This is a genomic window from Pseudomonas sp. NPDC086566 (assembly GCF_050280885.1).
Taxonomy (GTDB): domain Bacteria; phylum Pseudomonadota; class Gammaproteobacteria; order Pseudomonadales; family Pseudomonadaceae; genus Aquipseudomonas; species Aquipseudomonas vlassakiae.
Genome location: NZ_JBNNWD010000009.1, coordinates 112,223 through 166,806, shown reverse-complemented (window position 1 = coordinate 166,806; position 54,584 = coordinate 112,223). Strand labels below are relative to the sequence as shown.

Genomic DNA, 54,584 nt, shown 5'->3' with positions numbered 1-54,584 from the left:
GTGCCTACCTGGCAACCCGCCATCTGCTGGAGCTCGGCCACCGCGACATCGCCTACATCGGCGGCCCGGCCGAAACCGGCGTTACCCAGTTGCGCCTGCGCGGCTTCCACCGCGCGATGGCCGAAGCCGAGGCCGAGGTGCTGGCTGGCCGCGTGCTGCATTGCGATTTCACCAGCCCCGGTGGCCATGTTGCCGCCGCGCAGCTGCTCGATGGCAAGCGGCCGACGGCGATCTTCGCCGGCAACGACATGATCGGTTTCGGCGTATTGCGCGCCGCAGCCGAACGCAACATCAACGTGCCGGGCGAGCTGTCGGTGATCGGCTTCGACGACATCGAGCTGAGCCGCTATGTATTCCCGCCGCTGACCACGGTCGGCCAGTCGATTCGCGAGCTTGGCGAGAGCGCAGCGGCCTTGCTGCTGTCGCGCATCGCCACGCCGCGTCGCGACGGGGCCGAGCAGCGCATTGTCTCGCCGCGCATCGTGCTGCGCGAATCCACCGGGCCGCGCCCGGACCTGTTCAATGATTATCGCTAAGGAATCGCCATGCATGCCAAGGTAGTGGTGGTCGGCAGCCTTAACATGGACTTGGTGGCTCGCGCCCAGCGGCTGCCACGCGCTGGCGAAACACTGGCCGGCGAGAGCTTCTTTACTGTGCCTGGCGGCAAGGGCGCCAACCAGGCAGTGGCGGTAGCGCGCTTGGGCGGCAGCGTGGCGATGGTGGGCAATGTCGGCGATGACGCCTACGGCCAGCAGTTGCGCCAGGCGCTGGAAGTGGAAGGTATCGATTGCCAGGCGGTCAGCGTCTGCCCTGGCGTATCCAGTGGCGTGGCGCTGATCACCGTGGATGCTGCCAGCCAGAACTGCATCGTCATCATCCCGGGCGGCAACGGGCTGCTGACACCCGAGTCGGTACGGCGTTTCGATGCCTTGCTGCAGGCCGCCGAGGTGATCATCTGCCAGCTCGAGGTGCCCGCAGAGACCGTTGCCTGGACCCTGGCCAGAGGGCGCGAGCTGGGCAAGCAAGTGATCCTCAACCCGGCGCCGGCCACCGGCCCGTTGCCCGCGGACTGGTTTGCCCATATCGACTACCTCACCCCTAATGAAAGCGAGGCCGAAGCCTTGACCGGCGAGCGGGTCGACGACCTGGACAGTGCTCGCCGCGCAGGGGAGCGCCTGCTGCAGCTGGGCGCAGGCAAGGTGATCATCACCCTGGGCGCGCAAGGGGCGCTGTTCGTCAGCCGGGACGGCAGCCAGCATTTCCCGGCGCCTCAGGTGCAGCCGCTGGATACCACGGCGGCGGGCGACACCTTCATTGGTGGTTTTGCCGCTGCGCTGGTGCAGGGCAAAGGGGAGGGCGAGGCCATCGCGTTCGGCCAGCGCGCTGCGGCCTTGTCTGTCACCCGTGCCGGTGCCCAGCCGTCGATTCCTTACCTGGCGGAGCTGACCCCATGAAAAAGACCCCGCTGCTCAACGTCGCCCTGTCGCGGACCATCGCCGGGATGGGCCATGGCGACATCCTGGTGATCGGCGATGCCGGCTTGCCGGTGCCGCCAGGTGTCGAGCTGATCGACCTGGCGTTGACGCCAGGGATCCCGGATTTTGCCAGCGTGCTGCGCGCCGTGCTGAGCGAGCTGCAGGTGGAGCGGCATGTGCTGGCCGAAGAGATGCAGAAGGTGGTGCCGCCGGCGCTGGTCGAGGTCGAGCGCCTGAAGGGCAAGCTGGGCAAGCGCGAATGGCATAGCCATGAGGACTTCAAGCTGCTGTCGCGCAGCGCCCGGGCCATCGTCCGCACCGGCGAATGCCAGCCCTACAGCAACATCGCCCTGATTTCCGGGGTCACCTTTTAATGTTTGAGGCGAGGTATTGCTTCTGTGGGAGCGGGCTTGACCCGCGAAGCAGGCGCCGCGGTGCATGGCACCGGCTTCGCCGGTGTTCGCGGGGCGAGCCCGCTCCTACAGTCCCAGGAATAGTGTTTACGGCAACAGGAGTGCCCCCATGCTCAAACCCCTGCTACAAGGACTGACCCTAATGGCCGCAGCTGCCACCACCCTCCAGGCCGCCCCGCGTGACCTGATCATCGACACCGACCCCGGTGCCGACGACGTGGTCGCGCTGTTCCTGGCCATGGCCTCGCCAGAAGAACTCAACCTGCGCGCCATCACCACCGTCGCCGGCAACGTGCGCCTGGAAAAGACCTCGCGCAACGCCCGCCTGGCCCGCGAATGGGCCGGCCGCGAAGACATCCCGGTGTACGCCGGGGCAGGGCGGCCGCTGGTGCGTGCGCCCATCTATGCCGCCGACGTGCACGGCGAAGAGGGCCTGACCGGCGTGGCCGTGCACGAGCCGAAACAGCCCCTGGCCGAAGGCAATGCCGTGCAATACCTGGTCGACACCTTGGGCAACGCCAAGCCCCACAGCATCACCCTCGCCATGCTCGGCCCGCAGACCAACCTGGCCCTGGCGCTGATCCAGCAACCCGAGATCGCCAACGGCATCAAAGAAGTGGTGGTCATGGGCGGTGCCCACTTCAACGGCGGCAACATCACCCCGGCGGCGGAGTTCAACCTCTACGCCGACCCCCATGCCGCCGAGGTGGTGCTGGCCAGTGGCGTGCAGTTGACCTACTTGCCGCTGGACGTCACCCACAAAGTCCTCACCAGCGACGCCCGCCTCAAGCAGTTGGCGGCGGTGAACAACCAGGCCAGCAAGAAAGTGGTGGACATTCTGCAGGCCTACATCAAGCACGACATGGGCCTGTACGGCATGCCCGGTGGCCCGGTGCATGATGCCAGCGTCATCGCCTACCTGCTGAAACCCGAGCTGTTCAGCGGCCGGCGTATCCACATGAGTGTCGACAGCCGCGAAAGCCCGACCTTCGGCCAGACCATCGCCGACTGGTACGGCGTGCTCAGGCAGCCGGCTAATGTGATGTGGGTGAACGAGGCTGACGCCCAGGGGTTTTTCGACCTGCTCAGCGCGCGCTTGGCTCGATTGCCATAGCCGCATGCGGCGCGTAGCGCTCGAACACCTGATCGATGAAGCTGCGCGCCGCCTCGCCGCCGCGGTCGCGCACCAGCAGGTCGATGGCGATCAACAGCAACTCTTCGGGCGTGCTGGGGCTGTAGGCGCTCTGGCCTTCGGCCCATTTGACCTTGATATCGGCGTCGATGCTGTGGCTGCTCATGGGAGGCTCTCGCTGGGGGCCCGGGGCGGAGGGGCGGACACCGGATCCTGGTGTTCGCAGAAGGCACTGTGCCTTCACTTCCTAAAGTAAATCATGACTTTGCGGCGCGAACCAAGCGACTCGTCGGTTGCGCGGTAAAATTCGGTCACGATTGCCTTTGGCCCCTGCAGGTCAGATCAGGCAGACTTTCCCGGTTGTGCAACAAACTCTTGGTGGAGCTGTCGGATCAGGCAGTTCCCAGATCGATTTAGGAGGATTCATGTTCCGTACCCGTGCTTTCCTGGCAACCCTGGCGGTGGCTGCTGTGCTGGCGGGTTGCAGCACTGGCGGTAACTCGGGGGGTGGCAAGGCGCCTGAGGCGCCGGCCGGCAACGATGGCCGCTGCGAGGCCAGCGGTGCCGACTTCGCCATCGGCAAGCCGGGCAGCGCCGCCCTGCTGGAGCAGGCGCGCAAGGCCAGTGGTTCACAGATGGCACGCATTCTCAAGCCGCACGACGTGGTGACGCTGGAGTACCGCTCCGAGCGCTTGAACCTGAACGTGGACGAGCAAGGTGTGGTGACCCGCGTCAACTGCGGCTGATGCTTAAGCCTGCGCCCATAAAAAAACCCGCCACATGTGGCGGGTTTTTTTACAGCTGCCCGAATTACTCCGGACGAACCTGCGCAGCCTGCATGCCCTTCTGGCCGCGCTCGGCGACGAAGGAAACAGTCTGGCCTTCTTTCAGGCTCTTGAAGCCGTCGGATTCGATGGCTTTGAAGTGTACGAACAGGTCGTCGCCGCCGCCTGCTGGGGTGATGAAGCCGTAGCCTTTTTCATCATTGAACCATTTGACGGTGCCTTGTTGGCGATTGGACATGAGGTGAATCTCCAGAACATTTAGTTTTTTCAGTGGTGCAATGCGGCCGAGGCTACGGAGCACGGGGTACATCATAGTCTAATTCTGCGCATCTAGCGCCTTTTACCTTCGCAGGATATTGATCCACGGCAAATAATGCCCGGCCTGCTCTGGCTTTAAGGTTTCAGCCCTTCGGTGCGCAGCTTTGTTTCACCACGGTTTGCGCCTTCTGCATCAGCTTGGCATCGACGCCATCCTTGCTGTCCAGGTCAGCGATTTCCGCGTCGGTGAAATTCTTTTTGATCGCCTGGGCACCACAGTCGCAGTGCTTTTTCGCGGTGGCGGCGTCGACGCCTTGGCTGCTGGCAACTTGGGTGCACTGGGCCATGTAGCCGGCTTCCTTCCCGGCTGGGAAGTTGCCAGCGTTCGCAGCCACGGGCAGCAGCAGGGCGCCAGCGGCCGCCAGGGCCAGAAGAGACGGTACTCGCATAACCAGTTACTCCTTGGGTTAAGGTCTCATCAAGAGTAGGTTGCTTCCCAAGGTCTGATAGGGATTTTTCCGGGATAGTTCACCGAAGCGGTGTAATTTCCAAATATTTCTGCGGGCCACGCAACCCGCGTGCTAGCATGCTCGGCTTGCAGCAAGGCCCTTGCTGCGATGTTTTTTCTTTCCAGTCACTCTGGTTCGTCCCTGGCAAGCTCAAAGGCTTCTGCCACTGTGAGGCAGGCTTCCCCCAAGGGAAGGCAGGTCGGATCTTGTACTGGCTCATCCCAACCCACGTGACCTTTGGTAGGGGTCACCACTAGGAGAGGAGGCGCCATGCCCGTTATTACTCTTCCCGATGGCAGTCAACGTTCGTTTGATCACGCCGTATCCGTCGCCGACGTCGCCGCATCCATCGGCGCAGGCCTGGCCAAGGCCACCGTGGCCGGCAAGGTCGACGGCAAGCTGGTCGATGCCTGCGACCTGATCAACCACGACGCCACCCTGCAGATCATCACCCCTAAAGATGCAGAGGGACTGGAGATCATCCGCCACTCGTGTGCCCACCTGGTCGGCCACGCGGTGAAGCAGCTGTACCCGACCGCCAAGATGGTGATCGGCCCGGTGATCGACGAAGGCTTCTATTACGACATCGCGTACGAGCGCCCCTTCACCCCTGAAGACATGGCCGCCATCGAAAAGCGCATGATGGAGCTGATCGAAAAAGACTACGACGTGGTCAAGAAGATGACCCCGCGCGCCGAAGTCATCGAAGTGTTCAAGGCCCGTGGCGAAGACTACAAGCTGCGCCTGGTCGAAGACATGCCGGACGAGCAGGCCATGGGCCTGTACTACCACGAAGAATACGTCGACATGTGCCGCGGTCCGCACGTGCCGAACACGCGCTTCCTCAAGGCATTCAAGCTGACCAAGCTGTCCGGCGCCTACTGGCGCGGCGATGCCAAGAACGAGCAGCTGCAACGCGTCTATGGCACCGCCTGGGCTGACAAGAAGCAGCTGGCCGCCTACATCCAGCGCATCGAAGAAGCCGAAAAACGCGACCACCGCAAGATCGGCAAGCAGCTCGACCTCTTCCACCTGCAGGAAGAAGCCCCGGGCATGGTGTTCTGGCACGCCAACGGCTGGACCGTGTACCAGGTGCTCGAGCAGTACATGCGCCAGGTCCAGCGCGTCAACGGCTACCAGGAAATCAAGACCCCGCAGGTCGTCGATCGCATCCTCTGGGAGCGTTCCGGCCACTGGTCGAACTACGCCGAGAACATGTTCACCACCTCGTCGGAAAGCCGTGACTACGCGGTCAAGCCGATGAACTGCCCGTGCCACGTGCAGGTGTTCAACCAGGGCCTGAAGAGCTACCGCGACCTGCCGCTGCGCCTGGCCGAGTTCGGTGCCTGCCACCGCAACGAGCCATCCGGCGCCCTGCACGGCATCATGCGCGTGCGTGGCTTCGTGCAGGACGACGCGCACATCTTCTGCACCGAAGAACAGGTGAAGAAAGAAGCCGCCGACTTCATCAAGCTGACCCTGGACGTGTACAAGGACTTCGGCTTCACCGACATCGCCATGAAGCTGTCCACCCGCCCGGCCAAGCGTGTCGGCTCCGAAGAGCTGTGGGACCGTGCCGAAGGCGCACTGGCCGACGCCCTGAACGAGTCGGGCCTGGAGTGGGAGTACCAGCCGGGCGAGGGCGCGTTCTACGGCCCGAAGATCGAGTTCACCCTGCGCGACTGCCTCGGCCGTAACTGGCAGTGCGGTACCCTGCAGTACGACCCGAACCTGCCAGAGCGCCTGGATGCCAGCTATATCGCCGAAGATAACAGCCGGGTCCGCCCTGTCATGCTGCACCGTGCGATCCTCGGTTCGTTCGAGCGCTTCATCGGCATGCTGATCGAGCACTACGCTGGCGTCTTCCCGGCGTGGCTGGCACCGACCCAGGCGGTGATCATGAACATCACCGACAAACAGGCCGATTTCGCCCTCGAAGTGGAAAATGCCCTGAACGGTAGCGGTTTCCGTGCCAAGTCGGACTTGAGAAATGAGAAGATCGGCTTTAAAATCCGCGAGCATACTTTGCTCAAGGTCCCGTACCTTTTGGTTATAGGGGACCGTGAAGTCGAAACACGAACCGTCGCTGTGCGTACTCGCGAAGGCGCAGACCTGGGCTCCATGCCCGTCGCCCAGTTCGTTGAGCTTCTGACACAAGCGGTTTCCCGGCGTGGACGCCAAGAATCGGAGTAATGACTATTAAGCGTGAAATGAGAAACGATAAGCGTGCTGTACCGAAGGCCCCGATCAACGAGAATATCTCGGCCCGCGAGGTTCGGTTAATTGGCGCTGATGGCGAGCAGGTTGGCATCGTCTCGATTGATGAAGCGCTTCGTATCGCTGAAGAAGCGAAGCTGGATCTGGTGGAAATCTCTGCAGACGCGGTACCGCCTGTCTGCAAGGTGATGGACTACGGCAAGCACCTCTTCGAGAAGAAGAAGCAGGCTAACGAAGCCAAGAAAAACCAGAAGCAGATCCAGATCAAAGAAATCAAGTTTCGTCCAGGGACGGAAGAAGGGGATTACCAGGTAAAACTACGCAACCTGGTACGTTTCCTTACCGATGGGGACAAGGCCAAGATCTCTCTGAGATTCCGCGGCCGTGAGATGGCCCACCAGGAGCTGGGCATGGAGCTGTTGAAGCGGGTCGAAACCGACCTCGCCGAATACGGCACCGTTGAGCAGCATCCTAAGATGGAAGGACGCCAGCTTATGATGGTCATCGCCCCCAAAAAGAAGAAGTAATCTCCCGGGCACGGCAGGCCTGATGATTATTGTGTAATTTTATCGAATGCGGAGTTCCAACATGCCAAAAATGAAAACCAAGAGCGGTGCTGCGAAGCGCTTCCTGAAGACCGCTTCCGGCTTCAAGCACAAGCACGCTTTCAAGAGCCACATCCTGACCAAAATGTCGACCAAGCGTAAGCGTCAACTGCGCGGTGCCAGCCTGCTGCACCCGTCTGACGTGGCAAAAGTCGAGCGCATGCTGCGCGTACGTTAATTCTGGTTTAGATAGAGGAAGTTACTCATGGCTCGTGTTAAGCGTGGCGTCATCGCTCGTAAGCGTCACAAGAAAATTCTGAAACTGGCTAAAGGCTACTACGGTGCACGCTCGCGCGTATTCCGCGTTGCCAAGCAGGCTGTCATCAAGGCTGGTCAATATGCCTACCGTGACCGTCGTCAGAAGAAGCGTCAGTTCCGCGCACTGTGGATCGCTCGTATCAACGCCGGTGCCCGCACCAACGGTCTGTCCTACAGCCGTCTGATTGCTGGCCTGAAAAAGGCTTCGATCGAAATCGACCGTAAGGTTCTGGCCGATCTGGCAGTGAACGAAAAAGCGGCGTTTGCTGCGATTGTCGAGAAAGCTAAAGCCGTTCTGGCTTAAGTACCCGCGACAATCACCCGGCGGCGCTAGCGGCGCCGGGCATTGAACGTCATCGATAGGGGAAGAGCCTTCAAAGCTCTTCCCCTATTTTCGTATCTGGAGTCTGTACATGGAAAACCTGGATGCGCTGGTCTCCCAAGCCCTAGAGGCCGTCGAGCGCGCTGAAGACATCAATACCCTGGAACAGATCCGGGTTCAGTACCTCGGCAAGAAGGGCGAACTGACCCAGGTGATGAAGACCCTGGGCAACCTGCCAGCCGACGAGCGCCCGAAAGTCGGCGCGCTGATCAACGACGCCAAAGAGCGCGTCACCGTCGTGCTCAACGCACGCAAGGCCGCCTTCGAAGAGGCCGAGCTCAGCGCTCGCCTGGCCGCCGAATGCATCGACGTGACCCTGCCAGGCCGTGGCCAGACCACCGGCGGGCTGCACCCGATCACCCGTACCCTCGAGCGCATCGAGCAGTTCTTCACCCACATCGGCTACGGCATCGCCGAAGGCCCTGAGGTCGAAGACGACTACCACAACTTCGAAGCGCTCAACATCCCCGGCCACCACCCGGCCCGGGCGATGCACGACACCTTCTACTTCAATGCCAACATGCTGCTGCGCACCCACACCTCGCCGGTGCAGGTGCGGACCATGGAGTCCACCCAGCCGCCAATCCGCATTGTCTGCCCGGGCCGCGTGTACCGCTGCGACTCGGATATCACCCACTCGCCGATGTTCCACCAGGTCGAAGGCCTGCTGATCGACCGCGGCATCAACTTCGCCGACCTCAAGGGCACCATCGAAGAATTCCTGCGCGTGTTCTTCGAAAAAGAACTGGCCGTGCGCTTCCGCCCGTCGTTCTTCCCCTTCACCGAGCCGTCCGCCGAAGTCGACATCCAGTGCGTGATGTGTTCCGGCAAGGGCTGCCGCGTGTGCAAGCAGACCGGCTGGCTGGAAGTCATGGGCTGCGGCATGGTGCACCCGAACGTGCTGCGCATGTCTGGCATCGACCCTGAAGAATTCCAGGGCTTCGCCTTCGGCATGGGCGCCGAGCGCCTGGCCATGCTGCGCTATGGCGTCAACGATTTGCGTCTGTTCTTCGATAACGACCTGCGGTTCCTGGCGCAATTCCGCTAGGCCCCATCGACGCACTTTTCCAGGAGAACAGCATGAAATTCAGTGAACAGTGGCTGCGCGGTTGGGTAAACCCGCAAGTCTCCCGTGACGAACTGGTCGCCCGCCTGTCCATGGCCGGCCTCGAAGTCGACAGCGTGACCCCCGCTGCCGGCCAGTTCAGCGGCATCGTCGTGGGCGAGATCCTCGCCACCGAACAACACCCGGACGCCGACAAGCTGCGCGTGTGCCAGGTGAGCAACGGCCAGGAAACCTTCCAGGTCGTGTGCGGCGCGCCTAACGCCCGCCCAGGCATCAAGATCCCGTTCGCCATGATCGGCGCCGAACTGCCAGGCGACTTCAAGATCAAGAAGGCCAAGCTGCGCGGCGTCGAGTCGTTCGGCATGCTCTGCTCGGCCGCCGAGCTGCAGATCAGCGAAGAAAACGACGGCCTGCTGGAACTGGCTGCCGACGCCCCGGTAGGCGAAGACATCCGCCAGTACCTGAGCCTGGACGACGCCAGCATCGAGATCGGCCTGACCCCGAACCGCGGTGACTGCCTGTCCATCGCAGGCCTCGCCCGCGACGTCAGCGCCCTGTACGACACCCCGGTCACCCGCCCGGTCGTACCCGCCGTTGCCCCGGCCCACGACGAAGTGCGCCCGGTCGAAGTCAGCGCCCCGGCGGCCTGCCCACGTTACCTGGGCCGTGTCATCCGCAACGTCGACCTGAGCAAGCCTACCCCACTGTGGATGGTCGAGCGCCTGCGCCGCAGCGACGTGCGCAGCATCGACGCCGCCGTCGACATCACCAACTACGTGATGCTCGAACTCGGCCAGCCGATGCATGCCTTCGACCTAGCCGAAATCAACGGCGGCATCCGCGTGCGCATGGCCGAAGAGGGCGAGAAGCTGGTCCTGCTCGACGGCCAGGAAGTGGCCCTGCGTGCCGACACCCTGGTGATCGCCGACCACACCCGCGCCCTGGCCATCGCCGGCGTCATGGGTGGCGAGCACAGCGGTGTGAACACCGAAAAAACCCGCGACCTGTTCCTCGAAAGCGCCTTCTTCGAGCCGATCTCCGTCGCCGGTAAAGCCCGTTCCTACGGCCTGCACACCGATGCCTCGCACCGCTACGAGCGCGGCGTCGACTCGCAGCTGGCCCGTGAAGCCATGGAACGCGCCACCCAACTGATCCTCGATATCGTCGGCGGCGAAGCCGGCCCGGTCGTCGAAGCCGTCAGCGAACAGCACCTGCCAAACGTCGCCCCGGTCACCCTGCGCGCCGACCGAATCACCCAGATGCTCGGCATGGAGATGGACCCGGCCCAGGTCGAGCAGCTGCTCAACAACCTTGGCCTGGTTACCAAAGCTGATGGGGCAGGGCAGTGGACCGTCAATGTCCCAAGCCACCGCTTCGACATCAGCCTGGAAGTCGACCTGATCGAAGAGCTGGCCCGCCTGTACGGTTACAACAACCTGCCCGTGCGCTATCCGCAAGCCCGCCTCGCGCCGCAAGCCCGCCCGGAAACCCGCGGCGAGCTGCCAAACCTGCGCCGCCTGCTGGTCGCCCGCGGTTACCAGGAAGCCATCACCTACAGCTTCATCGACCCGAAGCTGTTCGAGCTGTTCAGCCCAGGCGTCGAGCCGCTGCTGCTGGCCAACCCGATCTCCAACGACATGGCCGCCATGCGCGCCTCGTTGTGGCCAGGCCTGGTCAAGGCCCTGCAGCACAACCTCAACCGCCAGCAAGACCGCGTGCGCCTGTTCGAAAGCGGCCTGCGCTTCGTCGGCCAGCTCGGTAACCTGCAGCAGCAGCCAATGATCGCCGGCGTCGTCACCGGCAGCCGCCTGCCAGAAGGCTGGGCGAACGGCCGCGACACCATCGACTTCTTCGACGTCAAGGCCGACGTCGAAGCCCTGCTGGGCTACAGCGGCGCCCTGAGCGACTTCACCTTCGCCGCCGGCAAGCACCCAGCCCTGCACCCTGGCCAGACCGCTGTGATCCAGCGCGACGGCAAGGACGTCGGCTACCTCGGCGCCCTCCACCCGGAGCTTGCCAAAGCCCTGGACCTGGACCGCCCGGTGTTCGTCTTCGAGCTGGTGCTGGGTGATGTGGTCGAAGGCCGCCTGCCGAAATTCAGCGAACTCTCCAAGTTCCCGGAAACCCGTCGCGACCTGGCCTTGATCGCCGGACGTGATGTGGCTTCTCAAGACGTGCTTGAAGTAATTCGTGACAATGCAGGCGAATGGCTCACAGACCTCAGGCTGTTTGATGTCTACCAAGGTAAAGGCATTGATCCTGATAGAAAAAGCCTCGCCGTCGGCTTGACCTGGCAGCATCCATCGCGCACTCTTAACGACGATGAGGTGAACACTACCCTGCAAAACATCCTCACCTCGCTCGAACAAAGGTTGAACACCACGTTAAGGAAATAACGGCATGGGTGCTCTGACGAAAGCTGAGATGGCCGAAAGGCTGTATGAGGAGCTGGGGCTTAACAAGCGTGAGGCCAAGGAGCTGGTCGAGCTGTTTTTTGAAGAAATTCGGCACGCACTTGAAGAGAACGAGCAGGTCAAGTTGTCCGGTTTCGGCAACTTCGACCTTCGCGACAAACGCCAGCGGCCGGGCCGCAACCCCAAGACAGGGGAAGAGATCCCGATCACCGCACGGCGCGTCGTCACCTTTCGTCCAGGGCAGAAGTTGAAAGCCCGGGTTGAGGCCTATGCTGGAACCAAGCCATAACGACGAACTGCCCCCCATACCGGGCAAACGCTACTTCACCATCGGTGAAGTGAGCGAGTTGTGTGCCGTGAAGCCACACGTGCTGCGGTATTGGGAGCAGGAGTTTCCTCAGCTCAACCCTGTGAAGCGGCGGGGCAACCGGCGGTATTATCAGCGGCAGGACGTGCTGATGATCCGCCAGATCCGGGCGCTGCTGTATGACCAGGGGTTTACCATTGGCGGTGCGCGGTTGCGGCTCTCCAGTGATGAGGTGAAGGATGAATCCAGCCAGTACAAGCAGCTGATTCGGCAGATGATTGTCGAGTTGGAGGATGTGTTGGTGGTGTTGAAGAAGTAGGCTGGTTTCTGATGAGTGAAAAATTTTTGGAGAAAAAGGTTTCATTTATCAGGAGGTTAGGGTACATTCTTCAACGTTCTCGGCAGGATTGAGAACATGCTTCAAGCCCAGTCGGGGCGTAGCGCAGCCCGGTAGCGCACTTGCATGGGGTGCAAGGGGTCGAGTGTTCGAATCACTCCGTCCCGACCATATTCTTAAGCTCGGCCAATGGTCGGGCTTTATTTTTTTGCGCTGCCTTGCGTGCCGAAAATTTCAACAATTTTCTTACTTAGCTCGCTAAAGTTTAGGCATTCGCACTCCCAGACTATTACTACCCTCCATCCCATCGACATTAAATCTGCTTGGTTTTTGATGTCTCTTCGAACATTATTATCCATTTTGGTTAACCAAAAATCAGTATTTGATTTTGGAATGCGTGCATATCTGCAATTTTTATGCCTATGCCAGAAACAACCATGGACAAATATACACGTTTTGTGCTTTGGGAATACCAAATCAGGTTTGCCGGGGAGTTCACGCTTGTGCAGTCTAAATCTTAGCCCCAGTGAATGACAGAGAGAGCGCACAATTAGTTCGGGTTTTGTATTTTTTCCTCGGATTCTGCTCATCAACAATGATCGCTCAGTTTTTGAAAGGTTATCGGCACACATAATGTAAATCCTCAGGCAGTTAAGAATGTGATTCATTGGGTTAATGGTAGCTCACGCTAGATCCAGGGTAAGGCTTCCAGTCGCTAGTGCTTGAGTTTTTCAGTCTAGTGTGATAATTATTCCTGATTGCTTGCGGTTTTTTGAATGCTAAGTGTTTGGTGATTTAGAAAAGTCCAAATAATCCAGGGATTATTAGATTCAGGGTAATCTGATGCTAGTTACCCAACCACTTTTACTGGAAACATTAGATGGATGAGATTCGCGCGTTCGATATGTTTTGTGGGGCGGGAGGTGCCAGCTTAGGGGCTCGTAGGGCTGGAGCTAAAATTGTCGGTGGTGTAGATCTTTGGTCGTCAGCCGTTGATTCTTTCAAGTTGAATTTTCCAGATGCAGAGGTTTTTGAAGGTGACCTCCGTATACTTTCTCCGGAAGAACTACATAAAAAACTTGGGCGAATCGATCTTTTGATTTCTTCGCCAGAGTGCACTCATCATACTTGTGCTCGTGGGGCGAAGCCCCGTTCAGAAGAAAGTCGAGATACTGCATTTCAAGTAATTAGATATGCAGAAGTGTTACGGCCTCGCTGGATCACCCTTGAAAATGTAATCAATATGAAGCCTTGGTCTCGATATGATGAGCTAAAGTCAGAGCTAGAGAGGCTGGGTTATAAGATTCTTGAGCAAGTTATTGACTCTTCTCTCTTCGGAGTGCCACAACGACGGCGCAGACTTTTCATGGTCGCTGATCTTTACGGTCAACCACCTGCCATAATCCCTAAAGCTCAGCCTGCAGTAACTGTTGAGAGTGTGTTGGCCCCGGTGGGCAAATATAAAATGAATCCGCTGAGATCGGAGAGGAGGGCCAAAGCCACTCTTGCCCGTGCAGAAAGAGCGATTGAGGCTTTAGGTAATGATAAGGAGTTCATTATTGTATACTATGGTACTGATGGCGCGGGTGGCTGGCAGAGAGTCGATGAACCGCTAAGAACGATTACGACTGTTGACCGATTTGCATATGTTTGCCCAACGCCTGATGGGCACATGATGCGGATGTTGCAGCCTGATGAGCTGAGAAAGGCGATGGGTTTTCCTGAAGACTATATCTTCCCACCTGTTTCTCGGCGTGATAAAGTCAAGTTAATGGGTAATGCCGTATGTTCTCCCGTGATGGAAGCAATTGTGCGGGCTCTAAAGGAATCTCAGTGCGGTAATGAGCTGATAGATGTTGCCTGAATTCATCGCTGAAGGCGAGGGATATGCCAAAATTGTAAACAAGCCCGCAACACGTTATGTGCTGCGGGCTTTTTTGAGGATGGAATATGAGCGGAAAGATATTTAGACCCCGTGCTAGGATCATGAAAACTCTCGGCGAGGAGTTGATAAGTAGTGACAGTGTGGCATTGCTTGAACTTGTAAAGAATTCGTATGATGCGGATGCAAGTGAAGTCTTAATTAAATTCGAGGGGCCTCTTGAGTCAGGAAAAGGGTCCATATTAGTAGTTGATAATGGAAAGGGGATGAGCCGAGCTGTCGTTGAAGGCGCATGGATGGAGCCGGCCACTGTTTCAAAAGTTGAAAATAAAAAAAGCACTAAAAAGGGGCGTCGTGTTCTTGGAGAAAAGGGTATTGGGCGCTTCGCTGCCGCTCGCTTGTCATCAGTATTACGACTAGCAAGTCGCGAAGTTGGGGGTAAGGTCGAGGTTAATGCAGTATTTGATTGGCGCCAGTTCGAGGACGAAAAAAAATTTCTTGATGAGGTTGAGATCCAAATATCTGAAAGTTTGCCAGTAAAAACTCGAGCTAAAAGTACAATTGACTTAATTTCTCGCAATAGACATTTTGGCAGCAAGCTTCCTCATGGCACAATTTTAGATATGGTGGGCTTAAAGCAAAACTGGAATAATAAAATTTTTGATGAGATTCAAAGAGGTTTGTCCAGGCTGGTTTCACCATTCGAATCTTTGTCAGACTTTAGAATAAAGATCGAAGCGCCTGCAGGATTTGAACAATATTCTCAAGAGATTAGCCCTCCCGAGGTGATAAAATACCCACATTATACAGTAAAGGGGTGGGTACATGAGTCTGGTGAGTATTCTCTAGTTTTTTCATCAATAGCCGAAAATGCGAATACCACTTCTGCCGGTTTCTTAGTTTGGCATCCTAAAGATGGTTGGATAATGCGAGACGGTTTGAGTGCCTCAGATCTTCCTGATAAATACTCGCCTCCAGAAAGTGGCAGGATAGAGTTGAATCTTAGATTTTGGGATCGGGATGAATTGGGCAACGTTGTTCAGAAGACTGGCGGGTCCATATCGAGCGTTCGTAAAGATTTAGACAGTTTTGCTGGTGTTAACATCTATCGCGATGGTTTCAGAGTCATGCCTTACGGCGAGCCGAATAATGACTGGCTTCGGCTTGATATGAGGAGGGTTCAAAAGCCAACCTACAGGTTGTCGAATAATCAAATTGTTGGCTACATCTCCATTACTGCAGATGGCAATCCAAATTTAAAAGATCAGTCCAATCGTGAGGGGTTGCGTGAAAATCAGGCCTACTCCGATCTAAGTGAGATTATGCTATGTATTCTCTCGAAAATGGAAGATATAAGGTATAAGGCAAGAAAAGGGTCAACGAAATCGGGGGCTGCGGGGGCTAACTCGCAAGGCGGGCTTTTTGATCCGATAGACTTTTCCCAGATACGAGCACATATGTCTCGTGAGATACCAAACGATGCAATTATGCAGTCGATGGTTGATGGTATCGAGCTGGATTACTCTAAAAGGATTGAGAGCTTTAAAACCGTTGTTTCTCGTTATTCTGGCTTGGCAACACTGGGCAAATTAGTTGATGCAGTACTCCATGAAAGCCGCCAGCCACTTGCAATTATTTCTGGTCAGGCTGGTTTAGGTCAGGAAGATCTCGAGGATTTTGGGCTTGATGGTAATGCAGGTCTTATAAAGGCGCACGATAAATTTGCAAAGATAAAAAATCAGTCTGGTTCACTTAGTTCTATATTAAAGCGCATTGAACCCTTTGGTGGTCGTAAGTCAGGGCGTCCGCCTCAGTTATATCTTGAGGAGATCGTTGCGGAGGCATTTGCTGTGATGGATTACAGCTTGAAGGAATCCGGAATAAAATATTCGATTTCAAAAGGCCAGACTTTAGTAAGAGTCGACGGTAGCGAAGTTCAGCAGATCCTAATAAATTTGATAGATAATAGTATATATTGGTTGCAGTTTGTCGCTAAAGGTGCACGAAAAATACAGGTATCAATAGCTCGTATGAAAGATGAGGCGGTTGAGCTTGTGTTTTCGGATAGTGGCCCAGGAGTTCCAGAAGAGCATCAAGATCATATATTTGATGCGTACTACTCACAGCGTAAGGAAGGGGCGGGTCTTGGGTTGTCAATTATTGGTGAGATGATTTCAAGCTATTATGGTGGCTCGTTAGAGCTGCTGGGCAGTGGGGAGCTGCCAGGGGCGAATTTTCGGTTGGTATTTAGAAGGCGGGTATAATGAAAAATTGGAAGTTTCTTGTCGTCGATGATAATTCAGAATTGGCCGATCAAACTGCAGATATTCTTTCAAGTGATAGAACTCTTGGGGCGGGGAATTCGATAAGCTGTGATGTTGTCAATAGCTTTGATGAGGCAAAGCAGCTTGTTGCAAAAACAAAATATGACTTAATCGTCTTGGACCTTAGGGATGACGCCGAAAAAAATGATCTAAAAGGTGCTGAGGTTTTAAATTCGCTGAAAGAGTCAAATTTCGCACCTGTAATATTCTACTCAGGATACGCAGATAAAGTTTCCAGGCTAAAAACACCACTTGTAAGGCTAGTGACAAAGGGCGAAGATGAAGTTGTCGATTTGCGTCGTGCAGTTCAAGAAATTTTCCAAACAGGTGTCCCTCAACTCATAAACTACATTGAAGAACAGCAGAGAAGTTATTTGTGGTCTCATGTAGATGAATTTTGGAAGGAAACCGCGCCTTTGTGTCAGCCAGAGGAGCTAGCTTATCTATTAGCTCGTCGACTAGGTAATGCTCTTACTGGGACTTCTGTAAGGGGCTATCTTGAGCAAACTAGGGGTGATGCTGATTTGGTTCATCCTATTGAGATGTACATCTGGCCTCCAATGGGCGCTGGTGTTGTGACGGGAGACTTGATTCAATTTGAAGATAAGTACTATGTCATACTGAATCCGATGTGTGATTTTGCGCAAGGAAAAATAGAGTTTATTGTGGCTGCGGAGTGTGTGCCTCTAGCGGAATGTAGTGAGTTTCTGACTCTTCAAGGGTCTAAAAAATCTGGAAAAACGGCAGATCCCAAAGAGATAGGGGCGTTAAAAGCATTGATTAGTGATAATAGAGCGGGGAGAAAGGTTCAGCCAGACCGCTTTAAGTATCTGCCCGGTACAGTTTTTTCTAACGACCTTGTTGTGGACTTCCAGCGCATAAGAAACTTCGAATCAACGGGGTTAGGTGAAAGCTTTAAGCGTATTGCCACATTGGATACGCCGTTCGTAGAGTCTCTTCTTAGCAAATTTTCGAGATATTACGGTAGAATTGGTACCCCAAATCTCGATTCGCCAAAATTGTCCTCTGCGATTTATGAAGGCATGAAGTGATTTAATTATTTGAATCTTGCGGACTGGACAGGATAAGGGGTAATTGCTCGGATCTTGAAATAATTATTCCGATTTGAATATTAGTTTAGATATGCTATTGAGTAAGCCTGCAGAGTTTTGGTTAAAGATTTTGCGGGCTTTGTAAATAAATTGCTGTTACTCATGCTAAGTGTCGATTTTGTAAATAGTTGACTGCTGAGCTAGAGTCAACCATTTATTTTGTGGTTTAGTGCATTCGGATCAGTGCTTTTTATAAAGCCCAGAATCTTTGGCGCAGTATCAGTTTGGTTTGGTTTGGTTTGGCTTTGTGAGTAAATTCTGAATGATTGTCGGTTGCGCTCTAGGAGGCGATGTACCGGTTAGGGATTAAGCAGGCTGAGTTAAAGAGAGGTAACGCATGCTCGCAAGAACATGCGGGTATTTTGTTGTTTTGGAGTAAATTTTCTTGCAATTGAGGTCTCACTAAGTAGTGCCATATTCAGCTGGTGTTTCCTTAATTACGAAAACTTCATCGTGTTCATCTTTGAATTCTTCACGGTTCAATTGGCGCATTTCTTCCATGAAGCTCTCAAATAATTGGTGGATGCCAGTATAAGGGGGGTGGAGCTCCAAATGCTGGTTGATTTCAACAGTAATTTGTTCAACGGATTTTTGGTTTCTCTCACTTTTGTCTGCCCAAGTTCGGCCTGGGTGCATCGTGTCCCAAGGGGAGCGTCTATTGTCTCGGGTTTCAGTGCTGTCGCCGTGCTTGCCAAGACCAAAGCATATTTTTGTTTCTGAGTTCCAGATTGGCTTGAAGAAATTAATAAGATAGTCTTCGGCTGATTTCTGGAATCCTGATTGTACAATTAAGAAGCGGCATTTGAAATCATTAATGTCCAGTGTTGATTTGGCTTTTCTAATGTTTTTAGCGTGCTCGTTCATTCTGCTGGAAAGCTTCGTGCCTTGAGCGATTGCATCTTTAGCAGAAGGGTTTGATGGGTCAGCTTTCCCCACATAAATAGGATGGTCCGAGCCAGCAAGCCTGCAATACGGCTTAAAACTACCTTTATAGTACAAGGCGTATATGCCTGCCCCGTAAAAGTTAGGGATTGATGCTAGTTCATGTAATGGCTGTGAAATTAAAGTGAGTGCGACTATACGGCCTGCAGTTATGGGGTCCGAAGGGTCGAAAATAGAGGAGGGTCGCAGGATTGGATCAAAGCCAGCCGCTATCTCTGCTAAGCGTTCAGCATAGCCGCTTAATATCTGCCGCGTTTGGGCGACATTACGAGCGCTGCCCGCAGGCTTAGCCTCTGTTAGCTTATTTGTGAGTTTACCCAGCTCTTTGAGCAATTCCTGCAAACCCATGTTCTCCTTTGTCAACCCTGCCTCCTTAATCAACAGTTCTCAGTTGTGTACAGACTGCATCGGCTACATGTTGCGCCAACCTAACCGGCACTGCGTTACCAAGCTGTCGCATAATCTCGCCCCATGAGCCTTCAAACACGAATTCGTCAGGAAAAGTCTGTATGCGTGCACACTCTCGAACAGTGAAGTATCTGATACTTCCATCGACTCGGCGCAGCATGTTCTCCCCTCCTGGGACCCCATGATCACCAGCTTTCAGCGCTTTTGCCGGTTCGTCTAAGGGGCTTCCGGTGTGTCCTGGATAACTTCTGGCGCCCGGCTGGAATTTATGCGCCTGGAATAATAAAGTAGGGTGCTGTTCTGGGTCCGGCAAATCGCTGATTGCGTCCCTCACGGTCTGCCATGGAAGGTACAGCTCTTCGGTAGACTCTCTTAGTGCTGCGAGTTTTTTGCTGTTGGTAAGCGGGCAGTCTGGGCGTGAACGTTTTGCAACTTTGTGCCGCTCCCAGTAATCACCAGTAACCCACTGGTCTCTCAATAACGCATCAATGCTGTGTGTTTTGCTAGGGAATGTCCAAGGGCGATGGGTGTCTGCTCTGAACCCCACGAAGAATACACGCTCCCTCTTCTGCGGTACGCCGTAATCAGCAGCATTAACTAGGCGAGCTACTACATGATATTCGCTATGGGCACCAGCGGTCTTGTGTTGCTCTAATCGGCTAAGGTGTTCAAGCCACTCTTCTCCGGCACGAGCCTGGAGGCTCGGATACTCTAGTTGTAGTTGAATATAATTAAAATAGTTATAGAATGATGCTCGAGTTAGGCCTTTAACATTTTCGAACACGAAAGCTTTGGGGCGGACCTCGCGGATGGCTCGCACGGCTTGCGGAAACATGTCGCGCTCGTCAAGAAAGCCACGATGCTTCCCGCCCATGGAAAAGGGTTGACAAGGTGGTCCGCCGGTAATGAGGTCTAAACCTGTATAGCTTGAAAAGTCAAAATTGCGAACATCGCCTTCTGTTACATCGGCCCAGTGTGCAATAGGATCTACGCCATAGCGCTTGTTGATGCGCAGGGTTTCGCAGGCGTGCTTGCTCCACTCGACTACAGCCTGATGCTGGACGTTACATCTCGAGAATCCCATGCCCAAGCCTCCAGCTCCTGCAAAGAGCTCGATAGATTGAAGTGGTGGGATTTGCTCGCCTTGTAACGTGTTGCGTGGGAAACTGGCTCTTGCCATGTACACCTCTGACTAGGTGGATGCGGTAGGTGGGCTACGGTTGCAGCCGTAGCCCACCGATTTCAGAGCAGCATTCTACCCTAACCGAGCTAGGGCTGCCTTGTTCAAACTACTGTTGATCCAACACTTGTTCAGTTGTGGCGCCCTCGGTCTGCGCCGTCGCACTCTCGTGCGCTCTACCATCAAGGTTGAAGGGCGGTAAGGCTTGGCGTCGTCCCAGATAGCTTTTCTTTGATCTCGCGATCGAGCACGTATGCAGTGGGATAGGGCAGGGGAATCGGCAGGCCGAGGGAGATGGCAAAGCCGAAATCCTCGGTGGCAAAACCCAGTCGCAGGCGTTTGACGTCGCTTGGATGTTGGCCCTGGATGGGCACTTCACCGCGCTTCATGCGTGCACTCATCTCAGGCCCGGCCCACCAGGTCGAATCCAGTCCGCCTTCACGGGCAAGCGCTTCGATCACGCCGCCCTGGGCGGTTTCGGCGAGCAGGCGCAGGGCCTTGTAGAGATTGGATTTGCCGCTGCCGTTGGCACCCGTCACCAGATTGAGTTGGCCTAGTGGCAACACAAGGTGATTGATCGAGCGGTAGTTGCCGATGGCGAGGGTGGTGAGCATCCGGTGCGTCCCAGCTTGAACTGAGTGGCCGATTGTGGCCGAACTGGGGCGGCGTTACTACCGGTCGGCTTGGGTGCGGGGATGGCTGTGTTCGAGTTCATCGAACAAGGCGCGAACCATCATGTTGAGGTAGTGGGAGGCAGCGACTCTTCGGTGGTCGCCTAGCATGACGCCGGTGTGGTTGAGGTAGCGGGCGCAGTCCAAGAGTTTCGCGGCTTGTTCTTTTGCTTGAGTGGTAGGTATCCCGGGGATTGCGGTGATCAATGATTGGGGTGATTTGTAGCTTGGAGCCGGAATGTTGTCGCTCCCACTAGTTGGGGTGTTGTTTTGGGGCATCTGTGAGATCTCCTGGAATCGGCGCAGGGGCTTGGATTGCTGGGGCCGCGTTGCGGCCCTTTCGCGGCTAAAGCCGCTCCTACACTGGGTGGCGCCGGTGCTGACGGTTCAATCTTTCATCATGCCCAGTTCGGCATCATCGAGCAGGGCCTTGGCCAGGGCGCTGAGGTAGTGCGAGGCCCAGAGCAGCTGGGGTTTGTCTTCCATCAGGCCGTCGATGGTCAGGTCGCGGACGTAGCCCATCAGTTCCGAGGCCTGTTCGCGGGCGCTTTGGCAAGGGATGCCGGGTTCGATGCGGAAGAGGGGGTGGGTCTGGTTATCACCTTGGTAGAAGGTGGTTTTGCCGGGTGTGAATTTGGTTTCTTCTGTGGCCATTGGTTGATCTCCCTGAAGTTGTAGCTGCCCGGGCTGGCCCAATCGCTCGCAAGCTGGGGACTCGAGGACGAAGGCGTCAGACCAAGCAGGATCATGATGCGAATTAGTGCAGCGTCTGCGGGTCGGCTGGTTTCTGGATTTGAACCAGCGCTGATTCGAGCAATTTGCGCAGGGTTTCAAGCTCGTGCATTGACGTCATGATCAATAGCGACACGGGGGACTTGGGCTGCATCAGCATTGCCTGCTGGGCAACGACCTCTGCGCAAAGTGCATAGTCAGCGGCCATCATCAGCGTGTCTTCGAGGGAGTGGAGACTGTGGGGTGGATCTGGAACTATTTTTAACATTGGCTGTGTTCTCGATGGGGCCACCGCCAATCCGCTGTCAAACGGAATGGTGGCGGCTGTGTATGGGTTGACAGACCGGCGAACACAGAAACCGGCGCACGCGAACGTGCCCCATACACAACCGCCATGAACGGCTGTGCGCTGTATATCGTCGCGGCCTGTCAAAGCCGGTCGTTGATGTGCAACGACCCACCGAGCCTAAAACTCAGAAATAACAACCGCAACGAAAAACAGGCGTTGGCAGTATCTTTGGGAAAGGTCCTACAAGGAAGGGGCTAAATCTGATTTTATTAGCCAGAGGGCGTAACAATATGTGAGGGAGTGTCAGGGCTGGCAGGTGCCTGCCTTCATTCCTTTAGCGCCTATGAGTTCGAGCGCCGCCCGCGCGGCGCATCGCGGATAAATCCGCTCCTACATCTGTTTCGGGCCAGTTATTCCTGCACCATTGGCGCGCGCACCCTTGGCGCATGGCAAGAGACAGGTGAAGCGGTAGCTGCGATACATTCAATTACGAATGGGACAAACAAGGCGGACAGCGGTGACCTCGCAGGCCGGACTGGCCCGGATTTATCCGCGATGCGCCGCGCGGGCGGCGCTGTGACTGCTCAGCCCCACAAGCCGACTCGAACAATCGTGTCAGTGGCCCACCCACGAAGGGTGAGCCAGCTCAGAATCAGGCGCGCTTGCGCTTGAACAGCTTGCCGAAGAACCCGGCGATAGCCACCAACCCCAGCACGATAAACTTCTTGAACGCCAGCAACGCAACACCAATCTTGGCAAACAGCCCCGCCTTGGCAGCGATGCCACCGGCAACCAGTGCGGCCAGCCCATACGGCGCCAGCTTGTCGGTCTTGGCGTCGTAGTCGGCGTAGCGGTTGCCGTCGGTAAAGTTGGTAAAGGCGAGGATCTTCGGCGTTTCCTGCTTGATGGTCTGCAGGTCGGCCATCGCCGCCACGGCGTTGAGCTCCAGTACGCCTTCGCGGCCCAGCACGCGGATGCTGTAGTTCAGCGTGGTCTGGTCGGCGTCTTCGGCCTTCAATTCGCGCGCCCAGTACATCTTGTGGGTCGCCTGGTCGTAGCTCGGTGGCTCGGCCCAGCCCAACAGGGTCAGGCCGGCATAGCCTTGCTTGCGGCGCTCCTTGTTGTCTTCCTCGTCTTCGGCCTTCATCTGCTCGAGCAGTTCGGCGTAGTCGATCTTGGCGGCGTCATCGTCGGAAATGTGGCCGTCGTTCTTGTAACTGATGATCACGCCCCAGCCGTTGTCCGCCAGTGGGTTGACGGCGGTCGGGATGATCATGCCGAGGGTCTTGAAGCCCGGTGGGTTGCCCCAGCCTTCGGTCAGCAGGCGTTCGGTGTCGGCCGGCGACAGGTAGTAGAACTCGTTGTTCAGTTGCAGGCTGGCGATGCCGCTGGGCAGGGTGATGGTGCCGTGCTGTGGCTTGAGCGTGGCCAGCCATTGTTCGGCGGTTTGCTGCGGTTGTTCGCTGGTGGTTGGCGCAGACGCGGGGGTGTTGGCGGCAATGGCGGGCAAAGTGGTTGCGCAGAGCAACACTGCCGCCAGCAACTGGCGCAGGTGTTTCATCGTAGTCCCTTACAATTTGAATCAATTTTGGCCGCGCAGGGTAACTGAAAGAGCTGGCCAAACGCCAGAATTTCATGTTCATGCAATGCGGCAGGCTTTAGTGCGAATACTGGCGCGGTGCTGACATAGACTGTGTTGGGTTCTTCGCGAGTGAACTCGCTCCTACAGGGCCACGCTCTAGGCCCGATCTGGTCGTAGCCGTCCGCCTGCCATTAACAGTAAGGATCGTGAATGGAACAGTCTTGCACCACGTATTACCTGGAAATGTCCTCGCCCTCTGAGTTGAAGGCAAAGCCTCAGCCTCAGGACCTTCAGATCGTCGAATGTGAAGTGCCTCAGCCGGAACTTAATCGGTTTCTCTACCAGTTGGTGGGTACGGCTTGGGAATGGGGCGATCTTGATGTGTGGGCGCTGTCGGATTGGCAGGCGCTCGTTGAGCAGGAAGGCCACCGTACTTGGGTTGCCTATCACCGGGGTGCGATTGCGGGCTATTACGAGCTTTACCGGCCGGATGGGCGTAACAGTGAAATCCGTTATTTCGGGCTGGCTCCTCAGTTCCTGGGGTGTGGCTTCGGTGGGGCGTTGTTGAGTCACGCTATTCAATCCGCGTGGGCGTGGCAGGGTACAGAGCGGGTTTGGGTGCATACCTGTACGTTGGACCATCCTGCTGCGCTGAGTAACTATCAGGCGCGGGGGTTTCGGATTTACAAGCAAGAAGAGACCTGATCCAGCGGGTTTATCGAGGAACCATTATCTGGTCCGCGTATTCACAATTCAGGGATCAATTGTGAGGACTAAGCCATGACAGACCAGAAACAGGATCAGCAACAATCTGATGTGCCTGCTCACTCGACCGAGGAGGAAAAAGCGCGGCTCAAGGACAAGAACAAGGATGGGATTCCGCCGGGTGCTGAGTGAGGGTTGCGGTAGCTGGGGCCGCTTTGCGGCCCATCGCGGATAAATCCGCTCCTACAGGGGAGCGGATGGGTAGGTCAGCGCTGGTAGGCTTTGCCGAAGTGTCGCTCAAGGCGTGCTTGCACCAGCTCCAGCAGGATCGACAACACCCAGTAGATCACCGCCGCCGTGGTCAGCATCTCCAGGTACCGATAGCTCGAACGGCCATACGACTGCGCCAGGAACATCACTTCCCAAACCCCCATCACCGAGATCAGCGACGAGTCTTTGAGCATCGAGATGAACTGGTTGGCCGTGGGCGGGATGATCACGCGCATGGCCTGGGGCAGTACGATGCTGGTGAAGATCTGCACCGGCCGCAGGCCCAGCGCCAGGGCGGCTTCGCGCTGGCCGCGGGCGACGCCGAGGATGCCGGCGCGGAAGATCTCGCTCAGGTACGCGCCGTAGTTCAACGACAGCGCGATGATGCCGGCGCTGATGGCGCCGGGCACCAGGCCCAGTTGTGGCAGGCCCAGGTAGATGAGCAGGATCTGGATCAGCAGCGGGGTGCCGCGGAAGAACGAGGTGTAGAAGCTGGCGATGCCCACCAGCACCGCGCTGTTCGACAAGCGCGCCAGCGCGGCGGCAAAGCCGAATGCCACCGACACCACCATCGAGCACAGGCACAGGAACAAGGTCAGGGCTGCACCTTGCAAAAAGCCGTTGGGCCCGAGCTTGAAGCCGGCGAGGTTGGGGAATTTCTCGACGATGATCGCGAACTTCAGATCGAAGCTTAGGAAGAACGCCACGAACAGGGCGAACAGCGCCAGCCAGGTCAGGTACAACCGGGTGCGGAAGCCGAACAGGCCGGCAACCGTGGCGCGGGCCACGGGTTTGGGGGCAGGGGGGAAGGTGCTCATTTGCTGATGTCGGCGCCGATCCATTTCTGCGAGATCTGCGCCAGCGTGCCGTCAGCCTTCAGCTCGGCGAACACCTGGCGCACCTTGGCGTCCCACTCCGGGTCGCCTTTTTCGATGGCCACCGAATTCGGCTCTTCATACAGCGGGGCGCCGGCCAGCTTGAAGCGGTTGTCCTGGTCCAGGCGCGGCTTGGCGGTCACCAAGTTGGTGAGGATGGCGTCCAGGCGCACGCCAGCGCCCAGGCCGAGGTCCTGGAAGGCGACGTTGTCGGTGTCGTAGGGGGCGATCTGCACGGCCTCGAACGGGTAGTCGATGTGGCGGTCTTCGGCGCCTTCAATTACCAGGTTCTTGTTCAGGTAGCTCTCGTAGCTGGAGGCGGCGGTCAGGCCGACCTTGCGCCCGTCCAGGTCTTTGGCGCTGTGGATGCGGTCATCCTTGGCGTTGACCACGATGACGGCGGGCGAGGCGTAGTACTCCACCGGGAAGGCGAACACTTCAGCGCGGGCCTTGCTCGGGGTCATCGAGCAGATGCAGATGTCGTAGCGCCCGCTCCAGCGGCCGGCGGCGATCACGTCCCAGGAGGGGGTTTCCAGGCGCAGCTTGACGCCGAGCTTCTGCGCCACTGCCTTGGCCACGTCCACATCGAAGCCGTCGAGCTGGTTCTGCGCGTTGAGGAACGAGAACGGCGGGTAGCTTTCCATCAGCACGTTGACCAGCTCCTTGTTCGACTCGACGCGCTCGAGGGTGGTGCCGGCGAAGGTTTGAGTGGCGGTAGCGAGCAACAGGAGGCTCGCGCCGAGCAGGGCAGGGATGCGCATGTAAACACCTGAAAAGTTGGCAAAACGGGACAGGAGGTATTAAATAGTTATAAATAATCGAAATATAATGAATTTTAATCATAAGCACCTTTAGAGACGTTATATGACACAGCGAGCGATGGTGGTTCTGGACGGTGGCATGGGGCGGGAATTGCAGCGCAGCGGCGCGCCGTTCCGCCAGCCGGAGTGGTCGGCGCTGGCCCTGAGCGAGGCCCCCGAGGCGGTGGTCGGGGTGCATGCGGCGTTCATTGCCGCGGGTGCGCAGGTGATCACCAGCAACAGCTATGCCGTGGTGCCGTTCCATATCGGTGAGGAGCGTTTCGCCCGCGAGGGCCTGCAACTGGCCTCGGTGGCGGGGCAGCTGGCACGTCGCGCGGCCGATGCCAGTGCGCAGCCGGTGCAGGTGGCGGGGTCGCTGCCGCCGCTGTTCGGTTCGTACCGGCCAGACCTGTTCCAGCCGGAGCGGGTGGCGGAGGTGCTGACGCCACTGCTGCAAGGGCTGGCGCCGCATGTGGACCTGTGGCTGGCGGAAACCCAGAGTTCGGTTGCCGAGGTGCGGGCCATTCACAGCCACTTGCCTGCGGACGGCAGGCCGTTCTGGGTGTCGTTCACCTTGCAGGACGAAGAGGTCGACAGCGTGCCGCGCCTGCGTTCCGGCGAGCCGGTGGCCGATGCCATCGAGGCGGTGGCCGGCCTGGGTGTTGCGGCGGTGCTGTTCAATTGCAGCCAGCCGGAAGTCATCGGCGCGGCGCTGGAGGTGGCGCGCTCGGTGATCGAGGCACGCCAGGCGGATATCGCCATCGGCGCCTACGCCAATGCCTTCCCGCCGCAACCGAAGCAAGCCACGGCCAACGATGGGCTGGATGAGCTGCGGGAAGACCTCGACCCGCCGGGCTATCTGGTGTGGGCGCGCGACTGGCGGGCGCGTGGGGCGAGCCTGATCGGCGGGTGCTGTGGGATCGGGCCTGAGCATATTGCCGAGATCAAGCGCGGCCTGGATTGAAAGGCGCTGTGGCCGGTGTTTGGGCGGGTGGGAGACACTGTGGTGGATGGCACGGGCTTCGCCCGTGTTCGCGGGTAAACCCGCTCCCACAGGGGGGCGCGCTAGTGCTGCCACTTCAGGAGTCAGTGGGCGGGAAGCAGGTCTGCGATGGCGTTATTGAGGATGTCCAGTGTGCAGGGTTTGCGGATGAAGCGCGCATTGGCAGGGAGAAAGCCGGGGGGAACGACGCTATGGCCCGAGACAATGATCACAGGCAGTTCGGGGTGTTCCGCCCAGATCGCTTTGGCCAGGCCGAGACCATCCATATGCCCAGGCATGCGCACATCGGTAATCACCAGTGCCAGGTTTGGCAGGCGCGCCAAGGCCGCCAAGGCATCATCGGCATTGGCGCAGTCGGTGACGCGGTGGCCGAAGTGCGTTACTGCTTCGCTCATCAACCACCGCAGGATGTCGTCATCTTCCACTACCAGTACATGGCTTTTCATCGCGTCCCCCTGTCCCTTGCCATCTAGATGCGGGTTATAACAAGGCGTTTCCAAAAGCTGACGGAAGGCGCTCAAGCGGTTTCTTTGCCCGTTGCAGTTCCTGGGCTAGTCTGGTTGGACGTTTGATCAGGGAGCTGGGCGAGGATCGCAATGAGACTGTGTGACTTCATCGAGAGCGACATGGAGAGCATTCTCCTGGCTTGGGAAGATTTTGCCCGCTCGGTCGAGACGGATTTGCCCAAGCAGGATTCAGTCGGCCTCAGAAACCATTCCGAAAAAATCCTGCGTACCGTTGCCGCCGACATGCGCACCGCCCAGACGCCCTATCAACAGGCCGAAAAAGCTCAAGGCCGGGGCCCTCAGCAGTCCAGCGACACGGCAGCCCAGTCCCATGCGGTGACGCGCCTGATTGCCGGCTTTTCCATGGACCAGATGGTCGCGGAGTACCGGGCCTTGCGCTCCAGCGTGCTTTCATTGTGGCTGGCACAAGAGACCATGCGGGACGCGCATCACGTTCAGGACATGATCCGGTTCAACGAGGCGATAGACCAGGCCCTGGTCGAATCCGTCGCAGCCTACGGCGCCGCGGTGGAATCAACCCGCAAAATGGTCCTGGCCGTGCTGGGTCATGATCTGCGCTCGCCACTGGGCGCGGTGCTCATGGCGGGCGACCTCATCCTGCGCCAGGGCGCTTCAGACGAGAAGGTGAAGCTGCTGGCGTCTCAGGTGTGTAACAGCGCTCGCAGGGCCAACAACATGGTCAACGACCTGCTGGACCTGGCGCGCTGCAACTTGGGCACGGGCATTCCGGTGCACCCGCAGCCGGTGGAGTTGAATGCGATCTGTCGCTCGGTCATCGAGGAGCTGCGCGCAGCTACCCCTGAGGCGAAGATCATATTGGAGGAGGCCGCGCCGATTACCGGCCAGTTTGATCCAGAACGCATGGCTCAGGTGTTCTCCAACCTGATCGGCAATGCCCTGCGCCATGGCGATTCGACGCTGCCCATCCGAGTCTCGCTGGCCCATGAGGCCGGCGTGCCACGCATCCGCGTGCACAATTCGGGAGAGCCGATTCCCGAGGCCGTGATGCCTTATCTGTTCAAACCCGAAGGCCGCTACTCCAGTTATGCGGAGGGCGAGCGGGGTTCAGCTGCCGGGCTTGGGCTGGGCCTGTTCATCGCGGCGGAGATTGTCGCCAGCCATGGCGGCAGGATCGAGGTCGTGTCGACAGCGGAGCAGGGGACGCTGTTCGAGGTCATCCTGTCTGACGTTTGACGACCCCGCTGCCCGGGTCAGAACACCGACCACCCGATCCGTGCGCTGAGCAGCTCCAGCGCCGCCATCCCCGCCAGTGAATTGCCCGCCGCATTCAGCTCCGGCGACCACACGCACACGGTGAATTGCCCCGGCACGATGGCCACGATCCCGCCACCCACGCCGCTCTTGCCGGGCAAGCCGACCCGGTAGGCGAAGTTGCCTGCCTCGTCGTACAGCCCGCTGGTGGCCATGATCGAGTTCACCTGCTGGGTCTGGCGGCGGCTGAGGATCTGCTCGCCGCTGTGCTTGCAGAACCCGTCGTTGGCCAGGAAGCAGAAGGCCCGCGCCAGGTCCAGGCAGCTCATTTGCAGCGCGCAGTAGCTGAAGTAGCTGCGCAGCACCGTCTCGACTTCGTTATGGAAGTTGCCGAACGACTGCATTAGGTAAGCCATGGCGGCGTTGCGCGCGCGGAACTGATATTCCGAATCGGCGACCTTGGCATCGATGGCGATGTGCGGGTTGCCCGACAGCCGGCGGACAAAATCGCGCATCGACAAGGTGGGCGCGGCAAAGCGCGACTGGTTGATGTCGCAGATCACCAGCGCGCCCGCGTTGATGAACGGATTGCGCGGGCGGCCACGCTCGAACTCCAGCTGCACCAGCGAGTTGAACGGCTGGCCGGAGGGCTCATGGCCCAGGCGCTCCCAGATGGCTTCGCCGGAATGGCCAATCGCCTGGACCAGGCTGAACACCTTGGAAATACTCTGCACCGAGAACGGCACCAGGGCGTCGCCTGCGCAGTAGTAACTGCCGTCGTTGCCATACACGGCGATGCCCAGCTGGTTGGCAGGCACGTCGGCCAGCGCCGGGATATAGTCAGCCACTTTGCCCTTGCCGATCAAAGGGCGCACTTCGTCGAGAATCTCGTTCAACAGCGTTTGCATGGAAGGCCTTGTTATCAGTCCCCGGACGACCGCGAGGGGGTTGCGCTTGTGACGCAGATTGCACGGCAGAAATCACACGCGGATGAACAAATGGCGCCGCTGATCATGGCCCGGCGTGCTCGGCCATCAGTTCCACGACCCAGTTGATGAATACCCGTAGCTTGGCACTGACATGGCGGTTGGGCGGGAAGGCCAGGTACAGCGGCATCGGCGCCATCTGCCAGTCCTCGAACAGCGCCACCAGTTCGCCGCTTGCCAGGTGTGGCCTGGCCATGTAGTGCGGCAGCCACAGCGCGCCCAGGCCTGCTAGGCCGGCGGCGAGGTAGGCGTTGCCGTCGTCGACCGTCAGCACCGAACGGCCCTGGACTTCGACGCGCTCTTCGCCGCGCTGCATGACCAGTGGCAACGCCTTGCCGGTGCGGAACCAGAGGTAACTGACCGTGCGCTGGCGGCCCTCTTCCAGTTGCCGTGGGTGCAGGGGCCGGCCAACGCCCTGCAGGTATCCCGGGGTCGCATAGACGCCGAGCTTCAGGTCGGCCACATGCCGCGCCACCAGGGACTGGTCGGTGATTTCGCCCCCGCGCACCACGCAGTCGACGTTTTCTTCGATGATGTCGACGATGCGGTCGCTTGCACCCAACGTCAGCTGGATGTCCGGGTAGCGGGCATAAAAAGCGGGCAGGGCGGGAATCAGCAGCAAGCGCGCAAGCGGGCTGGGGACATCCACCCGCAGGCGCCCGCGCGGGGCCGCCGAAGCGCTGGACAGGCTGGTCTCGGCATCGTCGATATCTGCCAGCAGCCGCACGACGCGTTCGTAGTAGGCAGCACCATCGGCGGTGACGTTGACCTTGCGCGTGGTGCGGTTGAGCAGGCGCACGCGCAGCCGGGCTTCCAGCTGCTGCACCAGCTGGGTAACGCTGGTCTTGCTCATGCCCAAGGTGTCCGCGGCCTTGGTGAAGCTGCCGGTTTCCACCACGCGGGCGAAGGCCTGCATCGCATTGATACGGTCCATTTCAGGGCTCGCTCAGGTCGGGATTGTTTGGATTATACAAACAGTCATGACCAGCATTGCCCGTTTATCCGCGCAGGCGGCCTTTCTACAGTGGCTGCACCGTAACCCACCCGGAGTTTTGCCATGACCTATCAACGCGATGTCGTCTTCCCCGCCGACCGCCACGCCTTGTATGACCTGCACCGTTACTCGCCAGCGATTCGCGCCAATGGCTTGCTGTTCGTGTCCGGCCAGGTGGGCAGCCGCAAGGATGGCTCGGCCGAGCCTGACCTGGCGGCGCAGGTGCGCCTGGCCTTCGCCAACCTCAACGCGATCCTGGCCGAGGCGGGCTGCAGTTTTGCCGACGTGATCGATACCACCCTGTTCATGATCGACCCCGACACCACCTTCGAGACAATCTGGGAGGTAGCCGCCGAGTTCTGGGGCGAGGCGCCTTACCCGACGGTTACCGCCGTCGGGGTGACCTGGCTGGCAGGCTTCGACTTCGAGATCAAGGTGATCGCCAGGCTACCCTGATGCGCCGCCCTTACCCTCAGTGCGAGTGCCGTGGCATCCCGCCCTCCCGGGCGATCACGCGCATGTGCAGCGTCGCCGGCTCCAGGCAGCCGCCGGTGGACAACTGCCCCACCAGCTGGCGGTAGAGTTCCTGCCAGGGCGTCTGCGAGGCCGGGATGTTCGGCTTCCAGGCGGCGCGGCGGCGGGCCACTTCTTCATCGTCCACCAGCAGGTCGACGCGGCGCTGGTTGAGGTCCACGCGCAGCCAGTCGTTGGTCTGCAACAGCGCCAGGCCGCCGCCGACCGCCGCTTCCGGCGACATGTTGAGGATCGACGGGCTGGCTGAGGTGCCGCTCTGGCGGCCGTCGCCCAAGCACGGCAGCGAATCGATGCCTTGCTTGATCAGCGCGGCCGGGGGCGCCATGTTGACCACTTCGGCGCTGCCTGGGTAACCCACGGTACCGGCGCCGCGGATCACCAGGATGCAGCGCTCGTCGATGTCCAGCGACGGGTCGTCGATGCGCGCGTGGTAGTCCTCCGGGCCTTCGAACACGATGGCGCGGGCCTCGAAGCTGTTCTCCTTGCCAGGCTCGGCCAGGTAGGTGTTGCGGAAGGCCTCGCCAACCACCGACATCTTCATGATCGCGCTGTCGAAGAAGTTGCCGCTGAGCACGATGAACCCGGCATTGTGCTTGAGTGGCACGTCGAACGGCAGGATCACCTCGCGGTTGCTGGTGACCGTGTCGCTGACCACCTCGCCGATGGTCCTGCCGCTGACCGTGGCACAGGCCTCGTGCAGGCGGCCGGCCTTGCGCAATTCATGCATCACCGCCGGCACGCCGCCAGCGCGGTGGAAACCTTCGCCCAGGTACTTGCCGGCCGGCATGCAGTTGACCAGCAGCGGTACGTCTTCGCCGATGCGCTGCCAGTCGTCCAGCGACAGCTCGATGCCCATGTGCCGGGCGATGGCGATCAGGTGCGGCGGGCAGTTGCTCGAGGCGCCCAGTGCCGAGGCCACGGCAATGGCGTTTTCGAAGGCTTCGCGGGTCATGATCGACGACGGGCGCACGTCCTGCAGCACCAGTTCGCAGATGCGCCTGCCGGTGGCGTAGGCCATCTGCCCGCGTTCGCGATAGGGCGCGGGGATGCTGGCGCAGCCCGGCAGCGACATGCCCAGGGCCTCGGCCAGGGCGTTCATCGACAGCGCCGTGCCCATGGTGTTGCAGTGGCCCACCGACGGCGAGGCGGCGGTGGTCATTTCCATGAAGCCTTCGTAGTCGATTTCGCCTGCGGCCATCAGGTTGCGGGCGTGCCACAGCACCGTGCCCGAGCCAATCAGCTGGCCTTTGTGATGGCCGTCGAGCATTGGGCCGCCCGACAGCACGATGGCCGGCAGGTCGGTGGTGGCGGCGGCCATCAGGCAGGCGGGGGTGGTCTTGTCGCAGCCGGTGGTCAGCACCACGCCGTCCAGGGGGTAGCCGTGGAGGATTTCCACCAGGCCCAGGTAGGCCAGGTTGCGGTCCAGGGCGGCAGTGGGGCGGCGGCTCTGTTCGGCGATCGGGTGGACGGGAAATTCCATGGGGATGCCCCCGGCATCGCGGATACCGGCCTTGACCCGCTGGGCCAGTTCGATGTGGTGGCGGTTGCACGGGGTGAGGTCGCTGCCGGTCTGGGCAATGCCGATGATCGGCCGCCCCGACTGCAGTTCGTCGCGGGTCAGGCCGTAGTTCATGTAGCGCTCCACGTACAGCGCGGTCATGTCGGCGTGGCTCGGGTCGTCGAACCATTGCTGGCTGCGCAGCGGGCGTTTGGCGGTATCGGTCATGTCATGCTCTCTTGTTGTTTTAGCGCTGCAGCAGGCCGCGGGCGGCCAGGTTGCGCATCATCGCGCCAAGGCCGAAGGTCCACGGCGCTGCCTGGTCGCTGGTGGTGACCTGGTTGTGCAGCTGGCCGAGCAGGGGGCTGGCGATGCGCACCCGGTCACCCGGTTTGTGGGTGAACCCCGCACCCGGCTGGTCACGGTCTTCGATGGGGGCGAACAGCGTACCAAGGAACAGCAGGAAGCCGTCGGGGTATTGATGGTTGGCGTTGAGGGTCTGGCGCACCAGGTCTTCCGGGTCGCGGCTGATCTGGTCCATCGAGCTGCTGCCGACCAGGCGGTAGCCGTCGTTGCCCTGGACCTCCAGGTCGACCACGCAGTGGCGCACCGCGTCCAGGTCGAAGCTTTCGTCGAACAGGCGGATGAACGGGCCGACCGCGCACGAGGCGTTGTTGTCCTTGGCCTTGCTCAGCAGCAGTGCGCTGCGGCCTTCGAAGTCGCGCAGGTTGACGTCGTTGCCCAGGGTGGCGCCGTGGATGCGTCCGCGGCTGTCCACGGCCAGCACCACTTCGGGTTCGGGGTTGTTCCACGCCGAGCCGGGGTGCACGCCGATCGCGCTGCCGCTGCCGACGGCCGCCAGTACCGGGGCCTTGGTGAACACCTCGGCATCCGGGCCGATGCCCACCTCCAGGTATTGCGACCACATGCCTTGCTCGATCAGCAGGGCCTTGAGGGCCATCGCCTGTGGCGAGCCGGGGCGCACTGCACGGAGGTTGTCGCCGATCACCGAATGCACGGTGGCACGCACCGCCTCGGCCTTGCTGGCATCGCCGGCTGCCTGCTCTTCGATGACGCGCTCGATCATGCTGGCGGCGAACGTCACGCCGGCCGCCTTGATCACTTGCAGGTCTACCGGGGCAAGCAGGTAGGGCTGCTGGGCGTCGAATTCTTCGCCGCTGTTGGCCAGCAACGCTTCGAGGCTGCCCAGGAAGCGGCCGGGGGTGCTGCGCACGGCGTGCAACGGGTCATCGCTTTCCAGCAGCTGGCTGAGGGTGGCAAAGCGCTCGGACAGGTCGAACACCCCGTCGGGGCGCACGGTAATCGGCGAGGGGCCGCCAGGTTCGCCCGGGGTCCAGGCGCGGCCGATCAGGGTGCCGGTCAGGCCGTCCGCAGGCAGGGTGTTGGCGGGGGTGAGGGTCATCGGCATGGATCGCAATCTCTCGGAACGTGAGAGCTGCACGCTAGGCAAGCGGCGCGATAAACTCCAATGGCTTAATCTCACCATTCAATAACAAGCGGTTATCGCAGCGACAGGGGCGTGCATGTCGGACCTTTCCTTTTCCCACGTTTGCAACTGGCTCAAGTTCCGCCACCTGTTGCTGATCGAGACCCTCGGGCGCACGCACAACATGCACGTTGCGGCGCAGCAGATGAACCTGACCCAGCCGGCGATCAGCAAGATGCTCAAGGAAATCGAGCACTTGCTCGGCTTCGCCCTGTTCGAACGGCTGCCGCGCAGCATGCCGCCAACGGCGCTTGGCGAGCAGGTGCTGCGCTATGCCCAGGTGGCGTTGAACGATGCGCGCAACTTTGTCGACCAGATCGACAGCCTGCGCCAGGGCGGCCACGGGCAGTTGAAGGTAGGCGGCATTTTCGCCGCCACCGCCGTGGCGCTGCCCGATGCCATCGTCGCGATCAAGCAGCGCAAGCCGTTGCTGTCGATCGAGGTGGTGGAGCAGACCAGCGATCACCTGATGGCCATGCTCGAAGACAAGCAGCTGCACCTGGCCGTGGCGCGCTTCACCGATGTGTCCCAGCACCAGCGCTTCGACTTCCAGCCGCTGGCGCCGGAGCCGTTCTGCTTCGTGGTCAATGACCAGCACCCGCTGAGCGCTGCCGGGCCGGTGACCTTGCCGCAGCTGCTGGAGTGGCCGTGGATTCTCTACCCCAAGGGCACCCCGATACGCGGGCGCATGGAGCGGGCCTTCGCCGAGGCGGGCGTGGCCGTGCCGCGCAATACCATCGACACCATCTCCATGCAGACCTTCCTCAAGGTGCTGCTGGGCGGGCCGATGATCGGCATGTTGCCCCAGGCGATGGTCGAGCCGCACCTGGCCAGCGGTGTGCTGGTCAACCTCGACACCCCGCTGCACCTGGCGCCGCAGGACTACGGCATCCTCACCCGCAAGGGCGAGCCGTTGAGCGGCGCGGCGCTGGAGTTTGCCGAGATCCTGCTGGCCCACGCGGGGCGAGGGGAAGGGGAGCGATAACGCGTCGTTATCGGATGATCGATAATTGCCATTGGGAAAGCATCGCACAGCCGCCTAGATTAGCGACCCATGTCTTTCGCAATGCCGAGGAATCATCCATGACGTCCCACGCAGGCCAGCAATTCATCGGCGGAGTTCGCCGCTCCACCGGTCAGGCGGCCTTGTACAGTGTCGATGCACGCACCGGGCAGCCACTGCCAGGCGCGTTCTACCAGGCCAGCGACGAAGAAGTCGATGCCGCTGCCCGGGCCGCTGCGGCGGCCTATCCCGTGTACCGGGCCTTGCCCGCCGTTCGCCGCGCCGAGTTTCTCGACGCCATCGCCGATGCACTCGATGCCTTGGGTGAAGATTTCATCGACACCGTGTGCCGGGAAACGGCTCTGCCGCCAGCCCGTATCCAGGGTGAACGGGCGCGTACCAGCGGCCAGCTGAGGCTGTTCGCTACGGTGTTGCGCCGCGGTGACTTCCTCGGCGCGCGCATCGACCGTGCGCAGCCCCAGCGTGCCCCGCTGCCGCGCCTGGATATCCGCCAGTGCCGCATGGGCCTGGGGCCGGTCGCAGTGTTTGGGGCCAGCAACTTCCCTCTGGCGTTTTCCACGGCCGGTGGCGACACCGCTGCGGCGCTGGCCGCCGGCTGCCCGGTGGTGTTCAAGGCCCACAGCGGCCACATGGCCACGGCGCAGTGGGTGGCCGAGGCGATCGTCGCTGCCGCTGAGCGCTGTGCCATGCCGGCCGGGGTGTTCAACATGATCTACGGTGGCCGGGTCGGTGAGGCGCTGGTCAAGCACCCGGCCATCCAGGCCGTGGGCTTCACCGGTTCGCTCAAGGGCGGCCGCGCCCTGTGCGACATGGCGGCGGCGCGCCCGCAACCGATTCCGGTGTTCGCCGAAATGAGCAGCATCAACCCGGTGCTGCTGCTGCCCGGGGCGCTGGCCGTGCGCGGTGAGGCCGTGGCCCGCGAACTGGCCGCATCGGTGGTGCTGGGCTGCGGGCAGTTCTGTACCAACCCTGGCCTGGTGCTGGGGGTGCGTTCGCCAGCCTTCAGCGCCTTTGTCGAGTACCTGGCTGCGCAGATCGCCGAGCAGCCACCACAGACCATGCTCAACGCCGGCACCCTGGCCAGCTATGCCCATGGTGTGGCCGCGCTCAAGGCGCAGGCCGGCGTGCGCCTGCTGGCTGGCGCCGAGCAGCAGGGCAACCAGGCCTGGCCGCAGCTGTTCCAGGCGGATGCGCAGCTGTTGCTGGCCGGCGAAGCGCTGCTGCAAGAGGAAATCTTCGGCCCGGCCACCGTGCTGGTCGAACTCGCCGACCAGGCCCAGTTGCTGGCCGCGCTGCAGGCGCTGGGCGGGCAACTGACCGCCACCTTGATCGGCGAGCCGGACGACCTGGCGCAAGCCGCGCCGCTAGTGGCCCTGCTTGAACAGAAGGCCGGCCGCGTGTTGGTCAACGGCTACCCGACCGGCGTCGAGGTGTGCGATGCCATGGTCCATGGCGGCCCGTTCCCGGCCACCTCCGACAGCCGTGGCACCTCGGTCGGCACCCTGGCGATCGACCGTTTCCTGCGCCCGGTGTGCTACCAGAATTTCCCCGACGCGTTGCTGCCCGAGGCGCTGCGCGACGCCAACCCGCTCGGTTTGCTGCGCCTGGTCGACGGCCAGCCCAGCCGTGACCCGATTCGCTGATTACCGCTGCTGATAGTCACCCACCGGCTGCGCCTGCAGCGGTGGGCTTCCAATAACAACAATCAGGCATGCACGACATGCCACGAGGCTTGGCCATGGCTCATCCATCTGTTGCCCCCGGCGCCGATCAGGCGTTCGAAGACCGTACCTACCGCAAGGTCATCCTGCGTATCCTGCCGATCCTGCTGCTGTGTTACATCGCCGCCTACCTGGACCGGGTCAATATCGGCTTTGCCAAGCTGAGCATGCTCGACGACCTGCAGTTCAGCAACACCGTCTATGCCCTGGGTGCCAGCGTGTTCTTCTGGGGCTACTTCCTGTTCGAGGTGCCCAGCAACCTGCTGCTGCATCGCTATGGCGCGCGCTTCTGGATCGCCCGGATCATGCTGAGCTGGGCGATCATCTCGATGGCGGTGGCGTTCACCCAGCCGTTGGCCGGGTTCTTTCACATCGAGTCCAGCACCATGTTCTATGTGCTGCGCTTCTTGCTGGGTATCTGCGAGGCCGGTTTCTTCCCCGGCGTGATCCTCTACCTCAACTACTGGTTCCCGACCCATCGGCAGAGCCGGGTCATGTCGGGTTTCCTCATGGCGATGCCGGTCAGCCTCACCCTTGGCGGGGTGCTGTCGGGCTGGCTGATGACCCGCCTGGATGGCTGGCATGACCTGGCCGGCTGGCAGTGGATGTTGCTGGTCGAGGGCGTGCCTTCGGTGATCATGGCCGTGGTGGTGTTCACTTGCCTGTGCGACAACATCGACAAGGCCACCTGGCTGTCGGCTGCGCAGAAGCAGTTGCTCAAGGCCAACCTGCAACAGGAAGCGGACGGCAAGGTCTCGCGCCTCGGTGAGGTGTTCTTCAACCCGCGGGTGTGGCTGCTGGTGTTGATCCTGCTGACCTTCAATACCGGCTTCTATGGCCTGGCGTTCTGGATGCCGTCGATCATCAAGAGCGCGGGCGTGACCAGCAGCCTGGAGATCGGCCTGCTGACCGCCATCCCGTACAGCGTGGCGATCGTGGCCATGTTCCTCAATGCGCGCCACTCCAACCGCACCGGCGAGCGCCGCTGGCATGCCGCGATCCCTGCCTTCATCGGCGGCTGCGGGCTGATCCTCAGCGCCGCGTTTGCCCATGACGTGACCCTGTCGATCCTGTTCCTGACCGTGGCCGCGTCGGGTGTGCTGAGCCTGATGCCGATCTTCTGGACCCTGCCGGGCACGGTGTTGTCCGGGGTCGCAGCGGCGGCGGGCATCGGCATGATCAATGCCATCGGCAACCTGTCGGGCTTCACCGGCTCGATGATCACGGCGATGGCGGAGAACCTGACCGGCAACATCAACGACGGCACCTACGTGTTGGGCCTGTGCCTGTTCGTCAGCGGCCTGCTGATCCTGGCGATCCCCGCCGCGATGCTCAAGCGTTCGGCCGCCGAGCCGCGCAAGCAGCTGGAACTGGAGGCGGCCTGAGCGGCGCCCGTCACAAGGTGGTCGACTTGCCCATGCGGTCCAGCTCGAACACCTTGCTGCGTTGCAGGCATTCACGCAGGTGACGCGCCGCCGGGCCAGGCTGGCGCTTGCGATGCCATAAAAGGTCCACCCCCACCAGCCAGTCGGTGTGGGGGTAGGCCTCCAGTTGCAGCTCCACCAGCTGCCCGCTTTCCAGCTCGCGCTGCACCAACAGGCGCGGCAGGGTCGCCCAGCCAAGCCCACCGCGCACCATCTCGACCAGTGCCAGGTAACTCTCCGCCCGCCACAGCTGGCCGGCTCGCAGGTATTCGCTGCTGGGCAGCTTGTCGGCATGGGCGAAAAACGCCAGCCGGCGATGGGCGTTGAGGTCGGCGAAGCTGACCGGGCCCTGCCGCGCCAAGGCGAATTGCGGGTGGCAGACGTGGGTCATGATCAGTTTGCCCAGCTGCTGGAAGGCCAGCTCTGGCGGGTAGCCGGGCTGGGCGAAACTCACCCCGAGGTCGGCCTCGCCGGTCAGGATCATTTCGCTGACGTCGCCGTGCAGCGGGTGGCGGATCGTCAGGTCGACAAACGGAAACGCCTCATCGAAGCCTCTGAAGGGCGCCATCAGCGGGCCATAGGGCACCTCGATCGCCAGGGTCAGCGCGGCTTCCACCTGGCCTGCCAGGCTGTCGGCGCTGCCCTCCAGGGCGTAGCAGCGCTCGAGGATGCCCTCGGCACGCAGCAGCAGTTTGTGGCCCGCCGCAGTCAAGGCCGGGATGCGGCTAGAGCGGTCGAACAGCTGCACGCCCAGGTCGGTTTCCAGGTTGCTGATGGCCGCGCTGACCGTCGACTGGGTGCGCCCCAGTCGTCGCGCTGCGGCAGAAAACGAGCCGGCCTGCACCGCGCTGACGAACACCTGCAACTGCTCCAGAGAAAAGCGCATCACCTGATCCTGTCCACGGGTCGATCCATCGATAGTAACGATGGTTAATCATTTGCTCCATCGGTGATTTCACAGGATTCTCCACCTCGACATCGGCGGCAGCTGCCACCCGTTCTCTGCGCTGCGTGTCACTCCGGGCGCCTTCAACAATAAAAAGAGCCGCACTTCAGGAGATTCACGACATGAGCCAACCTGTTATCCATCCCGTGGACGAACTGCTGCCTGCGCGGCAACTGTTTAGCTTCGGCCTGCAGCATGTACTGGTGATGTACGCCGGTGCCGTCGCCGTGCCACTGATTCTGGGCAGTGCCCTGGGGCTGACCCAGGCCCAGGTGGTGACCTTGATCAATGCCAACCTGCTCACCTCGGGTGTCGCCACCTTGCTGCAAACCCTCGGGCTGTGGCGTTTCGGCGCACGCCTGCCACTGATCCAGGGCTGTTCGTTCATTGCCCTGGCGCCGATGATCATGATCGGCAAGGAATTCGGGCTGCCTCATGTGTTCGGTGCGGTGATCGCCGCCGGTGCGCTCACCATCGCCATCGCGCCGCTGTTCAGCCGCTTGCTGCGGTTCTTCCCGCCAGTGGTGATCGGCAGCCTGATCACCGTCATCGGCATTTCGCTGATGCCGGCTGCGGCCATCTGGCTGGGGGGAGGGCAGCCAGGCACTGCGGACTTCGGCAAGCCGGCCAACCTGTTGTTGGGCGTGGCGACGGTGGCGATGACGCTGGTGATCCACGCCCGTTTTCGTGGCTTCATCGGCAACCTCAGCGTGCTCCTGGGGCTGATTGCCGGCAGCGTGCTGGCCGCGGCCTGCGGCATGACCGACTTCGGCCGGGTCGCCGATGCCGCGTGGTTCGAGCTCAGCGCGCCGATGGCGTTCGGCAGGCCGCAGTTCGCCTTCACGCCGGTGCTGATCATGCTGCTGGCGATGCTGGTGATCATGGCCGAGACCACGGGCAACTGCCTGGCCATCGGCAAGCTGACCGGCAAGCCCACCGACCCGCGCACCCTGGGCAACGCGTTTCGCGCCGATGGCCTGTCGACCCTGCTGGGTGGCCTGTTCAACAGCTTCCCTTACAACGCGTTCACGCAGAACACCGGCCTGATCGCGCTTTCCGGGGTCAAGAGCCGCTTCGTGGTCGCCGCAGCGGGCGCCATCATGGTGTTGATGGGGCTGTTCCCCAAGCTGGGTGCGCTGATCGCCAGTGTGCCGACGCCCGTGCTCGGTGGCTGCGCCATCGTGATGTTCGGCATGACCACGGTGGCGGGCATCCAGGAACTGGCCCGTGTCCGTTTCGAAGGGACCCGCAACGGCCTGGTGGTGGCGGTCTCGGTCAGCATCGGTGTGTTGCCGATGTCGATGCCGGCGCTGTTCGAACATGTCAGCGGCCCACTGAAGCTGGTGCTGGAAAGCGGGATCTTCCTGGCTGCGGTCAGCGCGATCCTGCTCAACCTGCTGCTCAACCGTGAAGCCGCACCCCGCAGCCAGGACGCCATCGATACCCGCCTGGCCAAGTGAGCCTGCCTTTTCATGCGCGCCAGCCGGCGCGCTTTCACCTGCCGTACAAGGAGTAACCGCCATGACTTTCACCCGCTCCGGCGCCGAGCTGTCCGAGCTGGACCTGGCCCTGCTGCGCGAGTCGATCCGCCTGTCCGAGCAATCGCGCCAGGACGGCCGACACCCCTTTGCTGCCCTGGTGGCCGATGCGCATGGGCAGATCATCGCCAGTGCCGGCAACAACTCCATGCCCCCGGAGGGCGACCCGACCCAGCATGCCGAGCTGGTCGCAGCGGCGCGTGCCGCCAGGCTGCTGACACCTGAACAAATCGCAGGCTGCACCCTGTACACCAGCGCCGAGCCCTGCTGCATGTGTGCCGGCGCGGTGTACTGGACCGGCATTGGCCGGGTGGTCTATGCCTTGTCGGAACATGCCCTGCTCGGGCTGACCGGTGCGCACCCGGAAAACCCCACGTTTTCGCTGCCGTGCCGCGAGGTGTTCGCCCGCGGTCAGCGCACGGTGCAGGTGCATGGCCCGCTGCTCGAGGACGAGGCCGCGACCGCCCACCAGGGGTTCTGGGCATGAACGGCGGCGTCTCCGTGCATGTGGTGGACATTGCCAGCGGGCGTGCCGCGCAAGGGCTGCGCCTGAGCATCGGCGTCGCGGGCGGCGCACCGCTCGCGCAGGGCGTCATCGATGCGCGCGGCCAATGGGCGGGGCTGGCTGAGATGAACGCGCTGTTCGGGGCTGGCGTCTATGAAGTGCGTTTGCAGGTGGCCCGGTTTTATCGGGAGATGGGGACGCCGTTGCCTGAAATCCCCTTTATCGACGAACTGGTCTACCGTTTCGGGATCGGCGATGCCCAGGCGCACTATCACTTGCCGTTCAAGCTCACCGCCTGGGGCGTCAGCTGCTTCCGCGGTGGCGCTTGACGCTGCGTCTGGCCCTGCCTGGCGACTAAATCAGCAGCGATTCATCCTCTTTCTGCTGCCAGCTGGCGCTGCATGGCTTATCCTTGCGCCACGCAATCAACCTAGAAGCAGTGAAATACGATGGGTTTTGAACAACTAGCTGAGTTACGTGACCGCCTGCGGTCTGAAAAAGAGCAGCAGGCAAAGGCCGAAACCCCGCGCCCTGCCAAGCGCAAGCCCGCCCCGCAGGCCAAGGCGCGTGAGCAGGACCCGGCGGTAGAAGCGATCTGGCCACTGCAGAAGCATTTCCCGTTGGCTTTCCCGGTCAACCCGGCGCCAAAGGTCCCGCTCAAGGAGGGCATCTTCAAGGATGCCGAGCAACACCTGGAGCGGCTCGGCATCACGGTTGAACAGCTCAAGCTGGGCATCTCGACCTGGTGCCGTGGCAATCGCTACTGGGCAAGCATGGTGGAAGGTGCACCGCGCCTGGACCTGAATGGCCAGCCCGCAGGCGTCGTCACCGCCGGCCAGGCGCTGTATGCCAAGCAGCAGGCGGCACGCCAGCGCGGCAAAGGCCGCAAGGAGCGCGCCAAAGCCAAAGCCGCTGCCCCGGCCCCTGTGGCCGATACCGCAGTGGAACCGACTGCGGATTGAGCCCACTCGCCCTCGGCCCTGCGCCATCCAACCGGATGGCGCCTGGGCCTGCTCAAATGTGCCATCCCCCCTGAAACCACAGGGCGACAGCCATTAGCGCCACTGATCTGGCTTGTCACGCAGCGCACTGAACACCTGAAGCTCAGCAATTACCTCAACAGGGTAGGGCGCCTTTCGGTCGCCCCTGACATTCGGGAGTTCAACCTATGAAAGCCATCGTGTACAACGGCCCACGTGACGTCGCGGTCAAGGATGTGAAGGACGCGATGATCGAGAAGCCGACAGACGTGCTGGTACGCATTACCACCACCAATATTTGCGGTTCCGACCTCCACATGTATGAGGGGCGAACGTCATTCGAAACCGGGCGGGTATTCGGCCATGAAAACCTCGGCGAGGTGATCGAGGTCGGCGCCGGGGTCGACCGGATCAAAGTCGGTGATCGCGTTTGCCTGCCATTCAATATCGGCTGCGGATTCTGCGAAAACTGTGAAAAAGGGCTCACAGGATTTTGCCTCACGGCTAATCCGGGCACTGCCGGAGCCGCCTATGGTTTCGCCGACATGGGGCCTTATCAGGGTGGCCAGGCGGAGTTGCTGCGCGTGCCCTATGGAGATTTCAATTGCCTGGTCCTGCCGGAAGATGCCGAGGAGCGCGAAGATGACTACGTCATGCTCTCCGATATTTTCCCCACCGGTTGGCATGCCACAGAGCTGGCCGGCCTGCAGCCTGGCGAGAGCATCGCGATCTATGGAGCCGGGCCTGTCGGGCTGATGGCGGCGCATTCGGCCATCATCAAGGGTGCCTCCCAGGTGTTCGTGATCGACAACCAGCCGGACCGCCTGCAGCTTGCCGCGCAGCTTGGGGCAACCCCCATCAATGCAGTCGAACAGAAGGCCGTTGAAGAGATCCTCAACCTGACCCACGGCAAAGGCACCGACCGCGGGTGCGAGTGCGTCGGCTATCAGTGCTGTGACAAGCATGGCCATGAAGTGAACAACCTCACCATGAACAACCTGGTCGCTTCAACCAAGGCTACCGGTGGCATAGGTGTCGTGGGCGTGTTCGTGCCCCAAGACCCTGGTGCGAAAAACGACTTGGCGAAAGAGGGCAAGATGGCCTTCGATTTCGGCGCGTTCTGGTTCAAGGGCCAGCAGATCCGCACCGGCCAGGCGAACGTGAAGGCCTACAATCGCCGTCTTGCTGAGCTTATCCATCATGGACGGGCCAAGCCTTCGCAGATCATTTCCCACCGCCTGAGGCTTGCTGAAGGCCCGCAGGCCTACAAGCATTTCGATGCAAGGGATGATGGCTGGACGAAGGTGGTGCTCAAGCCAGCGGCTTGAGCCGAGGGCATCATCGTTCAGGGCGATAGCCACCGATGGCCAGCGCTGCCCGTAAAGCAGCCAGGTGGCTCAGGCCCTGCGGCAGGTTGCCAAGGTACTGTCCACTCTCCGGGTCGACCATCTCCGAGTAGATGCCCACCCCCTGCGACAGCGCGCCCAACGCTTTGCCATAGGCCGCCTCGGCTCGCGCTTGCTGGTCGAGGATGGCCCAGGCCTCGATCACCCAGAACGTGCAGGCCAGGAAGCATCCTTCCTCCTCCTTGGCCTGGCTGTAGCGGTAGTGGAACGGGCCGGCACCCAGCTCGCCCTGTACCGCCTCCAGGGTGCTGCGTAGCCGCTCCACGCTGGGGTAACCGAAGCGCACCGCCAGTGCCAGCGAAGCGTCCAGCCGGTCACTGCCTGGGTAAAACAGGTACGCCTGATGGGCCTCGCTCCAGCAGTGGGCTTCAATCCATGCCTGAACGCGTTGCCGCTCGCGATCCCAGCGCTCCCGGCAGGTGGTGGGCAGGTGGCCGCCATCGGCCAGTTCGATGGCCCGGCTCAAGGCTTGCCAGCAGCTGATCTTGGACATCGTGTAATGCTGCTTTTCCGGCAGTTCCCAGATACCGGCGTCTTGCTGCCTCCAGCAATCGGCGCATTGGTCGGCCAGTGCCGACAGGATCATGGCGCTGGGCGAGTCGAGAATGTTGCCGCAGTCGATGAAGCAGCGGGCGGTCTCGAAGATATCGCCGAACACGCCATGCTGCAGTTGGTCACGGGCATCGTTGCCGACGACGGGCGGCGAGTGTTTGTAGCCGGGGAGGTCGATCGGGCGCACGCAATCCCCGATTGCCCCGTCCAGGGTGTAGAACACCCGGGGCCCGTGTTCATCCAGCCGACGCAGCAACCAGCTGAAGGCGGCCTTGGCTTCTGGCTGCGCCCCGATGCTCAGGAACGCTTCGATGGTGTAGCCGGCATCACGGATCCAGGCGAACCGGTAGTCGTAGTTCTTGTTGCCACCGATGCGTTCAGGAAGCGACGAGGTGGCTGCCGCCATGATCGAGCCACTGGGCGAGGACAGCAGCAGCTTGAGCGCCAGCGCGTTGCGCACCACCAGCGGTTTGTAGGGGCCGTCGTAGACCAGGCTCCTGGACCATTGGCACCACTCTCGGTGTGAGCCATCGATGCGTTCATCGATCAAGGCCAATGGCGGTACTACCAGTGGCTCATCACGCCCGGCGATGATCGCGACCACTGCGCGCTGCCCTGCGGCAACGCTGAGCGAGGCCCGCACGCCCAGGTCGTCCTTGCGTTTTACCTGCACCTGGTGGTCATGCAGGAACATGCCGAGTATGCGGCCTGCATGGAATACGCAGGCGTTGTCATTCGGTGCCAGGTAGGGGCTGACCGTATCGGCCTGGGTGCCGAAATCGATGGCGATGTGAAAGTCCATCTGCCCTTCGATGCCTTCGATGCGCCTGGCCAGTTCGGCCCAGGGCAACCGGCCGGCAGGGCCGCTGTTCAGGGACTCGGTAAGGCAGGCGCGACCCTCATCGGTGATGAAGGTGGTTTCGAGCACATTGCTGTCGGGCAGGTACCGGCGCTCGGCAACGAAGGGCGCGCTGGGGATAATCGAGAAGTAGCCACCCGTTTGCGGGGCCAGCAGTTTGTCGAACAGGGGCGGGGAGTCCATATGGGGGACGCACCACCAGTCGATGGAGCCGTCCAGGCCGATGAGCGCAACGGAGCGTCCATCGCCCAGCGCGCCGTATTCCTCCAGGGGTAGCCACCCCCCTTCGTCCCGCTGAGGCGCACCGTATTGCATCCCCTCGATCGGTTGTCTTTCCATCGGCATGCCTGCGAGACCTGGTGTTCTGTGTGGGACATACCGATTGCGCGCCAAGTTCGTTTATCCGCCCATCCCATACCTCGCCTGAACTTTGCGCCTCACGCTGGCTTCCCTTTTGTACCGGGTACAAACGACAGGAGTGCGACATGACCAAAGAAGCCCAACCGCAGCAGCCAGGCGCGCAAACGAAGGTTACTGGCGAGCAGGAGCGGGATAACGATGCCCGACGGCCCGATGGCTCGACCGGTACATCGCATGACTCCACTGCTCAGAAAACGGCCCGTGGCCACGGGCGACAGAAACGCTGAAATTCATCCCCACAATGCCGACCTGGAGGCTTTGCCATGCAACCCAAGACTGAAGGGCTCGAAGAACACGGCCCAAGTGGTGTGCCTTTCATCAACGATCCTGAAAAGCCCACCTCACCGCCACTGAATGACGCCGATGCCACCGATGCCGCAGAGGCTGAGGAAGACATCGAGGACGACGGCCAGTCGCTCTGAGTGCGGTGCAAAAAAATGCCGGGGCGATGCCTCGCCCCGGCATATTCAGCGCAGGCCGATGCCCTTAGCTGTTACGACCGCCGCCGTGGCTGTTCTGTCCGCCTTTACGGCCAGCCTCCGATGCGCGTTCGCGGTCGTTGGCAAAGTTGCCGCCGGAAGCCTGGCCGCCCTTGCGGCCTGCCTCGGATGCCTTCTCCCGGTCATTGGCAAAATTGCCTGGGTTGTTCTGTGCGGTACCGCCTTGTTGCCCACGGTTGCTTTGATTGTTAGCCATGATCTTTCACCTCATGTGGCACACAGGAAAGTCTGTGTTCAACTCCGACGCTTCGGCAGGGGGGCAATGCTCCCGTTAATTCGCCGTTGCCGGACGAAATGCATGAAAGGACCCGAGGTGGGATTAATCGCGCTACAGAGCTTGGGCAACCAGTATCTGCAATCTGTTTTATCAGCGCCCCGGCCTTTGTCAGGTTAAAAAGTGGTCACTCTCCATTGGCTCGCCACGCTGGCAGGACGCAACTGAACGTGGCGTACAACGCTCAGGTCAACCGCTAGCGACCAGCACAGGAGGATGACCGTTGAACATTGAAACGTTGCTGACTGAGTTGCTGAACGCTCGTGGCCCTGGTGGCCAGGAAGATGAAGTTCGGGCCATCTGCCTGCGAGCGTTGAAAGACGTATGCGACGAAGCGTATGTCGACAGGGCAGGGAATGTGATCGGGGTCGTTAGAGCGCCGAGTGCCTGTGACCCCGATGCAGCCATCCGGGTCATGGCCCATCTTGATGAGATCGCCATGATCGTCAAGAACGTTCGGGCTGACGGCACATTGGAAGTCCTGGCCCTGGGCGGGGCGCAGCCCATCAGTTTTGGCGTCTGTCCTGTCGATATCCTGGGCGATGAAAAGACCCTGCCGGGTGTTCTGTCTTACGGCTCGATGCATAACAGTGGCCGGACTTCGAACGGGCGAGATGTGCTGGCAGGCAATGTTCAGTGGAAGGATGTCTACGTCGTTACTCGCACCTCCAAAGCCGAGCTGGAGCAGGCAGGCGTGCGGCCTGGCACGCGTGTGGTGCTCAGCCAGCATTGGCGCAAACCCTTCCAGGTCAATGACTGTATCGCGGCCCATTTCCTCGATGACCGGGCGCCGTTGACGGCGGTGATTCACTGCGCACGGCTGCTGCATCAGAAAAGGCAACAGCTGCGGCAGGACGTCTGGTTCGTCCTGACCACGCTGGAGGAAGAGTCCAATGCCGGTGCCCTGTACGCGGCTTCCAGGCTGCCAGGCGAAACCACCATCGCGGTCGAGGTGGGGCCGGTGCTGAAAGAATACGGTACGCAGCTCTCAGCCAACCCGATCATCAATACCGGCGACCAGAAGGGCTACTACAGCCGCCCGGTCGTTCAGGCGTTGATCGCCGCCAGCCGGCGAGCAGGTTATGCGCCGCAGTCGGCACTGCTGGTGGATTTCGCCTCCGACGCCAGTGCGGTGCTGAGTACGGGCATTGATGCCCAGGCGGGTTGCATCGCCATTCCTACTGAGAACACCCACGGTTTCGAGATGGTGCTCGTGGAGGGTATTTCGGCGTGCGCTGCGACGCTGGTGGAGTACCTGACAGGCTCAACCGCTGGCGGTCCGCAACGGACAACAGCGTGAGCCTGGGACAAACCGAGATCACAACCTGGCTATCACAAGGTAGCGATCGGATCGGGCATCACGGCCATGCCGGTAGCCCGTCAGGGCTGCTGGTAATGCCCTGGCGATGTGCCGGGCTCGTGGTCATGTTCAAGACGCTGAACCTGCACGTCAGTGAAGGATGACGCTTCGTTGCGATGCAGGCCCTGCAGATAATCGCGGGCAGCTTCGCGGCTGAGGTCTTCCTGCTCACTGCGCAACTCGCAAGTGCCGGGTTGGTTGTCGAGGATGTAGCTGATCAAGTACAGGTAGCTGGCCATGTCGAGTGTCCTTTTGCGGATAGAGTGAGGCGCGAACCTTCTGGTTGATCGTGGCGCAATCGAATCCGTTCACCCCGGTTGATGGTCGGCTGTATTGCCGCGGTTGGTCACGGCCATTGCATTCAGAGTCGCCTTTATCGGGATTGCGAATACCCAAGCACCAGCAGCCTTTTGCCAAGAATAAAGGCCTGCGTTCATTAGCGCGTTTCGTCCGCCTTTTCGAAATTCATTGCACGATGCGGCGCTTGGTACCGGTCACTGATAAACACAGATCTTCCTGTGTATCTACCGACATGAGGTGTCAATCATGGCTAGCAATCAGGACAACCGCGGTAATCAAGGCGGCAACGCCAACACCAATCCTGGCAACTTCGCCAACGACCGGGAAAAGGCTTCCGAAGCCGGGCACAAAGGCGGCCAGATGTCAGGCGGCAACTTCAAGAACGACCCGGAACGTGCTTCTGAAGCAGGCCACAAAGGGGGGCAGGCCTCGGGAGGCAATTTCAAGAACGACCCTGAGCGTGCCTCCGAAGCGGGCCATAAAGGTGGCCAGGCTTCAGGCGGCAATTTCGCCAATGACCGTGAAAAGGCTTCTGAAGCCGGCCGTGTAGGTGGCCAGCATAGCCACGGTGGCGGTCGCAAGAGTGATGACAACCGCTGATCATCCATAACCGTGCAGGGGGCAGCCCGGCTGCCCCTGCGCACTGATGAGGACCTGCTTATGTTCATGCATAACAAGCGATTGCAATACACCGTGCGTGTGGCACAACCCAACCCCGGCCTGGCTAATTTACTGCTGGAACAATTCGGTGGGCCGCAGGGTGAACTGGCCGCTGCGATGCGCTACTTCACCCAGGCGGTCAGTGAGGATGACGCAGGACGCAAGGACATGCTCTACGACATTGCCACCGAAGAGCTCAGCCACCTGGAGATCATCGGCTCCATTGTGGTGATGCTCAACAAAGGCGCCAAGGGCAGCCTGGCCGAAGGTGTGGAGGCCGAGGGCGAGCTGTACCGCTCGCTGACCGGCGCCGGCAATGACTCCCATGTCACCAGCCTGCTATACGGTGCCGGTGCCCCGTTGGTCAATTCCGCCGGGGTACCGTGGAGCGCGGCCTACATCGACACCATTGGCGAACCGACGGCCGACTTGCGCTCGAACATTGCCGCCGAGGCGCGCGCCAAGATCGTCTATGAACGGCTGATCAACGTCACCGATGATCCCGGCATCAAGGATGCCCTGGGCTTCCTGATGAGCCGTGAGATCGCCCACCAGATGTCGTTCGAAAAGGCGCTGCACGCCATCCAGCCAAACTTCCCGCAAGGCAAGTTGCCCGGCGACCCTGAGCTCAATCGCACGTATTTCAACCTGTCCCAGGGCGGGGAGATGCGAGGGGCCTGGAATGAAGGGCAGGACTGGATTTACGTCGATGAACCGCGTCCCGCTGTGGATGGGGGCGATGGCTCGGCCAGTGTCCAGCTCGATGAGCGCGGCGCAGACACCCTGGCAGCCATGAAGCTGCGTACCCAGTCGGACCCGGACGCACAACCTCTGACCGGAGCGGAACTTGGCAAAGTGAACAGTGGGCAACAATGAGAAATACCCGCGCCGGAGCTAGTCCGGCGCGGGTTGCGTATTCAGCGCTTGGCTTCTGCATCAGGGTCGGCCGAGCGGGCCAGGAATGCGCGGGTTACTTCCGGCAGATGCGCCTTGAGCCATTCGGCCATGGCCACTTCCTCTTTGAGGATCGAACGACAGGCTTGCGCCGTCGCGCTGTCCCCGGCCGCTTCGGCGGCTTCTATGAGCACCGTGTAGGACGCAATCTCCAGGTTTTCGAACACATAGCCTGCCATCGCCCCTTTGACCACTTCATCGCTCATGGTCATCCCGCCGACCGCCTGCCCGAACGCCATGAGCTTCCCCGCCAGGTCCTTCAAGGTCGAGGTGCTGCCGCCCTGGCGCTCGATGCATTCGACCAGCACGCGCTGCTGCCCTTGGGTCTCTTCGATATGTTTGACGATGCGGCCTTTCAACTCGGGGTAATGTGCCAGCCGCTCTGCCTGTCCCTTGAGCATGCTCTCGGCCTGTTGCTCCATCGCATGGGCGTCACGCAGCCAGTCGAGCAGGTTTTCTTTCGCACTTGCCATGATCAGTACCTCGCATCCAGTGATTGGTATCTGTTGGGAAAGCGTGCAGCGGCGCCACGCTCAGTTGGATCGACGAATGGGGCAGCGGATTCCACCGGGCAGCAGCGCCGAACTTAAGGTAGGCGTGGTACTCGTAACGTTTAGATACATATAACGAGACGAGGTCGGCATGAGGATGATCCACGGCACTTCGCATTTTCGACCTTATACCTCGGCGTCGGGAGGCTGGGGGTCTGCCCATTCGGTGTTGAACATCCTCTGGCGCGAGCAGACCCTGATCAACGGCACGCGCGCGTTGACCAAGCAGAACAAGCCCAAAGGTTTCGCCTGTGTCAGTTGTGCATGGGCCAAGCCTGGCGCCCCCCACGCGTTGGAATTCTGCGAAAACGGCGCCAAGGCGACGGCGTGGGAATTGACCGCGTTGCGCAGCTCACCCGATTTCTTCGCGGCGCATTCGCTCAGCGAATTGCGTGGCTGGACGGATTACCAGCTGGAGCAGCACGGCCGTCTTACCCATCCGCTGCGGTATGACAAGCACACCGATCGCTACGTGGTGACGACCTGGGAGGAGGCTACCGAGGCAATCGCCACGCAACTCCGTGGGCTGAGCCCCGACGAGGTGGTGTTCTATGCGTCCGGGCGCGCATCGCTCGAGACATCGTTCACCTACCAGCTGTTTGCCCGTGCCTATGGCACCAACAACCTTCCCGACAGTTCCAACATGTGCCACGAGAGCACGTCGGTGGGCTTGCAGGAAAGCATTGGCGTGCCGGTGGGCACGGTCACCCTGGCCGATTTCGAACACACCGATTGCATCTTTTTCTTCGGGCAAAACGTCGGCAGCAACAGCCCGCGCATGCTTCATCCGCTTCAAGAGGTGCGCAAGCGCAACGTTCCGATCATCACCTTCAACCCGATCCGGGAGCGGGGACTGGAGCGCTTCGTCAATCCACAGTCCCCCACTGAAATGCTCGGTCCGAAATCCACGGCCATCAGTACCCAATATCACCAGGTCGCCATCGGCGGCGACACCGCGGCCGTCATGGGGGTCGCCAAGGCCCTGCTGGAGATGGAGGACCGGTCGAAAATCAACGGCGAGCCGCCAGTGCTGGATCACGCTTTTCTCGCGCAACATACCGAGGGCCTGGTCGACTTCATGGACCAGGTGCGGGGCTATGCATGGGCTGAGCTGGAGCATCGCTCCGGCCTGAGCCGCAGCGCGATGGAGGCCGCCGCCACGGTGTATGCGCGCAGCGACAACGTGATGATCGTCTATGGCATGGGGATGACCCAACACCGGCACGGCGTAGGTAACGTGCAGATGCTGGTCAACTTGCTGTTGTTACGCGGCAATATCGGCAAGCCGGGAGCCGGTATCTGCCCGGTGAGGGGGCACTCCAATGTGCAGGGCCAGCGCACCGTAGGGATCACCGAAGACCCGGCAAAGGTGCCCAAGGACAAGATCGAGGCACTGTTCGGCTTCAAGGTCCCAGAGCGCAAAGGCCTGACCACGGTCGATGCCTGCGAGGGCGTTCTGAATGGCAGTGTGAAAGGGTTCATCGGGCTTGGCGGCAACTTTCTGCGCGCGGTACCCGACACGAGCCGAATGGAGCCTGCGTGGGCGAGGCTTGGCCTTAGCGTGCAGATCGCCACCAAGCTCAATCGCACGCACCTTGTGCCTGGTGAACACACCTGGCTGCTGCCCTGCCTGGGCAGGATCGAAATCGACCGCCAGCATGGCATTGAGCAGACGTACACCACTGAAGACAGTACCGGTTGCATTCACGCCTGGCGTGGCACTGCTGAACCGGCAGGGGAGCAGTTGCGCTCAGAACTGGCGATTGTCGCCGCCTTGGCCCGTGCCACGCTGGGCGACGCCGTCGGCATACCCTGGCTGCACTGGAGCCAGGACTACGCACGCGTTCGCCAGGCCATCAGCGAAGTCTACCCCGAAATCTTCCATGACTTTGAAACACGCATGTGGGAGCCCGGTGGGTTTCAGCGGCCGCTGGGCGCGGCGCAGCGCCAATGGGCCACGCCGTCGGGCAAGGCCCGGTTCATTACGCCCGCATCGCTGGACGAGGATGATGATGTCCTGACCGGGGAGGCGGGCCGAAACGTCCTGCAACTGATGACGCTGCGCAGCAATGACCAGTTCAACACGACGGTGTACGGCTACGATGATCGCTTCAGGGGCGTGAAGGGCACGCGCAAAGTGGTGTTCCTCAACCGCAACGATATCGTACGCCTGGGCTTCGTGCCGGGCGGCTGGGTACGCTTGCGCACGGCCATTGAACCGGCTGTGCGCCGTGAGGCAGGGCCTTTCCAGATCATCGCCTACGACATTCCGGAAGGGTGCGCGGCGTCTTACTACCCGGAATCCAATGCGCTCGTCCCGCTATGGCACCACGCCAGACGCAGCAAGGTTCCGGCCGCGAAATCGGTGCCCGTCACCTTGATCGCTGCGAAGCCAGATGCCGACGATCTCGAGCATGCCGTGCCCGCAACTGACCAGGTCGTGTAGCGGGTCTTCGAGCAGAGGGGGCCCTATGGAGAGTGTTGAATGGGGGCTGATGGCCGCACGGGCCCAGTTCGCCGTGACCATCAGCTTTCATATCGTGCTGGCGGCGTTCAGCATTGGTCTGGCGAATTTTCTGCTGGTGCTGGAGGCGCTGTGGCTGTGGCGCCGGGAGCAGGTCTGTCTGGATATCTACCGGTACTGGCTGAAGCTGTTCGCGCTCAACGTCGCGATCGGTACGGCGTCAGGCCTCATCCTCGAATACCAGTTGGGGCTCAACTGGTCACGGCTTTCCACCCAGGCAGGGGAAATCCTCGGGCCGCTGATGTTCTACGAGGTGATGGCGGCGTTTTTCCTGGAGGCAGGTTTCCTCGGGATCATGCTGTTCGGCATGAAAAAGGTGGGGCCCAAGCTGCATTTCTTTGCCACCTGCGCGGTGGCTGTCGGCTCGATCATCAGTGCGTTCTGGATCCTCTCGGCAAACGCCTGGATGCATACGCCGCGCGGTTTCGGCATTGGCCCGGATGGGCGGTTTATCGCGCAGGACTGGTGGGCGATCATCTTCAACCCTTCTTTCCCTTATCGCTTCGCCCATATGATGCTGGCCACCTTCCTGGCCACCGCCTTGCTCATCGCTGGCGCGAGTGCATGGCAGTTGTTGCGCGAGCCGTCCAACCGTCATGCCAGGCTACAGTTCAGCATGGCGATGTGGACCGTTGCCTTACTCGCACCTGTCCAGCTTGTGGCAGGCGATCTGCATGGCGAGAACACGCTGCGGTTTCAGCCACAGAAGGTGGCTGCAATGGAGGGCGCATGGGTGCGCCCTGCACCCGGCGCAGGTGAACCGCTGCGGTTGTTTGCGTTGCCCGACATGGCCGAGCGGCGCAATCATTTCGAGTTGGCGATTCCACGCGTAGCATCGCTGTATCTGCGCCATGACCTGAGCAGCTCGATCACACCGCTCACGGAATTCGCGCCGCAGGACATCCCGCCAGTCGCGATTGTGTTCTGGGCCTTTCGCCTGATGGTGGGCCTGGGGCTGCTGATGATCGTCCTCGGCATCACCAGCCTGGTATTGCGCCATCGACAGCGCTTGTACACGGCGCGCTGGATGCACCGTTGCTGCGTGCTGATGGCCCCGGCCGGTTTCATCGCCATGATCAGTGGCTGGGTGGTCACCGAGGTTGGCCGCCAACCCTTTACGGTCTACAACGTGCTGCGAACGGCTGACAGTGTATCGCCGGTCTCCCGGGCCCAGGCCGTCGGTGCTACCGGTGTGATTCTGGCCTTTTATCTGGTGGTGTTCGGCATCGGCTTGTGGGTATTGCTGCGTATCTTGCGTCATCCTGCCAAGGCAGAGGAGCCAGAACCGCAGCCGACCCTTGCGGATGAAATCGGCAGGCCATGAGGTGCGCCTATGCTCGAAGGTGACGTGATCGTTTTGCTTTCAGCTGCTGCTCTCGCATTCTCGGTGCTCAGCTACGTGTTGCTCGACGGTACGGATCTGGGCGTCGGCATTCTCTTGGGGCTGACCCGTAGCGCCGGGCGACGACGCGCCATGGCGGTGTCGATCCTGCCCATCTGGGATGCCAACGAAACCTGGCTGGTGCTGGGGGGCGGAGGGCTGCTGGCGCTGTTTCCGCTGGCGTATGCGGTGCTGCTACCGGCGTTGTACCTACCCTTTGTTGCCATGTTCCTGGCGCTGATCATGCGTGCCATGGCATTGGAATTTCGCGATTACGCGCAAAGCCCGACCCTCAAGCGCGGCATCGACGCGCTGCACACGTGCGGGTCGTTGATCGCCGGGGGATGCCAGGGCGCGGCGCTGGGCACGCTGGTGCAAGGCATTTCCAGCCAGAACGGGCAATTCACCGGAACCGGCTGGGAATGGCTCAGCCCTTTCGCACTCTATTGCGCGGGCGTGCTGGTGGTGGGCTATGCGTGGCTCGGCGCCTGTTGGCTGTATTGGCGAAGCGAAG

56 protein-coding genes, 1 tRNA gene and 4 pseudogenes (2 of these 61 running past the window's edge) are annotated in these 54,584 nt (G+C 60.5%); 38 read left to right on the top strand and 23 right to left on the bottom strand.

All coding sequences use genetic code 11. The features are described 5' to 3' along the window. The 4 genes from ACQKPS_RS21215 to ACQKPS_RS21200 form a co-directional block, all read left to right on the top strand. Positions 1-536 carry the 3' portion of a LacI family DNA-binding transcriptional regulator gene (locus tag ACQKPS_RS21215; protein WP_254484956.1) on the top strand. Its footprint begins 487 nt before the window's first position, so only the last 536 of its 1,023 coding nucleotides appear in the window; the start codon falls outside the window, past its left edge; it ends in the stop codon at positions 534-536. Between the two features lie 9 nt (positions 537-545). After that, on the top strand, positions 546-1,454 hold the full coding sequence (rbsK, locus tag ACQKPS_RS21210) for a ribokinase (protein WP_254484957.1): 909 nt from the start codon (positions 546-548) through the stop codon (positions 1,452-1,454). Beyond that, positions 1,451-1,849 carry a D-ribose pyranase gene (rbsD, locus tag ACQKPS_RS21205; RefSeq protein WP_054884970.1) on the top strand — a complete coding sequence of 133 codons (399 nt, stop codon included), beginning with the start codon at positions 1,451-1,453 and terminating at the stop codon, positions 1,847-1,849. The genes rbsK and rbsD overlap by 4 nt, the downstream gene beginning before the upstream one ends. Before the next feature lie 148 nt (positions 1,850-1,997). Continuing rightward, the gene (locus ACQKPS_RS21200) at positions 1,998-3,002 is read left to right on the top strand and encodes a nucleoside hydrolase (protein WP_427605565.1); all 1,005 of its coding nucleotides are present in this window, start codon (positions 1,998-2,000) and stop codon (positions 3,000-3,002) included. Here ACQKPS_RS21200 and ACQKPS_RS21195 read toward each other — a convergent pair. Further along, a complete protein-coding gene (locus ACQKPS_RS21195) occupies positions 2,974-3,186 on the bottom strand; it encodes a hypothetical protein (RefSeq protein ID WP_254484959.1) in 213 nt (70 codons plus the stop codon). The two genes, ACQKPS_RS21200 and ACQKPS_RS21195, sit on opposite strands and share 29 nt — an antisense overlap. A 259-nt stretch (positions 3,187-3,445) precedes the next feature. On the opposite strand from ACQKPS_RS21195, the gene ACQKPS_RS21190 reads away from it, so the two are divergent. Continuing rightward, on the top strand, positions 3,446-3,766 hold the full coding sequence (locus tag ACQKPS_RS21190; protein ID WP_176509500.1) for an I78 family peptidase inhibitor: 321 nt from the start codon (positions 3,446-3,448) through the stop codon (positions 3,764-3,766). A gap of 64 nt (positions 3,767-3,830) precedes the next feature. Here ACQKPS_RS21190 and ACQKPS_RS21185 read toward each other — a convergent pair whose 3' ends face one another. Further along, positions 3,831-4,043, bottom strand: a complete 213-nt coding sequence (locus tag ACQKPS_RS21185; RefSeq protein ID WP_003250656.1) for a cold-shock protein — start codon at positions 4,041-4,043, stop codon at positions 3,831-3,833. A 163-nt stretch (positions 4,044-4,206) separates the two neighbouring features. After that, on the bottom strand, positions 4,207-4,512 hold the full coding sequence (locus ACQKPS_RS21180; protein WP_186603865.1) for a hypothetical protein: 306 nt from the start codon (positions 4,510-4,512) through the stop codon (positions 4,207-4,209). Positions 4,513-4,842: 330 nt separating this feature from the next. Between ACQKPS_RS21180 and thrS the strand changes: the two genes are divergently transcribed. The 9 genes from thrS to ACQKPS_RS21135 all read left to right on the top strand — a co-directional run bounded on the left by thrS (position 4,843) and on the right by ACQKPS_RS21135 (position 12,329). After that, positions 4,843-6,765 carry a threonine--tRNA ligase gene (thrS, locus tag ACQKPS_RS21175; protein ID WP_054887102.1) on the top strand — a complete coding sequence of 641 codons (1,923 nt, stop codon included), beginning with the start codon at positions 4,843-4,845 and terminating at the stop codon, positions 6,763-6,765. Continuing rightward, positions 6,765-7,316, top strand: a complete 552-nt coding sequence (infC, locus tag ACQKPS_RS21170) for a translation initiation factor IF-3 (protein WP_176509498.1) — start codon at positions 6,765-6,767, stop codon at positions 7,314-7,316. The genes thrS and infC overlap by 1 nt, the downstream gene beginning before the upstream one ends. Positions 7,317-7,377: 61 nt before the next feature. After that, entirely contained in the window at positions 7,378-7,572 is a 195-nt protein-coding gene (gene rpmI / locus ACQKPS_RS21165) for a 50S ribosomal protein L35 (protein ID WP_003250667.1), read from the top strand. A 27-nt stretch (positions 7,573-7,599) separates the two neighbouring features. Beyond that, positions 7,600-7,956, top strand: coding sequence for a 50S ribosomal protein L20 (rplT, locus tag ACQKPS_RS21160; protein WP_003250671.1), 357 nt, complete (start codon positions 7,600-7,602; stop codon positions 7,954-7,956). A 109-nt stretch (positions 7,957-8,065) separates the two neighbouring features. After that, a complete protein-coding gene (gene pheS / locus ACQKPS_RS21155; RefSeq protein WP_054887103.1) occupies positions 8,066-9,082 on the top strand; it encodes a phenylalanine--tRNA ligase subunit alpha in 1,017 nt (338 codons plus the stop codon). 32 nt (positions 9,083-9,114) lie between these two features. After that, positions 9,115-11,496, top strand: coding sequence for a phenylalanine--tRNA ligase subunit beta (pheT, locus tag ACQKPS_RS21150; RefSeq protein WP_427605564.1), 2,382 nt, complete (start codon positions 9,115-9,117; stop codon positions 11,494-11,496). A 4-nt stretch (positions 11,497-11,500) separates the two neighbouring features. After that, on the top strand, positions 11,501-11,803 hold the full coding sequence (gene ihfA, locus ACQKPS_RS21145; RefSeq protein WP_003250679.1) for an integration host factor subunit alpha: 303 nt from the start codon (positions 11,501-11,503) through the stop codon (positions 11,801-11,803). Then, positions 11,784-12,140: a MerR family transcriptional regulator gene (locus ACQKPS_RS21140; protein WP_008100384.1), complete on the top strand. Its 357-nt coding sequence runs from the start codon at positions 11,784-11,786 to the stop codon at positions 12,138-12,140. Before ihfA ends, ACQKPS_RS21140 begins: the two co-directional genes overlap by 20 nt. 112 nt (positions 12,141-12,252) lie before the next feature. Beyond that, positions 12,253-12,329 (top strand) — tRNA-Pro (locus tag ACQKPS_RS21135). 29 nt (positions 12,330-12,358) lie between these two features. Here ACQKPS_RS21135 and ACQKPS_RS21130 read toward each other — a convergent pair. Next, positions 12,359-12,790 (bottom strand): very short patch repair endonuclease, encoded by a 432-nt coding sequence (locus tag ACQKPS_RS21130; protein WP_427605563.1) that lies wholly within the window; start codon positions 12,788-12,790, stop codon positions 12,359-12,361. 248 nt (positions 12,791-13,038) lie between these two features. Between ACQKPS_RS21130 and ACQKPS_RS21125 the strand changes: the two genes are divergently transcribed. From ACQKPS_RS21125 to ACQKPS_RS21115, 3 genes are all read left to right on the top strand, one after another. Next, positions 13,039-14,022 carry a DNA cytosine methyltransferase gene (locus tag ACQKPS_RS21125; protein WP_427605562.1) on the top strand — a complete coding sequence of 328 codons (984 nt, stop codon included), beginning with the start codon at positions 13,039-13,041 and terminating at the stop codon, positions 14,020-14,022. A gap of 122 nt (positions 14,023-14,144) precedes the next feature. Next, entirely contained in the window at positions 14,145-16,304 is a 2,160-nt protein-coding gene (locus ACQKPS_RS21120; RefSeq protein ID WP_427605561.1) for a sensor histidine kinase, read from the top strand. Beyond that, complete coding sequence (locus ACQKPS_RS21115; protein ID WP_427605560.1) at positions 16,304-17,416, top strand: response regulator; 1,113 nt, start codon at positions 16,304-16,306, stop codon at positions 17,414-17,416. The genes ACQKPS_RS21120 and ACQKPS_RS21115 overlap by 1 nt, the downstream gene beginning before the upstream one ends. A gap of 462 nt (positions 17,417-17,878) precedes the next feature. Here the strand turns inward: ACQKPS_RS21115 and ACQKPS_RS21110 are convergent, their stop codons facing one another. The 7 genes and pseudogenes from ACQKPS_RS21110 to ACQKPS_RS21080 all read right to left on the bottom strand — a co-directional run bounded on the left by ACQKPS_RS21110 (position 17,879) and on the right by ACQKPS_RS21080 (position 23,259). Next, positions 17,879-18,781 carry an Eco29kI family restriction endonuclease gene (locus ACQKPS_RS21110; RefSeq protein WP_427605559.1) on the bottom strand — a complete coding sequence of 301 codons (903 nt, stop codon included), beginning with the start codon at positions 18,779-18,781 and terminating at the stop codon, positions 17,879-17,881. 10 nt (positions 18,782-18,791) lie between these two features. After that, positions 18,792-20,006: a DNA cytosine methyltransferase gene (locus tag ACQKPS_RS21105; protein ID WP_427605558.1), complete on the bottom strand. Its 1,215-nt coding sequence runs from the start codon at positions 20,004-20,006 to the stop codon at positions 18,792-18,794. Between the two features lie 171 nt (positions 20,007-20,177). Beyond that, positions 20,178-20,620 (bottom strand): annotated as a pseudogene (locus ACQKPS_RS21100) (AAA family ATPase); the annotation flags it as partial. A 57-nt stretch (positions 20,621-20,677) separates the two neighbouring features. Then, positions 20,678-20,956, bottom strand: coding sequence for a DUF3077 domain-containing protein (locus ACQKPS_RS21095; RefSeq protein ID WP_427605557.1), 279 nt, complete (start codon positions 20,954-20,956; stop codon positions 20,678-20,680). 108 nt (positions 20,957-21,064) lie between these two features. Continuing rightward, a complete protein-coding gene (locus tag ACQKPS_RS21090) occupies positions 21,065-21,331 on the bottom strand; it encodes a DUF3077 domain-containing protein (protein WP_054887111.1) in 267 nt (88 codons plus the stop codon). 103 nt (positions 21,332-21,434) lie between these two features. Beyond that, positions 21,435-21,677, bottom strand: coding sequence for a hypothetical protein (locus ACQKPS_RS21085; protein ID WP_427605556.1), 243 nt, complete (start codon positions 21,675-21,677; stop codon positions 21,435-21,437). A gap of 673 nt (positions 21,678-22,350) precedes the next feature. Continuing rightward, positions 22,351-23,259: a DUF2167 domain-containing protein gene (locus ACQKPS_RS21080; protein WP_427605555.1), complete on the bottom strand. Its 909-nt coding sequence runs from the start codon at positions 23,257-23,259 to the stop codon at positions 22,351-22,353. Between the two features lie 231 nt (positions 23,260-23,490). Between ACQKPS_RS21080 and ACQKPS_RS21075 the strand changes: the two genes are divergently transcribed. Further along, positions 23,491-23,985 carry a GNAT family N-acetyltransferase gene (locus ACQKPS_RS21075; protein WP_427605554.1) on the top strand — a complete coding sequence of 165 codons (495 nt, stop codon included), beginning with the start codon at positions 23,491-23,493 and terminating at the stop codon, positions 23,983-23,985. A 266-nt stretch (positions 23,986-24,251) separates the two neighbouring features. Here ACQKPS_RS21075 and ACQKPS_RS21070 read toward each other — a convergent pair whose 3' ends face one another. Together ACQKPS_RS21070 and ACQKPS_RS21065 are read right to left on the bottom strand one after the other, a co-directional pair. After that, positions 24,252-25,073, bottom strand: a complete 822-nt coding sequence (locus ACQKPS_RS21070) for an amino acid ABC transporter permease (protein WP_099814514.1) — start codon at positions 25,071-25,073, stop codon at positions 24,252-24,254. Then, complete coding sequence (locus tag ACQKPS_RS21065; protein ID WP_283724324.1) at positions 25,070-25,891, bottom strand: ABC transporter substrate-binding protein; 822 nt, start codon at positions 25,889-25,891, stop codon at positions 25,070-25,072. Before ACQKPS_RS21065 ends, ACQKPS_RS21070 begins: the two co-directional genes overlap by 4 nt. 118 nt (positions 25,892-26,009) lie before the next feature. Between ACQKPS_RS21065 and ACQKPS_RS21060 the strand changes: the two genes are divergently transcribed. After that, positions 26,010-26,894, top strand: a complete 885-nt coding sequence (locus tag ACQKPS_RS21060) for a homocysteine S-methyltransferase family protein (RefSeq protein WP_254485549.1) — start codon at positions 26,010-26,012, stop codon at positions 26,892-26,894. Positions 26,895-27,016: 122 nt separating this feature from the next. Here the strand turns inward: ACQKPS_RS21060 and ACQKPS_RS21055 are convergent, their stop codons facing one another. Further along, a complete protein-coding gene (locus ACQKPS_RS21055; RefSeq protein ID WP_427605553.1) occupies positions 27,017-27,454 on the bottom strand; it encodes a response regulator in 438 nt (145 codons plus the stop codon). Positions 27,455-27,529: 75 nt separating this feature from the next. Here ACQKPS_RS21055 and ACQKPS_RS21050 point away from each other — a divergent pair, with 75 nt between their 5' ends. After that, complete coding sequence (locus ACQKPS_RS21050; protein ID WP_427605552.1) at positions 27,530-28,654, top strand: sensor histidine kinase; 1,125 nt, start codon at positions 27,530-27,532, stop codon at positions 28,652-28,654. A 17-nt stretch (positions 28,655-28,671) separates the two neighbouring features. Here ACQKPS_RS21050 and glsB read toward each other — a convergent pair whose 3' ends face one another. Together glsB and ACQKPS_RS21040 are read right to left on the bottom strand one after the other, a co-directional pair. After that, a complete protein-coding gene (gene glsB, locus ACQKPS_RS21045; protein ID WP_099814518.1) occupies positions 28,672-29,580 on the bottom strand; it encodes a glutaminase B in 909 nt (302 codons plus the stop codon). A 103-nt stretch (positions 29,581-29,683) separates the two neighbouring features. Next, positions 29,684-30,592: a LysR substrate-binding domain-containing protein gene (locus ACQKPS_RS21040; protein ID WP_427605551.1), complete on the bottom strand. Its 909-nt coding sequence runs from the start codon at positions 30,590-30,592 to the stop codon at positions 29,684-29,686. A gap of 123 nt (positions 30,593-30,715) precedes the next feature. Here ACQKPS_RS21040 and ACQKPS_RS21035 point away from each other — a divergent pair, with 123 nt between their 5' ends. Further along, the gene (locus ACQKPS_RS21035; RefSeq protein ID WP_427605550.1) at positions 30,716-31,108 is read left to right on the top strand and encodes a RidA family protein; all 393 of its coding nucleotides are present in this window, start codon (positions 30,716-30,718) and stop codon (positions 31,106-31,108) included. A gap of 16 nt (positions 31,109-31,124) precedes the next feature. Here ACQKPS_RS21035 and ACQKPS_RS21030 read toward each other — a convergent pair whose 3' ends face one another. Together ACQKPS_RS21030 and ACQKPS_RS21025 are read right to left on the bottom strand one after the other, a co-directional pair. Continuing rightward, positions 31,125-32,912: an IlvD/Edd family dehydratase gene (locus ACQKPS_RS21030; protein ID WP_427605549.1), complete on the bottom strand. Its 1,788-nt coding sequence runs from the start codon at positions 32,910-32,912 to the stop codon at positions 31,125-31,127. Positions 32,913-32,931: 19 nt separating this feature from the next. After that, complete coding sequence (locus ACQKPS_RS21025; protein ID WP_427605548.1) at positions 32,932-34,113, bottom strand: fumarylacetoacetate hydrolase family protein; 1,182 nt, start codon at positions 34,111-34,113, stop codon at positions 32,932-32,934. 115 nt (positions 34,114-34,228) lie between these two features. Between ACQKPS_RS21025 and ACQKPS_RS21020 the strand changes: the two genes are divergently transcribed. From ACQKPS_RS21020 to ACQKPS_RS21010, 3 genes are all read left to right on the top strand, one after another. Next, positions 34,229-35,176 carry a LysR family transcriptional regulator gene (locus ACQKPS_RS21020; RefSeq protein ID WP_176508007.1) on the top strand — a complete coding sequence of 316 codons (948 nt, stop codon included), beginning with the start codon at positions 34,229-34,231 and terminating at the stop codon, positions 35,174-35,176. A 98-nt stretch (positions 35,177-35,274) separates the two neighbouring features. Continuing rightward, positions 35,275-36,858 carry an aldehyde dehydrogenase (NADP(+)) gene (locus ACQKPS_RS21015; RefSeq protein ID WP_427605547.1) on the top strand — a complete coding sequence of 528 codons (1,584 nt, stop codon included), beginning with the start codon at positions 35,275-35,277 and terminating at the stop codon, positions 36,856-36,858. A 77-nt stretch (positions 36,859-36,935) separates the two neighbouring features. Further along, entirely contained in the window at positions 36,936-38,321 is a 1,386-nt protein-coding gene (locus tag ACQKPS_RS21010) for an MFS transporter (RefSeq protein WP_409519885.1), read from the top strand. Between the two features lie 10 nt (positions 38,322-38,331). Here ACQKPS_RS21010 and ACQKPS_RS21005 read toward each other — a convergent pair whose 3' ends face one another. After that, positions 38,332-39,246: a LysR family transcriptional regulator gene (locus ACQKPS_RS21005; protein ID WP_427605546.1), complete on the bottom strand. Its 915-nt coding sequence runs from the start codon at positions 39,244-39,246 to the stop codon at positions 38,332-38,334. 182 nt (positions 39,247-39,428) lie between these two features. On the opposite strand from ACQKPS_RS21005, the gene ACQKPS_RS21000 reads away from it, so the two are divergent. From ACQKPS_RS21000 to ACQKPS_RS20980, 5 genes are all read left to right on the top strand, one after another. Then, positions 39,429-40,766 carry a nucleobase:cation symporter-2 family protein gene (locus ACQKPS_RS21000; RefSeq protein ID WP_427605545.1) on the top strand — a complete coding sequence of 446 codons (1,338 nt, stop codon included), beginning with the start codon at positions 39,429-39,431 and terminating at the stop codon, positions 40,764-40,766. Positions 40,767-40,827: 61 nt separating this feature from the next. Then, positions 40,828-41,331 carry a deaminase gene (locus ACQKPS_RS20995; RefSeq protein ID WP_427605544.1) on the top strand — a complete coding sequence of 168 codons (504 nt, stop codon included), beginning with the start codon at positions 40,828-40,830 and terminating at the stop codon, positions 41,329-41,331. Further along, positions 41,328-41,678, top strand: a complete 351-nt coding sequence (locus tag ACQKPS_RS20990) for a hydroxyisourate hydrolase (RefSeq protein WP_427605543.1) — start codon at positions 41,328-41,330, stop codon at positions 41,676-41,678. Before ACQKPS_RS20995 ends, ACQKPS_RS20990 begins: the two co-directional genes overlap by 4 nt. Before the next feature lie 120 nt (positions 41,679-41,798). Beyond that, complete coding sequence (locus ACQKPS_RS20985; RefSeq protein WP_313202630.1) at positions 41,799-42,311, top strand: ProQ/FinO family protein; 513 nt, start codon at positions 41,799-41,801, stop codon at positions 42,309-42,311. Between the two features lie 206 nt (positions 42,312-42,517). After that, positions 42,518-43,657: a glutathione-independent formaldehyde dehydrogenase gene (locus ACQKPS_RS20980; protein WP_254484982.1), complete on the top strand. Its 1,140-nt coding sequence runs from the start codon at positions 42,518-42,520 to the stop codon at positions 43,655-43,657. A gap of 10 nt (positions 43,658-43,667) precedes the next feature. Here the strand turns inward: ACQKPS_RS20980 and ACQKPS_RS20975 are convergent, their stop codons facing one another. Further along, a complete protein-coding gene (locus ACQKPS_RS20975) occupies positions 43,668-45,461 on the bottom strand; it encodes a glycoside hydrolase family 15 protein (protein ID WP_427605608.1) in 1,794 nt (597 codons plus the stop codon). Between the two features lie 170 nt (positions 45,462-45,631). Here ACQKPS_RS20975 and ACQKPS_RS20970 point away from each other — a divergent pair, with 170 nt between their 5' ends. Next, positions 45,632-45,793, top strand: a complete 162-nt coding sequence (locus tag ACQKPS_RS20970) for a hypothetical protein (protein WP_178075563.1) — start codon at positions 45,632-45,634, stop codon at positions 45,791-45,793. 36 nt (positions 45,794-45,829) lie between these two features. After that, a complete protein-coding gene (locus ACQKPS_RS20965; protein ID WP_198520927.1) occupies positions 45,830-45,988 on the top strand; it encodes a hypothetical protein in 159 nt (52 codons plus the stop codon). A gap of 64 nt (positions 45,989-46,052) precedes the next feature. Here ACQKPS_RS20965 and ACQKPS_RS20960 read toward each other — a convergent pair. Then, a pseudogene (locus tag ACQKPS_RS20960) lies at positions 46,053-46,238 on the bottom strand (general stress protein); the annotation flags it as partial. A 325-nt stretch (positions 46,239-46,563) separates the two neighbouring features. Here ACQKPS_RS20960 and ACQKPS_RS20955 point away from each other — a divergent pair. Continuing rightward, on the top strand, positions 46,564-47,640 hold the full coding sequence (locus tag ACQKPS_RS20955) for a M42 family peptidase (protein ID WP_427605542.1): 1,077 nt from the start codon (positions 46,564-46,566) through the stop codon (positions 47,638-47,640). A gap of 80 nt (positions 47,641-47,720) precedes the next feature. Here the strand turns inward: ACQKPS_RS20955 and ACQKPS_RS20950 are convergent, their stop codons facing one another. Continuing rightward, positions 47,721-47,939, bottom strand: coding sequence for a hypothetical protein (locus ACQKPS_RS20950; protein WP_054883323.1), 219 nt, complete (start codon positions 47,937-47,939; stop codon positions 47,721-47,723). A gap of 307 nt (positions 47,940-48,246) precedes the next feature. On the opposite strand from ACQKPS_RS20950, the pseudogene ACQKPS_RS20945 reads away from it, so the two are divergent. The 3 genes and pseudogenes from ACQKPS_RS20945 to ACQKPS_RS20935 form a co-directional block, all read left to right on the top strand. Continuing rightward, positions 48,247-48,507: pseudogene (locus tag ACQKPS_RS20945) on the top strand (general stress protein); the annotation flags it as partial. Next, positions 48,508-48,600, top strand: a pseudogene (locus ACQKPS_RS20940) (general stress protein); the annotation flags it as partial. A 60-nt stretch (positions 48,601-48,660) separates the two neighbouring features. Next, a complete protein-coding gene (locus ACQKPS_RS20935; RefSeq protein WP_254484984.1) occupies positions 48,661-49,536 on the top strand; it encodes a manganese catalase family protein in 876 nt (291 codons plus the stop codon). Positions 49,537-49,577: 41 nt separating this feature from the next. On the opposite strand, the gene ACQKPS_RS20930 is transcribed toward ACQKPS_RS20935, so the two are convergent. Then, positions 49,578-50,087 carry a ferritin-like domain-containing protein gene (locus tag ACQKPS_RS20930; protein WP_427605541.1) on the bottom strand — a complete coding sequence of 170 codons (510 nt, stop codon included), beginning with the start codon at positions 50,085-50,087 and terminating at the stop codon, positions 49,578-49,580. A gap of 169 nt (positions 50,088-50,256) precedes the next feature. Between ACQKPS_RS20930 and ACQKPS_RS20925 the strand changes: the two genes are divergently transcribed. The 3 genes in view from ACQKPS_RS20925 to ACQKPS_RS20915 are tightly spaced (at most 9 nt apart) and all read left to right on the top strand, a layout consistent with a single transcriptional unit that may run on beyond the window. Further along, a complete protein-coding gene (locus tag ACQKPS_RS20925) occupies positions 50,257-52,611 on the top strand; it encodes an FdhF/YdeP family oxidoreductase (protein ID WP_427605540.1) in 2,355 nt (784 codons plus the stop codon). After that, complete coding sequence (locus ACQKPS_RS20920) at positions 52,580-54,013, top strand: cytochrome ubiquinol oxidase subunit I (protein WP_427605539.1); 1,434 nt, start codon at positions 52,580-52,582, stop codon at positions 54,011-54,013. Before ACQKPS_RS20925 ends, ACQKPS_RS20920 begins: the two co-directional genes overlap by 32 nt. A gap of 9 nt (positions 54,014-54,022) precedes the next feature. Beyond that, positions 54,023-54,584, top strand: the 5' portion of a protein-coding gene (locus tag ACQKPS_RS20915) for a cytochrome d ubiquinol oxidase subunit II (RefSeq protein WP_427605538.1). It continues 446 nt past the right edge of the window; only the first 562 of its 1,008 coding nucleotides appear in the window; its start codon is at positions 54,023-54,025; its stop codon lies off the right edge, out of view.

Bases quoted from the DNA above. Each gene is read 5' to 3' on its own strand.
- ACQKPS_RS20930 (WP_427605541.1), bottom strand. From the start codon at position 50,087: ATGGCAAGTGCGAAAGAAAACCTGCTCGACTGGCTGCGTGACGCCCAT.
- ACQKPS_RS20980 (WP_254484982.1), top strand. From the start codon at position 42,518: ATGAAAGCCATCGTGTACAACGGCCCACGTGACGTCGCGGTCAAGGAT.
- ACQKPS_RS21035 (WP_427605550.1), top strand. From the start codon at position 30,716: ATGACCTATCAACGCGATGTCGTCTTCCCCGCCGACCGCCACGCCTTG.
- ACQKPS_RS21120 (WP_427605561.1), top strand. From the start codon at position 14,145: ATGAAAACTCTCGGCGAGGAGTTGATAAGTAGTGACAGTGTGGCATTG.
- ACQKPS_RS21130 (WP_427605563.1), bottom strand. From the start codon at position 12,790: ATGTGTGCCGATAACCTTTCAAAAACTGAGCGATCATTGTTGATGAGC.
- ACQKPS_RS21030 (WP_427605549.1), bottom strand. From the start codon at position 32,912: ATGACCGATACCGCCAAACGCCCGCTGCGCAGCCAGCAATGGTTCGAC.
- ACQKPS_RS20920 (WP_427605539.1), top strand. From the start codon at position 52,580: ATGCCGTGCCCGCAACTGACCAGGTCGTGTAGCGGGTCTTCGAGCAGA.
- ACQKPS_RS20935 (WP_254484984.1), top strand. From the start codon at position 48,661: ATGTTCATGCATAACAAGCGATTGCAATACACCGTGCGTGTGGCACAA.
- thrS (WP_054887102.1), top strand. From the start codon at position 4,843: ATGCCCGTTATTACTCTTCCCGATGGCAGTCAACGTTCGTTTGATCAC.
- ACQKPS_RS21090 (WP_054887111.1), bottom strand. From the start codon at position 21,331: ATGGCCACAGAAGAAACCAAATTCACACCCGGCAAAACCACCTTCTAC.
- ACQKPS_RS21005 (WP_427605546.1), bottom strand. From the start codon at position 39,246: ATGCGCTTTTCTCTGGAGCAGTTGCAGGTGTTCGTCAGCGCGGTGCAG.
- ACQKPS_RS21040 (WP_427605551.1), bottom strand. From the start codon at position 30,592: ATGGACCGTATCAATGCGATGCAGGCCTTCGCCCGCGTGGTGGAAACC.
- infC (WP_176509498.1), top strand. From the start codon at position 6,765: ATGACTATTAAGCGTGAAATGAGAAACGATAAGCGTGCTGTACCGAAG.
- ACQKPS_RS20995 (WP_427605544.1), top strand. From the start codon at position 40,828: ATGACTTTCACCCGCTCCGGCGCCGAGCTGTCCGAGCTGGACCTGGCC.
- ACQKPS_RS21065 (WP_283724324.1), bottom strand. From the start codon at position 25,891: ATGCGCATCCCTGCCCTGCTCGGCGCGAGCCTCCTGTTGCTCGCTACC.
- ACQKPS_RS21195 (WP_254484959.1), bottom strand. From the start codon at position 3,186: ATGAGCAGCCACAGCATCGACGCCGATATCAAGGTCAAATGGGCCGAA.
- ACQKPS_RS20985 (WP_313202630.1), top strand. From the start codon at position 41,799: ATGGGTTTTGAACAACTAGCTGAGTTACGTGACCGCCTGCGGTCTGAA.
- ACQKPS_RS21020 (WP_176508007.1), top strand. From the start codon at position 34,229: ATGTCGGACCTTTCCTTTTCCCACGTTTGCAACTGGCTCAAGTTCCGC.
- ACQKPS_RS20990 (WP_427605543.1), top strand. From the start codon at position 41,328: ATGAACGGCGGCGTCTCCGTGCATGTGGTGGACATTGCCAGCGGGCGT.
- ACQKPS_RS21000 (WP_427605545.1), top strand. From the start codon at position 39,429: ATGAGCCAACCTGTTATCCATCCCGTGGACGAACTGCTGCCTGCGCGG.
- rpmI (WP_003250667.1), top strand. From the start codon at position 7,378: ATGCCAAAAATGAAAACCAAGAGCGGTGCTGCGAAGCGCTTCCTGAAG.
- ACQKPS_RS20950 (WP_054883323.1), bottom strand. From the start codon at position 47,939: ATGGCCAGCTACCTGTACTTGATCAGCTACATCCTCGACAACCAACCC.
- rbsD (WP_054884970.1), top strand. From the start codon at position 1,451: ATGAAAAAGACCCCGCTGCTCAACGTCGCCCTGTCGCGGACCATCGCC.
- ACQKPS_RS21015 (WP_427605547.1), top strand. From the start codon at position 35,275: ATGACGTCCCACGCAGGCCAGCAATTCATCGGCGGAGTTCGCCGCTCC.
- ACQKPS_RS20965 (WP_198520927.1), top strand. From the start codon at position 45,830: ATGCAACCCAAGACTGAAGGGCTCGAAGAACACGGCCCAAGTGGTGTG.
- ACQKPS_RS21185 (WP_003250656.1), bottom strand. From the start codon at position 4,043: ATGTCCAATCGCCAACAAGGCACCGTCAAATGGTTCAATGATGAAAAA.
- ACQKPS_RS20975 (WP_427605608.1), bottom strand. From the start codon at position 45,461: ATGCAATACGGTGCGCCTCAGCGGGACGAAGGGGGGTGGCTACCCCTG.
- ACQKPS_RS21105 (WP_427605558.1), bottom strand. From the start codon at position 20,006: ATGGCAAGAGCCAGTTTCCCACGCAACACGTTACAAGGCGAGCAAATC.
- ACQKPS_RS21075 (WP_427605554.1), top strand. From the start codon at position 23,491: ATGGAACAGTCTTGCACCACGTATTACCTGGAAATGTCCTCGCCCTCT.
- ACQKPS_RS20925 (WP_427605540.1), top strand. From the start codon at position 50,257: ATGAGGATGATCCACGGCACTTCGCATTTTCGACCTTATACCTCGGCG.
- rbsK (WP_254484957.1), top strand. From the start codon at position 546: ATGCATGCCAAGGTAGTGGTGGTCGGCAGCCTTAACATGGACTTGGTG.
- ACQKPS_RS21140 (WP_008100384.1), top strand. From the start codon at position 11,784: ATGCTGGAACCAAGCCATAACGACGAACTGCCCCCCATACCGGGCAAA.
- ACQKPS_RS21180 (WP_186603865.1), bottom strand. From the start codon at position 4,512: ATGCGAGTACCGTCTCTTCTGGCCCTGGCGGCCGCTGGCGCCCTGCTG.
- ACQKPS_RS21125 (WP_427605562.1), top strand. From the start codon at position 13,039: ATGGATGAGATTCGCGCGTTCGATATGTTTTGTGGGGCGGGAGGTGCC.
- ACQKPS_RS21190 (WP_176509500.1), top strand. From the start codon at position 3,446: ATGTTCCGTACCCGTGCTTTCCTGGCAACCCTGGCGGTGGCTGCTGTG.
- glsB (WP_099814518.1), bottom strand. From the start codon at position 29,580: ATGCAAACGCTGTTGAACGAGATTCTCGACGAAGTGCGCCCTTTGATC.
- ACQKPS_RS20970 (WP_178075563.1), top strand. From the start codon at position 45,632: ATGACCAAAGAAGCCCAACCGCAGCAGCCAGGCGCGCAAACGAAGGTT.
- ACQKPS_RS21115 (WP_427605560.1), top strand. From the start codon at position 16,304: ATGAAAAATTGGAAGTTTCTTGTCGTCGATGATAATTCAGAATTGGCC.
- ihfA (WP_003250679.1), top strand. From the start codon at position 11,501: ATGGGTGCTCTGACGAAAGCTGAGATGGCCGAAAGGCTGTATGAGGAG.
- ACQKPS_RS21025 (WP_427605548.1), bottom strand. From the start codon at position 34,113: ATGCCGATGACCCTCACCCCCGCCAACACCCTGCCTGCGGACGGCCTG.
- pheS (WP_054887103.1), top strand. From the start codon at position 8,066: ATGGAAAACCTGGATGCGCTGGTCTCCCAAGCCCTAGAGGCCGTCGAG.
- pheT (WP_427605564.1), top strand. From the start codon at position 9,115: ATGAAATTCAGTGAACAGTGGCTGCGCGGTTGGGTAAACCCGCAAGTC.
- ACQKPS_RS21010 (WP_409519885.1), top strand. From the start codon at position 36,936: ATGCCACGAGGCTTGGCCATGGCTCATCCATCTGTTGCCCCCGGCGCC.
- ACQKPS_RS21095 (WP_427605557.1), bottom strand. From the start codon at position 20,956: ATGCCCCAAAACAACACCCCAACTAGTGGGAGCGACAACATTCCGGCT.
- ACQKPS_RS21060 (WP_254485549.1), top strand. From the start codon at position 26,010: ATGGTGGTTCTGGACGGTGGCATGGGGCGGGAATTGCAGCGCAGCGGC.
- ACQKPS_RS21070 (WP_099814514.1), bottom strand. From the start codon at position 25,073: ATGAGCACCTTCCCCCCTGCCCCCAAACCCGTGGCCCGCGCCACGGTT.
- ACQKPS_RS21080 (WP_427605555.1), bottom strand. From the start codon at position 23,259: ATGAAACACCTGCGCCAGTTGCTGGCGGCAGTGTTGCTCTGCGCAACC.
- ACQKPS_RS21085 (WP_427605556.1), bottom strand. From the start codon at position 21,677: ATGTTAAAAATAGTTCCAGATCCACCCCACAGTCTCCACTCCCTCGAA.
- rplT (WP_003250671.1), top strand. From the start codon at position 7,600: ATGGCTCGTGTTAAGCGTGGCGTCATCGCTCGTAAGCGTCACAAGAAA.
- ACQKPS_RS21200 (WP_427605565.1), top strand. From the start codon at position 1,998: ATGCTCAAACCCCTGCTACAAGGACTGACCCTAATGGCCGCAGCTGCC.
- ACQKPS_RS21050 (WP_427605552.1), top strand. From the start codon at position 27,530: ATGAGACTGTGTGACTTCATCGAGAGCGACATGGAGAGCATTCTCCTG.